Annotated in this window: 45 protein-coding genes, 1 other RNA gene and 1 pseudogene; 36 read left to right on the plus strand and 11 right to left on the minus strand. The window is 41.4% G+C overall.

Going from position 1 to position 46,137, the window contains the following annotated elements; genetic code table 11:
- The 3 genes and pseudogenes from AC5JMF_RS08550 to AC5JMF_RS08560 all read left to right on the plus strand — a co-directional run.
- Nucleotides 1–242, plus strand: a pseudogene (locus AC5JMF_RS08550) (hypothetical protein); the annotation flags it as partial.
- A 180-nt stretch (nt 243–422) separates the two neighbouring features.
- Nucleotides 423–1,292 carry an N-acetylmuramoyl-L-alanine amidase gene (locus tag AC5JMF_RS08555; RefSeq protein ID WP_495795277.1) on the plus strand — a complete coding sequence of 290 codons (870 nt, stop codon included), beginning with the start codon at nt 423–425 and terminating at the stop codon, nt 1,290–1,292.
- A gap of 40 nt (nt 1,293–1,332) precedes the next feature.
- Nucleotides 1,333–1,473 carry a hypothetical protein gene (locus tag AC5JMF_RS08560; RefSeq protein WP_495795278.1) on the plus strand — a complete coding sequence of 47 codons (141 nt, stop codon included), beginning with the start codon at nt 1,333–1,335 and terminating at the stop codon, nt 1,471–1,473.
- A gap of 129 nt (nt 1,474–1,602) precedes the next feature.
- Here AC5JMF_RS08560 and AC5JMF_RS08565 read toward each other — a convergent pair whose 3' ends face one another.
- Nucleotides 1,603–2,829 (minus strand): glycosyltransferase family 4 protein, encoded by a 1,227-nt coding sequence (locus AC5JMF_RS08565; RefSeq protein WP_495795279.1) that lies wholly within the window; start codon nt 2,827–2,829, stop codon nt 1,603–1,605.
- Between the two features lie 787 nt (nt 2,830–3,616).
- On the opposite strand from AC5JMF_RS08565, the gene AC5JMF_RS08570 reads away from it, so the two are divergent.
- From AC5JMF_RS08570 to AC5JMF_RS08625, 12 genes are all read left to right on the plus strand, one after another.
- Nucleotides 3,617–4,612: a 2-dehydropantoate 2-reductase gene (locus AC5JMF_RS08570; RefSeq protein ID WP_495795280.1), complete on the plus strand. Its 996-nt coding sequence runs from the start codon at nt 3,617–3,619 to the stop codon at nt 4,610–4,612.
- 128 nt (nt 4,613–4,740) lie between these two features.
- Complete coding sequence (locus AC5JMF_RS08575; RefSeq protein WP_495795281.1) at nt 4,741–5,604, plus strand: polysaccharide deacetylase family protein; 864 nt, start codon at nt 4,741–4,743, stop codon at nt 5,602–5,604.
- 150 nt (nt 5,605–5,754) lie between these two features.
- Complete coding sequence (locus tag AC5JMF_RS08580; protein WP_495795282.1) at nt 5,755–6,051, plus strand: hypothetical protein; 297 nt, start codon at nt 5,755–5,757, stop codon at nt 6,049–6,051.
- 253 nt (nt 6,052–6,304) lie between these two features.
- Nucleotides 6,305–7,138 (plus strand): metallophosphoesterase, encoded by an 834-nt coding sequence (locus tag AC5JMF_RS08585; RefSeq protein WP_495795283.1) that lies wholly within the window; start codon nt 6,305–6,307, stop codon nt 7,136–7,138.
- 258 nt (nt 7,139–7,396) lie between these two features.
- On the plus strand, nt 7,397–8,224 hold the full coding sequence (locus tag AC5JMF_RS08590) for a metallophosphoesterase (protein WP_495795320.1): 828 nt from the start codon (nt 7,397–7,399) through the stop codon (nt 8,222–8,224).
- Nucleotides 8,225–8,799: 575 nt separating this feature from the next.
- A complete protein-coding gene (locus tag AC5JMF_RS08595) occupies nt 8,800–9,144 on the plus strand; it encodes a cation:proton antiporter subunit C (protein WP_495795284.1) in 345 nt (114 codons plus the stop codon).
- Nucleotides 9,141–10,568 (plus strand): cation:proton antiporter, encoded by a 1,428-nt coding sequence (locus AC5JMF_RS08600; RefSeq protein ID WP_495795285.1) that lies wholly within the window; start codon nt 9,141–9,143, stop codon nt 10,566–10,568. Before AC5JMF_RS08595 ends, AC5JMF_RS08600 begins: the two co-directional genes overlap by 4 nt.
- A complete protein-coding gene (locus AC5JMF_RS08605; RefSeq protein WP_495795286.1) occupies nt 10,565–10,954 on the plus strand; it encodes a Na+/H+ antiporter subunit E in 390 nt (129 codons plus the stop codon). The genes AC5JMF_RS08600 and AC5JMF_RS08605 overlap by 4 nt, the downstream gene beginning before the upstream one ends.
- Entirely contained in the window at nt 10,951–11,208 is a 258-nt protein-coding gene (locus tag AC5JMF_RS08610) for a hypothetical protein (RefSeq protein ID WP_495795287.1), read from the plus strand. Before AC5JMF_RS08605 ends, AC5JMF_RS08610 begins: the two co-directional genes overlap by 4 nt.
- Nucleotides 11,205–11,483 (plus strand): monovalent cation/H(+) antiporter subunit G, encoded by a 279-nt coding sequence (locus AC5JMF_RS08615; RefSeq protein ID WP_495795288.1) that lies wholly within the window; start codon nt 11,205–11,207, stop codon nt 11,481–11,483. Before AC5JMF_RS08610 ends, AC5JMF_RS08615 begins: the two co-directional genes overlap by 4 nt.
- Nucleotides 11,476–12,048, plus strand: a complete 573-nt coding sequence (locus AC5JMF_RS08620; RefSeq protein WP_495795289.1) for a DUF4040 domain-containing protein — start codon at nt 11,476–11,478, stop codon at nt 12,046–12,048. Before AC5JMF_RS08615 ends, AC5JMF_RS08620 begins: the two co-directional genes overlap by 8 nt.
- Complete coding sequence (locus AC5JMF_RS08625; RefSeq protein WP_495795290.1) at nt 12,048–12,707, plus strand: Na(+)/H(+) antiporter subunit B; 660 nt, start codon at nt 12,048–12,050, stop codon at nt 12,705–12,707. The genes AC5JMF_RS08620 and AC5JMF_RS08625 overlap by 1 nt, the downstream gene beginning before the upstream one ends.
- 52 nt (nt 12,708–12,759) lie before the next feature.
- Here the strand turns inward: AC5JMF_RS08625 and AC5JMF_RS08630 are convergent, their stop codons facing one another.
- A complete protein-coding gene (locus tag AC5JMF_RS08630) occupies nt 12,760–13,341 on the minus strand; it encodes a J domain-containing protein (protein ID WP_495795291.1) in 582 nt (193 codons plus the stop codon).
- A 29-nt stretch (nt 13,342–13,370) separates the two neighbouring features.
- Between AC5JMF_RS08630 and AC5JMF_RS08635 the strand changes: the two genes are divergently transcribed.
- From AC5JMF_RS08635 to AC5JMF_RS08660, 6 genes are all read left to right on the plus strand, one after another.
- Nucleotides 13,371–14,468 carry a tocopherol cyclase family protein gene (locus tag AC5JMF_RS08635; protein ID WP_495795292.1) on the plus strand — a complete coding sequence of 366 codons (1,098 nt, stop codon included), beginning with the start codon at nt 13,371–13,373 and terminating at the stop codon, nt 14,466–14,468.
- 98 nt (nt 14,469–14,566) lie between these two features.
- Nucleotides 14,567–15,289: an LAGLIDADG endonuclease gene (locus tag AC5JMF_RS08640; RefSeq protein ID WP_495795293.1), complete on the plus strand. Its 723-nt coding sequence runs from the start codon at nt 14,567–14,569 to the stop codon at nt 15,287–15,289.
- A gap of 579 nt (nt 15,290–15,868) precedes the next feature.
- A complete protein-coding gene (locus AC5JMF_RS08645; RefSeq protein ID WP_495795321.1) occupies nt 15,869–16,396 on the plus strand; it encodes a YdcF family protein in 528 nt (175 codons plus the stop codon).
- A gap of 277 nt (nt 16,397–16,673) precedes the next feature.
- Entirely contained in the window at nt 16,674–17,837 is a 1,164-nt protein-coding gene (locus tag AC5JMF_RS08650) for a GuaB3 family IMP dehydrogenase-related protein (RefSeq protein WP_495795294.1), read from the plus strand.
- 281 nt (nt 17,838–18,118) lie between these two features.
- Nucleotides 18,119–18,442 carry a thioredoxin gene (trxA, locus tag AC5JMF_RS08655; protein WP_495795295.1) on the plus strand — a complete coding sequence of 108 codons (324 nt, stop codon included), beginning with the start codon at nt 18,119–18,121 and terminating at the stop codon, nt 18,440–18,442.
- Between the two features lie 530 nt (nt 18,443–18,972).
- Nucleotides 18,973–20,043 (plus strand): LOG family protein, encoded by a 1,071-nt coding sequence (locus AC5JMF_RS08660; protein ID WP_495795296.1) that lies wholly within the window; start codon nt 18,973–18,975, stop codon nt 20,041–20,043.
- A gap of 211 nt (nt 20,044–20,254) precedes the next feature.
- On the opposite strand, the gene AC5JMF_RS08665 is transcribed toward AC5JMF_RS08660, so the two are convergent.
- The 3 genes from AC5JMF_RS08665 to AC5JMF_RS08675 all read right to left on the minus strand — a co-directional run bounded on the left by AC5JMF_RS08665 (nt 20,255) and on the right by AC5JMF_RS08675 (nt 22,547).
- Complete coding sequence (locus AC5JMF_RS08665; RefSeq protein WP_495795297.1) at nt 20,255–20,710, minus strand: NUDIX hydrolase; 456 nt, start codon at nt 20,708–20,710, stop codon at nt 20,255–20,257.
- An 8-nt stretch (nt 20,711–20,718) separates the two neighbouring features.
- A complete protein-coding gene (locus AC5JMF_RS08670) occupies nt 20,719–21,174 on the minus strand; it encodes a DUF3531 family protein (RefSeq protein ID WP_495795298.1) in 456 nt (151 codons plus the stop codon).
- 419 nt (nt 21,175–21,593) lie between these two features.
- Nucleotides 21,594–22,547 (minus strand): Sll0314/Alr1548 family TPR repeat-containing protein, encoded by a 954-nt coding sequence (locus AC5JMF_RS08675; RefSeq protein WP_495795299.1) that lies wholly within the window; start codon nt 22,545–22,547, stop codon nt 21,594–21,596.
- A 398-nt stretch (nt 22,548–22,945) separates the two neighbouring features.
- Here AC5JMF_RS08675 and AC5JMF_RS08680 point away from each other — a divergent pair, with 398 nt between their 5' ends.
- Nucleotides 22,946–23,620: an ABC transporter ATP-binding protein gene (locus tag AC5JMF_RS08680; protein ID WP_495795300.1), complete on the plus strand. Its 675-nt coding sequence runs from the start codon at nt 22,946–22,948 to the stop codon at nt 23,618–23,620.
- A gap of 89 nt (nt 23,621–23,709) precedes the next feature.
- Nucleotides 23,710–24,489: a 16S rRNA (guanine(527)-N(7))-methyltransferase RsmG gene (gene rsmG / locus AC5JMF_RS08685; protein ID WP_495795301.1), complete on the plus strand. Its 780-nt coding sequence runs from the start codon at nt 23,710–23,712 to the stop codon at nt 24,487–24,489.
- Between the two features lie 119 nt (nt 24,490–24,608).
- Here the strand turns inward: rsmG and AC5JMF_RS08690 are convergent, their stop codons facing one another.
- Complete coding sequence (locus tag AC5JMF_RS08690; protein ID WP_495795302.1) at nt 24,609–25,688, minus strand: MraY family glycosyltransferase; 1,080 nt, start codon at nt 25,686–25,688, stop codon at nt 24,609–24,611.
- Nucleotides 25,689–25,845: 157 nt separating this feature from the next.
- Here AC5JMF_RS08690 and groL point away from each other — a divergent pair, with 157 nt between their 5' ends.
- Nucleotides 25,846–27,507, plus strand: a complete 1,662-nt coding sequence (gene groL, locus AC5JMF_RS08695; RefSeq protein WP_495795303.1) for a chaperonin GroEL — start codon at nt 25,846–25,848, stop codon at nt 27,505–27,507.
- A 157-nt stretch (nt 27,508–27,664) separates the two neighbouring features.
- Here groL and AC5JMF_RS08700 read toward each other — a convergent pair whose 3' ends face one another.
- Nucleotides 27,665–27,865: a hypothetical protein gene (locus tag AC5JMF_RS08700; protein ID WP_495795304.1), complete on the minus strand. Its 201-nt coding sequence runs from the start codon at nt 27,863–27,865 to the stop codon at nt 27,665–27,667.
- A 26-nt stretch (nt 27,866–27,891) separates the two neighbouring features.
- Here AC5JMF_RS08700 and corA point away from each other — a divergent pair, with 26 nt between their 5' ends.
- From corA to rnpB, 3 genes are all read left to right on the plus strand, one after another.
- Entirely contained in the window at nt 27,892–29,025 is a 1,134-nt protein-coding gene (gene corA, locus AC5JMF_RS08705; RefSeq protein WP_495795305.1) for a magnesium/cobalt transporter CorA, read from the plus strand.
- A gap of 49 nt (nt 29,026–29,074) precedes the next feature.
- On the plus strand, nt 29,075–29,782 hold the full coding sequence (locus AC5JMF_RS08710) for a hypothetical protein (protein ID WP_495795306.1): 708 nt from the start codon (nt 29,075–29,077) through the stop codon (nt 29,780–29,782).
- Between the two features lie 51 nt (nt 29,783–29,833).
- An RNA gene (gene rnpB, locus AC5JMF_RS08715) (RNase P RNA component class A) lies at nt 29,834–30,295 on the plus strand.
- Between the two features lie 84 nt (nt 30,296–30,379).
- Here the strand turns inward: rnpB and AC5JMF_RS08720 are convergent.
- Nucleotides 30,380–30,583: a hypothetical protein gene (locus tag AC5JMF_RS08720; RefSeq protein ID WP_495795307.1), complete on the minus strand. Its 204-nt coding sequence runs from the start codon at nt 30,581–30,583 to the stop codon at nt 30,380–30,382.
- 123 nt (nt 30,584–30,706) lie between these two features.
- Here AC5JMF_RS08720 and AC5JMF_RS08725 point away from each other — a divergent pair, with 123 nt between their 5' ends.
- The 6 genes from AC5JMF_RS08725 (at nt 30,707) to AC5JMF_RS08750 (ending at nt 34,655) form a co-directional block, all read left to right on the plus strand.
- Nucleotides 30,707–31,084: a hypothetical protein gene (locus AC5JMF_RS08725; RefSeq protein ID WP_495795308.1), complete on the plus strand. Its 378-nt coding sequence runs from the start codon at nt 30,707–30,709 to the stop codon at nt 31,082–31,084.
- 440 nt (nt 31,085–31,524) lie between these two features.
- A complete protein-coding gene (gene rnc / locus AC5JMF_RS08730) occupies nt 31,525–32,238 on the plus strand; it encodes a ribonuclease III (RefSeq protein ID WP_495795309.1) in 714 nt (237 codons plus the stop codon).
- Between the two features lie 37 nt (nt 32,239–32,275).
- Nucleotides 32,276–32,413 (plus strand): hypothetical protein, encoded by a 138-nt coding sequence (locus AC5JMF_RS08735; protein ID WP_495795310.1) that lies wholly within the window; start codon nt 32,276–32,278, stop codon nt 32,411–32,413.
- 125 nt (nt 32,414–32,538) lie between these two features.
- The gene (locus AC5JMF_RS08740) at nt 32,539–32,925 is read left to right on the plus strand and encodes a hypothetical protein (protein WP_495795311.1); all 387 of its coding nucleotides are present in this window, start codon (nt 32,539–32,541) and stop codon (nt 32,923–32,925) included.
- Nucleotides 32,913–33,299: a hypothetical protein gene (locus AC5JMF_RS08745; RefSeq protein WP_495795312.1), complete on the plus strand. Its 387-nt coding sequence runs from the start codon at nt 32,913–32,915 to the stop codon at nt 33,297–33,299. Before AC5JMF_RS08740 ends, AC5JMF_RS08745 begins: the two co-directional genes overlap by 13 nt.
- A 249-nt stretch (nt 33,300–33,548) precedes the next feature.
- Nucleotides 33,549–34,655 (plus strand): Gfo/Idh/MocA family protein, encoded by a 1,107-nt coding sequence (locus AC5JMF_RS08750; protein ID WP_495795313.1) that lies wholly within the window; start codon nt 33,549–33,551, stop codon nt 34,653–34,655.
- 49 nt (nt 34,656–34,704) lie between these two features.
- On the opposite strand, the gene AC5JMF_RS08755 is transcribed toward AC5JMF_RS08750, so the two are convergent.
- The 3 genes from AC5JMF_RS08755 to AC5JMF_RS08765 form a co-directional block, all read right to left on the minus strand.
- On the minus strand, nt 34,705–35,202 hold the full coding sequence (locus tag AC5JMF_RS08755) for a DUF427 domain-containing protein (RefSeq protein WP_495795314.1): 498 nt from the start codon (nt 35,200–35,202) through the stop codon (nt 34,705–34,707).
- A 315-nt stretch (nt 35,203–35,517) separates the two neighbouring features.
- A complete protein-coding gene (locus AC5JMF_RS08760) occupies nt 35,518–37,107 on the minus strand; it encodes a beta-barrel domain-containing protein (protein ID WP_495795315.1) in 1,590 nt (529 codons plus the stop codon).
- Nucleotides 37,108–37,255: 148 nt separating this feature from the next.
- The gene (locus AC5JMF_RS08765; RefSeq protein ID WP_495795316.1) at nt 37,256–40,258 is read right to left on the minus strand and encodes a peptidase domain-containing ABC transporter; all 3,003 of its coding nucleotides are present in this window, start codon (nt 40,256–40,258) and stop codon (nt 37,256–37,258) included.
- 885 nt (nt 40,259–41,143) lie between these two features.
- On the opposite strand from AC5JMF_RS08765, the gene AC5JMF_RS08770 reads away from it, so the two are divergent.
- The 3 genes from AC5JMF_RS08770 to AC5JMF_RS08780 all read left to right on the plus strand — a co-directional run bounded on the left by AC5JMF_RS08770 (nt 41,144) and on the right by AC5JMF_RS08780 (nt 45,923).
- A complete protein-coding gene (locus tag AC5JMF_RS08770) occupies nt 41,144–42,745 on the plus strand; it encodes a M48 family metalloprotease (protein ID WP_495795317.1) in 1,602 nt (533 codons plus the stop codon).
- Between the two features lie 248 nt (nt 42,746–42,993).
- Entirely contained in the window at nt 42,994–43,803 is an 810-nt protein-coding gene (locus tag AC5JMF_RS08775) for a COP23 domain-containing protein (RefSeq protein WP_495795318.1), read from the plus strand.
- 908 nt (nt 43,804–44,711) lie between these two features.
- Nucleotides 44,712–45,923, plus strand: coding sequence for a GTPase domain-containing protein (locus tag AC5JMF_RS08780; protein WP_495795319.1), 1,212 nt, complete (start codon nt 44,712–44,714; stop codon nt 45,921–45,923).
- Nucleotides 45,924–46,137: the final 214 nt, after the last annotated feature.

Below are 46,137 nucleotides of genomic sequence, written 5' to 3' on the forward strand. Positions count from 1 at the left end.
GCTTTTGGATACCAGAATTAGAATTAGGTTTGGGTGTGTGGCAAGGGCGCTATCAGGATATAGAACATTCTTGGTTACGTTGGTATAATCAGGCGGGTAACTGGGTGTTGACTCCTGTTGAACAAGAAAGACAACGAACTGAACTAGAAAAGCAACGCGCTGAACAAGAAAGACAACGCACTGAACGTTTGGTAGCACAATTGCGCTCGCTTGGTATTGAACCTGATATAGAATCAAATTAGAAAAGGCGATCGCCTACAACAATCAACCTTAAATTCTGTATCTTTATCGTCCTGGCCTTTACAGGTGCGATTATTGCAGATATCAGTTGTAAATCTTCGTTTTCAGTATACTAGTAACCTATTTTTCAGTAAAATTAGCATATCAAGATTAATTTTAACTATTTTACTAGTATTAAAAATATGAAGTTTACAGACTGGGCGACCAGAGTAATGATTATTTCTCTGATGTTCGCTGCTCTAATTTTGGTGCTATTTCTCGGTAAAGCAGCACAACTACAAAACAATCCAACTGCATCAAACTCAGATATTACAGATTGGAGTCCATATCCCCAAACACAATTGCAACCAACACAAGATAAAAAGAGCAAAACTCCAAGGGTGACTCAATCTCCAAGTCCAACAAGCCAGGTTTTAGCAAGGTATAAAACAACTCAAGCTTTTGCACAATACAGACCTAATTATGAAATTACCTCGGTTCATCCAAGCAACTATGGAGAACGTTATTTTCAAGATATTAACGGCGTACCTCTTAATAATCAACCAATCATAGTACTTCATGAAACTAGCTATTCTGCTTCTAGCGCGATTAATTTTTTTCAAGCACCGCATGATGATCAAGATGTTCAAGCCAGTTATCATACTCTAGTCAAGATAGACGGAACGGTTGTTTATTTAGTACCACCAGAAAAGCGGGCTTTTGGAGCAGCTAACTCTGTGTTTGATGGCCCTGATGGCTTAGAAACTGTCAAAACTAATCCAGATTTACCGCCATCTGTAAATAATTTTGCTTATCACGTTTCTTTGGAAACACCGCCAGACAGTTATGGGAATACCAGTCCACAAACTCATAGCGGCTATACAGAAGCTCAATATAATTCTTTGGCTTGGTTAATTGCTCAAAGCCAAATTCCTGAAGAACGCATTACCACTCATCAAAAAGTAGACCGTTCTGGTCAAAAAGTTGATCCAATAAATTTTGACTTTAATAAGTTCCTGGATTTACTTAATACTTATCGCAAGATTAAACCAATGAGTATTTTAAGGAAATAATCAATTTCAAAATTTCAGCGGTTTTTAATCATTAGACCTCTTGCAAAAGTCGGATACTCGCCGGAAAATAAATTTTCTGGCCGATAACTCAAGTCGGTTTCAACCGACTAATAACAGTATTTTTAGTCCGTTTCAACGGACTTTTGCTATTAGGCAGAGACTTGAGTCTCTGACGGTTTAAGTATTTTTGCAAGAAGTCTATTAGACCTGCCTTAAAAATAGGGATTGGGGACTGGGTGTAAAATCGCTCATATTATGGTGGTTGCTCATTACCCGTTTGAACCATGCAAATTAAAAGCGCAACAGCTTATTACTTGAGCGGGCAAGATTCTGGTTTATATAATGAACGATGCAGGGTTTTGCGTTTAGCTAATTCTTTACCTCTGCGGCCAAGTTGCTCACGTAATTGTTTATCTTTGCATAATCGATTGAATGCTTGAAAAACTTCATAGCCTGAATTGGGATTAACAAGTATGCCATTTTCTTCGTGCCGAACTGCATCTAAAACACTGCCTACGCGAGAAGCAATTACTGGTTTACCAAAGTAACTTGCTTCTAAGTAAACGATGCCAAAATCATCAATATTCTTAGCTTTGGTATTTAACAAAGTCAGCATGGCGAATATATCACAAGCTGTATAGTAGCCGGCTAGTTCAGATTCTGGTACATATCCAGCAAAGTGTACTCGCTTGTCTACTCGCAAGCGATGCGCCCGCGATTTTAATTCCAATTCACAAGGCCCTTGTCCACAAATTATATAGTGAACATCTACACCAAAAGTCAGTAATAAAGGGATGTTGTCTATTAATTGATCGAAACTTTTATGCTTGACTAATTTTCCTACTGAAAGAATCACTATTGCTGTTTCAGGAATATTATAAGCTTGGCGGACGCGGTGACGCAAATCATCAAGATGGTTTTGATTTATTGTAGTGCCAAATTTTTCTGGTCTAACTACTGGGTTAATTACGTGAGTTGGAGTATTTAAACGGAAAACTGCTCTAAGGTAATCTTGAGTATAAGAACTATTACAAACAATTCCTTCAGCTCTATGAAGTGTTAATTTAAATAGCGATCGCAGTATGGGATTGCTTAAAGCACAAACAATGTCGTTCCCGTGCAAATAAATAAAAAAACGGATAGGCAGCAAATAGCTTAATAGTAATAAAGCAGGAAAATCATAGCCATGACCCCACTCAATATAACGATAGTGATAGCGGAGATAGAGTCTAATTGCTAGCACAAATGACCATACTATATTGAGGAAAGGTTGGAATATATTACCCACCAAGCTACTTAACAAATATCTAGAGTGTGGCCAACGATATACAGGAAACTTTTGCACTTCATCAAATAATTTATCTCCTGCACAACCAGCTGTCAGTACAATAACTCGTTCGGGATCTTGGAGGCAGCGGCTATAAATATATTCCCCAATTACAGCCCCTTTCGGCAAAAATATCCGAGATATAACCAGAATATCTGGGTATGCTGTTTTCTCTCTGATTGTTGCTGTCAGTTGAGAAATATGTTCCATAATAACTTGAGATAATTATGTATCGAATAACTTTTAACTAGCTCATAAAATTATCAAAGCTTTCAAGCACCCTCTTAATATTTTATTTAATTTTGTGACTATTCAAGATGTTTATTGGATTAATTTTTTATTTTATTTACTAAAATTTAAAAAGCCTTATTATTGATTTTCTAGTATTAAAAAAACTTATTAACAAGATGAATAATAGCTACAAGTGATTACTTTTAGCTAGATTGTAGAAATTATTTCTTGTTATTGCGATCGCAAGGAAAATTGAGCTACTTCTAATAGGTTATCGTGAATTTTATGTGTGATTGTGCCAAAATGCCAAAAAGTGTTTGCGTATGATGAACTTATTGCAGAAGTTAGCAAGAAGATAAATCTGCAAATATCAAGATTAATATTAAGGAAAATCTTCTCTTCCTGCGTTTAACATTTGCCTTAGTTCATGTAAAATTATTACACAAGTAATCCGTAGGGCGAACGCAGTAATTTAAATTACTTAATAATACTGGTCAAAAAGTTGCCACTCCATATAATTGATTGAAGATGATGAGTGGTAAATGCAGAATTGTTGAATAAATACTAGTACTTTACTAGCAAATGCTTGAGCATTGCCTCTAGGATAAATGACTAAAACTTTTTCCCTGTGTCTTGAAGATTATCGCAACAGTATTTGAAAATTCAGTCAAAATAATTACAAAAAACGAAAATTATCCATATAACCCAAAATTCCACCCCAAAAGGGCTGGGTCATGATAATGTCAGTGACAAACTTGGTTTTACCATGACAAATAACAAAATGAAAATTTGTATTGTTGGTGCAGGTGCGATTGGTGGTTATTTGGGGGCAAAGTTAGCACTAGCAGGTGAAGCAGTAACGCTGATTGCCCGTGGTTCGCATTTAGCAGCAATTCAAAAACATGGACTGAGACTATTGATGGCAGACGGTTCCAGCAAAATTGCTATGCCGACATTGGCAACTAACGATATAGGAGAAGCAGGGGTACAAGATGTAGTCATTTTAACTGTTAAGGCTCACAGTGTTTTGGCGATCGCTCCCTCTCTACCTTCTCTCTATGATGCTCACACAATGGTGCTGACAGCCCAAAATGGGATTCCTTGGTGGTACTTCCGCAAGCATGGTGGTGAGTATGCAGGCACACGCATTCAAGCTGTTGATCCAGATGGGATAATTGAGGCTAACATTGGTGCTGAGCGAGTGATTGGTTGTGTTGTTTACCCAGCTACTGAGATTATAGAACCAAGTGTTATTAAGCACATTGAAGGCGATCGCCTCACTTTGGGTGAAATTGACGGGGTAAAAACAGAACGCATCCAGTTGTTAGCACAAATTCTTAAACAAGCAGGATTCAAAGCACCAATCCGCAATCAAATTCGCACTGAAATTTGGATTAAGCTGTGGGGAAATCTAGCTTTTAACCCAATTAGCGCCCTGACTGGTGCTACTCTAGAACGGATTTGTCAGTATCCCCTTACCCGCGAATTGGCGCGACACATGATGATGGAAGCCCAAGCCATTGCTGAGAAATTGGGTATCGATTTTGGTATCACCTTAGAACAGCGAATTAATGGGGCACAAAAAGTCGGTGCCCATAAGACTTCCATGCTACAAGATATCGAAGCTGGACGCCCAACAGAAATAGACGCGATCGTTGGGGCAGTGGTAGAACTAGGAAAACTGACTTCATTACCCACACCCTATATTGATGCTATCTATGCCAGCGTTAAGCTATTAGAAACAAAGCTAGTCAATATCTAGCCCTTATTTTTAGGTAATGATTAATAAAAATTTTGTCGTGAGAACTAAGATTTATGTTTCTTCATTACTTGTAGGTAAATTTAGCGATAGAAGTTTAGTAAACAAAAAGGTTGTAGAGTGCTTTGAAAATGCGATCGCCCAAAACTTTTCCCTTCAGTTTGATTTTAGCGTTGATTATTTTTTTCCCAATGATAACTTTTCAACATCCTGAACCGATCATACCTGTTTTGGGTTTTCATGGAATTATTGATAGTAAAAATAATATGTTGCGATCGCCCCAAGGAGAGATGGATTATCCCAAACAAGATATAGAAAAACTTTTAGAATATTTTATTACTCATAACTACTGGTTTTTAACCACTCAAGATTTATATGATTTTTTCTTAAACAAATCTCGAAAAATTCCTACAAAGCATAGAAATCAAAAACCAATTATGATTTCTTTTGATGATGGATATAAAACAATACATACAAGTTTTTTTCCTATTTTATCTAAACTGCAAAAGAAATATGGTAAAAAAGTAAAAGTCGTTTTATTTATCAATCCAGGTACTTTAGCTACTTCAAAAAGCATTGCTTCAACTCACTTAGGATGTCGAGAGTTGAGAGAAGGTTTACGAAAAGGGTTTTATGATATTCAATCCCATGGCTTAAATCATGAAGATTTAACGAAACTCTCTCGTTATCAATTAGTTAATGAACTCTTACAATCGAGAAGTCAACTGAGAAAATGTACTCATGATTTAGATCCAGATGACAAAGTTGCTGCTCATTTTGCTTATCCATATGGAGCATATAATAAACAAGTAAAAAACTACACATCCAAATATTATTTGTCGAGCTATTTATACAACGATGAAATAGTAAATTATGGCTGCTTAAAAAATAACTATGAAATTCCTCGGTTAATGGTAAACCGTCAAAAATCAACTAAACAGCTAATTGAAATAGTGGAAAAAGTTGATTGGAAAAAGAATAAAGAAAAATGCTAATAAAAGGGAATATAGAGAAAACTGATTGCCCATAAAGAAGTTTAGCGTAACGGCTGGCATTAAACGTAACATTTATAACTCAGTAAGATATCATAATTACAAATCAAGTAAACTTCATGCTTGAAACAGCTAATTAAAGGAGATGCATCAATGTCAAACATTTTAAGAATTAAAGAAGATGTGGGCGATACTACTTTTAAGCAAGCACCAAAACAGGTAAAAGACTTGAAAAAATCTGATCTAACATACGTAGCTAAAGCAGGTGATTTATTTTTTGTCTCTGGTGTTGATCGCGGTTCTCGTGATTCTAAAAGTGCAAATTATTATGGTGGCGATCATTGGAAAGTCACTTTTGAAAAACCGCTTCAACCTAGAGAGGGTGGAACCCCAATATCAACTTGGTTTGTTTATCAGGGTCATGCAGAAGAATATCGGCTTGTAAAATAATTTTAGTAGTGTTAAATATAGTCCCACTCAAAATACTAGCAAATTTTGAGTGGGGCTTATACTTATACCCTGGTTAGCCCTAACAGTCGTTTCTGCTTTCCTATTGGTCGATTGACCTTATAGCTGGTTTGTACAACACATTAAAACCTCCAATTTTCCTAAAATTTTCCCTAAATTCTTTCAGCTGCTACATCCAATTAGATGATTTTTCGTTAAGCTGTAAGCGCTAATATTAAGTTTTATCGAGCGTGTTATGCACTGGTTATTATCTGGGCCGTTGAGTACACAGAGATTGACGGTTAAGATTGCAGGTTTGCCTGCATCATTACAAGGTAAGAAACTGGTGCAGATGTCAGACTTTCACTATGATGGTTTGCGACTATCAGAAGAAATGTTAGAACAAGCGATCGCAGTTAGCAACCAAGCTAAACCAGATTTAGTTTTATTGACCGGCGACTACGTAACCGCAAATCCCGCACCAATTCATCAACTAGTATTAAGACTTAAATATCTGCAAAGTCGCTATGGTATCTATGCTGTTCTTGGTAATCATGATATCCGTTACCCAAATTCAAAACCCGAAATTACGGCCGCTTTGACTAGTATTGGAGTTCATGTTCTTTGGAACGAAATCGCCTATCCTCTAGGAAAAGAATTACCACTTGTCGGACTAGCTGAATATTGTTCAAAAGAATTCAATCCTGGTTCGGTAATGAATCAACTAGACTCTGCTAAACCCTGCATTGTTTTATCTCATAATCCAGATACTGCGGAGATACTACAAGCATGGCGAGTAGATTTGCAATTATCTGGTCATACTCATGGGGGTCAAATTGTCATTCCTGGAATTGGCCCAGTGGTGATGTATTACAAAAAAATAGTGCAAAAAATACCTTTAAAAGTACGCTGTCGGATACCATGTTTACGACGGTCATTCGCTGCGGTTAGACATTGGGAGTGGTCACAAGGTTTACATCGGCTAGGAACAAATCAGTTGTATACCAATCGTGGTTTGGGTACTTATCTTCCAGGACGCTTATTTTGTCGTCCAGAAGTTACCGTAATCACGCTACAACGTAATTCGTAATGACGCTCCTTCGGACGCTCGTACCTTGCTATCGCTGCGAAGCGCGTAATTCATAATTTTGAATTTTTTATTAATTATCTGTCTCCTTGAGAGTAGCCGCATAGGCGGCGCGTCACCCCCTACAAATAAAACAAACACTTTCTTCCCCCACTCCCTGTATTTCTTGAAAGTTTATGACAGAAATTATTGCAACCCTTTAAGATACATTTTGATTTTTGGTAAGCTGTAAGCGCTGGTATGAGGAGTATCGGTTACGCTATGCACTGGTTGTTTACGGGACGTTTAAGAGTTGATAAATTAACGGTTAAGATTGCAGAACTTCCAGCATCTTTACAAGGTAAAAAACTAGTACAGTTGTCAGATTTTCACTATGATGGTTTAAGGTTATCAGAAGCAATGTTAGAGGAAGCGATCGCAATTACTAACGAAGCTGAACCAGATTTAATTCTCTTAACTGGTGACTATGTAACTGATGACCCGACGCCAATTCATCAACTAGTATTGAGACTTAAACATCTGCAAAGCCACTGTGGGATTTATGCTGTTCTTGGCAACCATGATATATACTACAGTCATTCTCAAAAAGAGGTGACAACGGCATTAAATAGTATTGGTGTGCATGTACTTTGGAATGAAATTGCTTATCCACTAGGCCAAGAATTACCACTAATAGGATTAGCTGATTATTGGTCACGAGAATTTAATCCCGCACCAATTTTGAATCAATTAGACCCTGCTATACCTCGCATCGTTTTATCCCATAACCCAGATACAGCCAAAATACTCGCACAATGGCGAGTAGACCTACAACTATCTGGTCATACTCACGGTGGCCATATTGTTATTCCGGGTTTTGGGCCTGTGGTTTTTTACTATAAAAAGCTGCTGAAACTAATTCCGAAAAAACTACGGCGTTGGGTACCGCTTTTACTAGGAGACTGCACTAAAGTCGTGCGATATTGGGAATGGGCACAAGGATTTCATCAAGTCGAAAAAAATCAATTGTATGTAAATCGGGGTCTAGGAACATATCGACCAGGACGACTATTTTGTCCACCGGAAGTGACTGTAATTACTATAATTTAAACAACTCACGCCAGAAACCGCCGCAAACTACGATGGATACGTATCAGTAGTTTGGGGCGGTTTCTCAAAGAGGCAATGATTAAGGAAGATTGAAGAATTCAGAAGTAACTAACTCAACTAAGGTGGACAGTACTCGCAATCTATCTACTGAGAATTGCACATCCTTAATTCCAACTAGGCAGGCATTTCTGGCTGTGCGTTTAAAAACCTCCAAACAACTTAATTAACTCAAGGCGAAAACACATTCAAAGGATGCCACAATACCAGGAGCGATCGCTATACTATTAGAGCAGGAGGCACAGGCTCTAATTTGAAGGTTTTGGTTTAACTCTTAACCTTTTTGTACCTTGCTTTTAATCTAGCACCATGTTTGTTCAGCAACACAACATATTTACCAAACTTGAATAGCATTAATTTATCGCAACAATTTGGAAATTTTTCTTAAGACTGGGGACTGGAGAGCCTTATATAGAGTTACATCAATGCTCCTCTATTGAAAATAAGATAGAACTTCGTAAAAGATCAGTGCAAGAATACTTCTTATACGATCGCTCCTTACCCCACAAAAAATTCCTGTGTTAGAAGCTTGCATATTCGCAACAATACTGTGCGGATTTTTTGGCATCATCCTCAAAAAGAACCTGGTGATGAAAATCATCTCTATGGATGTCATGAGTACAGGGGTCATCGCCTATTACGTACTGATTGCCTCAAGAGATGGCTTATTTACACCCATTGTTTCTGATCTTGCCAGTGTCAAAGATGGCATTTACTCTGATCCTGTTCCCCAGGCGGTCATACTGACAGCCATTGTGATCGGCTTTTCGATTCAAGCTTTGATGCTGGTCGGTGTGATGAAACTTTCACGGGATAATCCGACTTTGGAAAGCAACGAAATCGAGAAGAATAATACGCCATGAATACCATTTCGATTGCTTGGATTGGACTCCCGTTTTTTGTGGGGTTCCTGATTTATCTCATTCCGAAATTGGATCGCTACCTGGCAATGGGGATGGCTGTTGCTTCTGGCGTCTACGCTTTGCTGCTATTTACCGAACAAGCACCGCTGACACTGCAACTCCTGGATAATTTCGGTGTCACATTAGTCATTGACCAGTTAAGCGGCTACTTTATCTTAACCAATGCGTTAGTAACGGCCGCAGTCATCCTTTACTGTTGGCAAACTGGTAAGACGGCTTTTTTTTATGCACAGACGATCATTTTGCATGGCAGTATTAACGCCGCGTTTGTCTGTTCAGACTTTATCAGTTTATACGTAGCGCTAGAGGTGAGCGGGATTGCGGCGTTTTTGTTGATTGCCTATCCTCGAAGCGATCGCTCAATTTGGGTTGCTTTGCGCTATCTTTTTGTCAGTAATGTGGCGATGCTGTTTTATTTGGTAGGCGCGGTGCTGGCGTATAAGGCAAATCACTCGTTTGGATTTGCTAGTTTGCGCGGTGCGCCTCCAGAAGCACTCGCCTTGATATTTTTGGGACTCTTGGTAAAGGGAGGCATCTTTGTATCGGGGTTATGGCTACCGTTGACTCACTCCGAATCGGAAACGCCAGTGTCGGCCATGCTGTCGGGAGTTGTGGTCAAAGCTGGCGTCTATCCGTTGGTACGTTGCGCTTTGACTTTGGATGAAATTGATCCCATCATCAGAATCTTCGGAGTTGGCACTGCACTTTTGGGAGTGTTCTACGCCGTCTTTGAAAAAGATACTAAGCGGATGCTGGCGTTTCACACGGTTTCACAGTTAGGCTTTATCCTCGCTGCACCCGTAGTTGGGGGCTTTTATGCACTGACACACGGTTTGGTCAAATCGGCACTCTTTCTCATATCTGGAGCTTTACCTAGCCGCAACTTTCAGGAATTGCAACACAAACCAATCAGTACACCTGTGTGGATAGCCCTCGTTATGGCCAGTTTCTCAATATCGGGCTTTCCTATGTTATCCGGCTTTGGGGCGAAGGTGTTGACGACAAAGAATTTATTGCCCTGGCAAGTGATTGCCATGAATATTGCGGCTTTAGGAACTGCTATATCGTTTGCCAAATTCATCTTTCTGCCGCGTGGAGGACAAACAGATATACGTCCTGGTTTTTGGCCACCTGTAATTTTGTTGATTGGTGGACTGATTGCCGCAAATGTTGTGTATTTCGATGCCTATACTGTTGCCAATATCATCAAACCACTGGCAATCATTGGCGTTGGCTGGTTGGCGTATCTGGTGATTTTTCAGAAAACAATACTTAAGTTACCGCGTCTGCTTGAGCAATTTGAGCATCTGATTGGTGTGATGAGTCTAATGTTGATCCTACTCTTCTGGATGGTATTTCCATGATTGGGTACCTGAATCTGATATTACGACTGGTGATTTGGTTTCTGCTCACCGCTAACCTGAGTGTGGCAAATATCATCATCGGTATTACGATTGCACTGCTATTACCCCACAAACACAAAGCCACAGGAGTATTAAGGGATTGGCTACGGGCGTTGGCTGAGATCATCGTGGCCATTCCGCAGGCGTATATCGAGGCATTTGAAATTATCTTCCGTCCGCATAACGAAGAAGATATCACCATCGAGAGAGTCAAACCACGACGGACACCCGGACTTATATTCTTGGATATATTTCTGATTACCTTTACACCAAAAACTATTGTCTTGAAATACAACGAGGATGGCTGGTACGAAGTACACCGGGTTCGACGGAGGAAAAAGGCATGAACCTAAATCTGGTACTGATTGCAATGATTCTAGCCCTACTCATTCCCATCTACGAGGCATGGAAGGATGATGATACCTGGCAGAAGATGTTAGCCTTTTCGAGTATTGCAACTAAGACATCAGTCATGATTCTGGTGGTATCTGTCTTGCGTGATGATTGGATGATCGGTGTTGTTGGGGTCATTATCCTGAGTGTGGGGAATGCGGCATTAATGCTGTTGGCACATGTATTGAAACGAATGAGTGAAATATGATCAACCTGCTTAGCTATACCTGCATTGGTGTAGGAATCTTTTTCTGGTTTTGGGGAACTTCTCACCTCCTTGGTAAGCGATCGCTATTATTCAAACTGCATAGTCTTTCGGTTGCAGATACACTCGGCTCGATGAGTATCATCTTCGGATTACTTCTGAAGATCCCCAGCGAATGGCCGTTACTAATCCTGGCTATTATCTCCCTAGCTATCTGGAATACGATGCTGGGATATGTGTTGGCATACTGTTCCAGTAGCGGAGATAGCGATGATTGATAGCTATATATATGTAATTATTGCTTTGCTACCATTGGCTGCATCAATGTTGGTACTCCAAGCGAATCCATACCACGCTTTGGTAATTCGTGGCATCCTGGGAGCGGTAGCAGCATTGGTATATTCAGTTTTAGGAGCGGCAGATGTTGCTTTAACTGAGGCATTGGTAGGGACGATGCTCGCAATTACTCTCTATGCGGTTGCGGTGCGCTCATCGCTAGTAATGCGTCTAGGCATACTCGAAGACACATCGATTGAATCTGATGATAAGAACCATTTTGAGCAACTCATAGATGACTTGCGAACCATCTTCAGCAAACGCCACATGCGCCTGGAATTAGTCAGCTATACAAATGCCCAAGCTTTGCATCGAGCGCTGATGGAAAAAGAAGTTCATGCAACTTGTGCGCGATCGCAACACACCGATCAAGCTGGGTATGAAAAGCAACCATATTATACTTCTATTAGGGTGCAACGCATCTATGAGATTATCCACAAGGAACTTTCCTCACCAGGGACAACCATAACATATGTCAATACACCAGACTCAGGGGAGAAACACTGATGAAATGGTTATATATTTTAGCAGGTATAGCACTATATGTCAAAATGCTCGTCATTCCCAACCCAGCACCAGACTTTGCAGTCTCGATTGTCAAAGCAGTAGTGGAAGATAGTGGAGTGCCTAATGCGGTTTCAGGTATCATTTTCAGAAATCGTTTGTACGATACTATTTTTGAAGTGGTGGTGTTTACAATTGCCATCTTGGGTGCCAATTTTCTGCTAGCAAATGAAAGACCCTCTTGTGCGATTTATCAGTTCAAAGATCAGCCATCGATTGTTTTGGCGCGTTTAGGGGCGACAATTACCGCATTGGTGGGTATCGAGTTGGCAATTCGCGGACATCTGAGTCCGGGTGGTGGTTTTGCGGCTGGGGTGGCTGGTGGAACGGCTATTGGTCTTGTGGCGATTACCTCATCACCAGAGTGGATGCAGGGAATTTATCAACGTTGGCACGCTGCGGTATGGGAAAAGATTTCGGTGCTTATTTTCATTGTCTTGTCGGTGATTACTCTGGCTGGTATGGAATTACCCCACGGGGAATTGGGCACACTTTTTAGTGGCGGGGTTGTGCCTCTGCTTAATATCCTTGTCGCTGTCAAAGTTGCGTTGGGATCATGGGCAGTAATTTTGATTTTTATTCGTTATCGTGGGTTGTTGTGATAGGTCTAAGGAAAATATTTCTTCCCCACTCCCCACTCCCCACTCCCCATTCTCACCGATGTAACCGGAGAAAATTTTTGATTTTTTGACACAACCTCTGTACAAGCGGTTGAGGTCTTGATGCATGTCTTGATGGTCTTGACCGTGGAGAGTATGCGTAAGTAACATTTTGTTCTAGCTGTGCGGCTTTTTCTAAATCTGAAGTCGCTCGATGTTCGTATCCTAGTTGAGAGCAAACTAACCCACGATATTTGTAGGCGTCAATATAGCGAGGGTTGAGACGAATCGCTTTTGTGAAATTGGCGATCGCTTCTTGGTATCTGCCTTCACTGACATCCTCTACTCCCCAATTATAAAAGGTTTCGGCATCCCAACGATTGACGGATACTTTTGGGGAATCTGCACGCGGCGGTGGATTTGGCGAAGTTGGTTCTTCAGATTTGATTTGGTTATAAGCGATATTAATTGTTTTAATTTTTTCTTCGGCTTCCCGTTTTTGCTGCTCATCAAAAAAGCGATCAGGATGCCAAATTTTAACTAATTTACGGTACGCTCGTTTAACTTCTGCTGACGATGCACCAGGTTTTAGTCCAAGAATTTCATAAGCATGATTGATATCGAGGCGATCGCGCATACTGAAGAAATAAGCAACTGTGTAAATCTATGTTAACTTTTCCTGGAAATCTTCTTCAGTTGACCCAAACGCCACATAGCGGCTACCACTGGGATGGTAGTAGTCGTCGCTTTTTTGAAGGTTGGTATTATCGCGTCATTATACCAGAAATTCAGCAAACATTTGCTTTCATGTACTCGATTGAAGACCCCATCGGTGGTAAACCCTACAGTGGTGGTGCGGCCCAAATTCTCGGCCCTAATGATGAATATTTATGTCGTACTTTTCCTGATGTCACCAAGTTTTGGGGTAGTAAAGATGTTCTAGGTTTGGGTCATTGGGGCCAAGCCGACTTAGATGTCCCCCCTTTCTACTTGTTACCCGCAGAGTTTGAGCGTCATGTGCAAGAGGGTTATCAAGCAACAGCTACTTTAAATCAAGGAATAATTAGCGATCGCACTACTGGTAATTATTGCCGTTGGCAGTATGAAATTCAACCAATATACGGTTGGGGCAATCAAGATAGTATGCAACAATCAACTGCTGGTTGGCTATCGTTTTTACCGATTTTTGAGCCAGGATGGCAAATTTTGATGGCTCACGGCTTAGCTAGCGGCCAAATAAACTGGAATGGCAAAATTTACGAATTCATCAATGCCCCAGCTTACAGCGAAAAAAACTGGGGTGGCGCTTTTCCTCAAAAATGGTTTTGGCTAAATTGTAATGCCTTTGAGAATGAACCAGCCTTAGCATTAACCGCTGGTGGCGGTAGACGTGGTGTACTGTGGTGGATGGAATCAGTCGCCATGATTGGCTTGCACTACCAAGGTAAATTCTATGAATTCGTTCCCTGGAATTCGCAAGTAGAATGGGAAATTCAGCCTTGGGGTAGATGGCAAATGCGCGCTCGCAACCTAGACTACGAAATCGAGTTGACAGGAGCGACGCACCTACCAGGTACACCCCTGCGTGCGCCAACAGTAAACGGCTTAGCATTCTGTTGTCGAGACACCATGCAAGGAAAGTTAAATTTGGAGTTGCGAGAACTAAGTCCAAAGAAATCTAAAATAATCCTGAAAGCACAAAGTTTTCTCTGTGGATTAGAAATAGGCGGCGGCCCATGGGACAACTCTTGGCAGTCCCACTAAAACTGCTATAATCCTATACGTAGCACTTTTATGGGGCTGTAGCTCAGCTGGATAGAGCGAGCGCCTCCTGAATAATCGGGCACTATAAGGGAAACCTTATGAGTGAATGTGGTCAAATTCAAGGAAGCCTAAGTCTGCTAAAAGATAAGGTAATCTTGAGCCAAGCTCTACCTAGTTTTGGTAGAGAAGGTGCAGAGACTGGTTTTAAGGAGAAAAGCAAGATAGACTATCATGTCTTATCAAAAGTAGAGCAAAGAGGCATTTTAGCGGGAATGTTATTAGGTGATGGAAAAAGAAGTGAAAAAAACTTTTTTATCCAACATTCATCTAAACAAGAAGATTATCTTTTTTTTAAAAAAAATCTTCTAGAACAAATAACAGGAAAGCCAGTGAATGCCCGACAATGGAATACAAATGAAGGCTATAGCTTGATTCGCATAGATCCTAAGTTGATTCCCATGACAAGAGTGTTAGTTAAGAAGCTGTATAAGGCAGGAACTAAAACCATAACTAGAAAGTTCCTTAACTTATTAACACCGCATGGAATAGCTATATGGTTCATGGATAATGGCTCTAAATCCTTCAAGAAAAAAAACAGTAAAATCCATGCTCTTGAAATCACCCTAAATACTTACATATCCAAGGAAGAAAATGAGGTGATCATCTCTTATTTTTCTGAAGTATGGGGATTTAAGTGGGGATTAAATAAAAGTAGGGATTGTTATCGTTTACGAATGGGGACTCAAGAAGGGAAAAGATTTTTTTCATTCATCAGTCCTTATATCCAGGACAGTATGCTCTACAAAATAAAAATCTCTTAAAACATAACGGCCACCACCTAAAGGTTAGCAGCCTATGGTGAAGGTATAGTCCAGAGAGTGGGGAAACTCACACAAATCTGAAGCGCTAGGTCGCCGGTTCGAATCTGGCCAGTCCCGTCGGGTAAATAATTCGTAATTCGTAATGACGCTCGTACCTCGCTCTAAGCGAAGCTATGCCATTCGCCCTTAGCGTCTCCTTTAGGAGAAGGCTTTACGCTGCGAAGTGCGTAATTCGTAATTACGCTTTGTGATGGATATTTAAAGCCCAGCACAAAACAAGCAATTCTTGAGGGATGGGGTTTTTAAACCCCTTTTAGCTGTATAAAAAATCAAGCAGTTAAAAAAGTTTGATGGATTATCCTCTATACGTTAGGATATTGCATCAGAATCTCAGTAAGTGTTTGCGGCGACTAGCTTAAGCGCGTTGCAGCGAAATTTAATTTGGATTTGAGTAGATTCTGTAAAAGTTTGCTACTCTATTGTTGTTTTTCTTCTAGCAATAAGAAATACCAATCTAATTCAATTAATTGTTATCGAGCCTTGAATAAGCTGTTATTTAAAAATAAATCTTTGCGGTTGATGGCTATTGCCTTACCGTTTTTGGTGTGGTGGGGGTACAAAGAACTACATAACCATTTTGTCCAGCCGCAAGCGATGTTAGTATTGGGCGGTTCAACAAAACGTTTAGAGCGAGAAAAGTTTACAGCCGAACTCGCTCGTAAACATCCAAATATACCAATTTGGATTACTGGTGGTAGCCCACAAAAATTCACCAAACAAGTGTTTGCTAAAGCTGGCGTTGATCCCAAACGTTTACACTTGGATTATGAAGCAGTAGACACTGTGACTAATTTTACGACGCTAGTAGATGATTTACAATCTCGCGGCATCAAGAGCATTTATTTGATTACTTCTGACTACCATATGCGTCGGGCTTGTGTTATTGGTGAGATTATTTTGGGTAGCCGGGGTATTGAATTCAAACCCATATCAGTACCTTCTGGGGCTTCAGCTGAACCAATCGAAAAATCTATCCGTGATGGAGCAAGAGCAATACTTTGGCTAGCAACTGGTTACACTGGTGTAAATGAAGATAAAAATAAATAATGAGAGGGAACAGGGAAAACTGAGTTGCCTAAATTTAGCAAATTTAAATAATTAATCGCGATCGCTAAACTAGAAACGAGAAATTAAACGATATTTTTAGATAAATCTCCCCGATAGGAACTCTAAACGAAGAAGGTGCATAAACCGATTAACAATTTTTTCTCTTCCCATCTCCTACTAAGTACTCTGTAACCTCCGTAGTTTGTGGCAAAAAACCGCTCCAAATTCCCCGACAATTTGATACCCTAGCTTAAACAGAATTGAGAAAAGTTAAAGCGTGGACATTCAACTTGGGCGGGGAAAAACAGCTCGTAGAGCCTACGGAATAGATGAAATTGCACTAGTCCCTGGTAAAAGAACGCTCGATCCGAGTTTGGCCGATACTAAGTGGCAAATTGGTAATATTGAGCGAGAAATTCCAATTATTGCTAGTGCGATGGATGGTGTCGTAGATGTGCGGATGGCTGTACGTTTATCGCAGTTAGGAGCATTGGGCGTCCTCAACCTAGAGGGTATCCAAACTCGCTATGCTGAGCCAGACCCGATTTTAGATCGGATTGCCTCTGTAGGGAAAGACGAATTTGTCGCTCTCATGCAAGAACTCTATGCCGAACCAATAAAACAGGAATTAATTGAGCAACGTATTCAGGAAATTAAACAGCAAGGCGGTATTGCGGCGGTAAGTGCTACCCCAGCAGGTGCAAGTAAATATGGTGAGGTAGTAGCCAAAACTGGGGCAGATTTATTTTTTGTACAAGCAACGGTAGTTTCTACAGCGCACCTCTCACCAGAGTCTCTAGTACCCCTCGATTTGGCAGAATTTTGTCGTTCTATGCCTATTCCCGTAGTGTTGGGGAATTGCGTGACTTATGAAGTTACTTTGAATCTGATGAAGGCAGGGGCGGCGGCGGTACTAGTGGGAATTGGCCCTGGTGCGGCTTGTACCTCTCGTGGTGTGTTGGGGGTAGGTGTGCCACAGGCGAGTGCGATCGCTGATTGTGCCGCCGCACGAGATGATTACTATCAGGAAACTGGTAACTACATCCCGGTGATTGCTGACGGCGGTTTAATCACAGGCGGCGATATTTGCAAATGCATCGCTTGCGGTGCTGATGGAGTAATGATTGGTTCTCCCTTCGCTAGAGCCACCCAAGCCCCAGGACGAGGTTATCATTGGGGCATGGCAACACCCAGCCCTGTACTGCCACGTGGCACCCGCATTCGCGTTGCTACCACAGGTACCTTAGAGCAGATACTCATCGGCCCAGCAGGGTTAGATGATGGCACTCACAATCTTTTAGGAGCCTTAAAGACCAGCATGGGTACTTTGGGAGCCAAAAACATTAAAGAAATGCAACAAGTTGAAGTTGTGATTGCTCCCTCTCTCTTGACCGAAGGCAAAGTTTACCAAAAAGCTCAACAGCTAGGCATGGGGAAATGAGGGAGCGGGGGCCTTGAGTTCCCCATTCCCAAAGAAATTTTCCAGCCCCTTAAACAATCGCTGGAAAATTCACATATGTCGCCTACAATAGAAGTAGCGGAGACGCATGTTTCCGTTCACTCCTCACACCACACTCCGCCCGGACTACTGTTCGGGCGGTTCCTTATGTTTGTAAATAAATTCTGTTTCTTTGTAAATGTACACCTTCTAATTCCAAGCTGGCGTTTTTGCTATGGTAGAATTTTCACGAAACTCAGATAGAATTGGCGAAGGTTTTAGGCATGTCAGCAGCCGCACAAGTTACGGATTCTACTTTTGATCAAGAAGTACTCGGAAGCGATGTACCCGTTCTAGTTGATTTTTGGGCACCCTGGTGTGGCCCCTGCCGGATGGTAGCTCCGGTTGTAGATGAAATTTCCATTCAATATGAAGGGAAATTAAAAGTTGTGAAAGTCAACACTGATGAGAATCCTAGTGTTGCCAGTAAGTACGGTATCCGTAGTATTCCCACGCTCATGATTTTTAAAGATGGACAAAAAGTTGATATGGTAGTGGGTGCCGTGCCTAAAACTACATTAGCTAACACTCTGGAAAAGCATCTGTAAAACTCAATTGGTAATTAAACACTCTTGAGTTATTAATTTACTCTAGATTTCGGTGAATATTTGTAAACAAGTCCAAGAGGCGCGAACTTCGCGCCTTTGTAAAACTTTTTGCAGTTTTCAATAGGGCTAACCCTTTGTGTAAATTCCAACTTAACAACTCCATCAATCAATTTAGTTGCTTTGTATTAAGAACGATTTCGCACTCTAGTGGACTGACAAAACTAAAATATTGCAATAGAAAAGGTTCTTATTAGTTGCGCTACCCTGCGGTAATACTCCGCGAACAGCGCCTTCTTAAACCACAAATCCAATGCACTATTTTACCTGTGTCAGTTCAGTAGGGCGTGGCAATGCTGTATTCAAGGGCGAAATCCACTCGACCAAACGAAATTTGGGGTAGTTAAAGTAGCAAATAAATTTTAATAATTAAGTAATTACCCTAAGTTTATATAAATCATGAGTCTGCAAAGCTGTTAGTAAATTGCAACTAAATTTAGGTAAAATGTAATGCCATTGTTCCGGCAGTTCTCATGACCACATCTGCGTCGTTTGACACATTAGAGGCTCTCCAGGCGGATATCGCTGAATTGATTGAACACTTGCCGAATTTAAAAAATCGGCAGTTTATCAAACAGGCACTCGCCACCATAGTGCGTCTTGCTGATAGCGAGATTGATCGTCTCGATTGGAAGATCTTGTCAGCATCTTTAGCAGACATGGAGCGAGGTTTTCAGCTCTTTCATGCCTACCGACACGTCCGCAAAGTTACTATTTTCGGTTCTGCTCGTCTAGCGTCGGATACACCTGAATATCGCATGGCCCTTCAATTTGGTCGCGCTGTTTCTCAGTTGGGATTTATGGTGATGACAGGCGGTGGTGGTGGAATTATGCAAGCAGGCCACGAAGGTGCTGGTAGGGAAAATTCTTTTGGTTTAAATATTCAGTTGCCTTTTGAACAGCAAGCCAACCCAATTATAGAGGGTGATCCTAAGCTAATTCACTTTAAATATTTCTTTACCCGTAAACTGTTTCTCCTTAAAGAAAGTGACGCTGTAGCTTTGTTTCCGGGTGGTTTTGGTACACAAGATGAAGCATTTGAGTGCATGACATTAAGCCAGACGGGTAAGTTTGGCCCTGTGCCTTTGGTTTTAATCGATCATCCTGGTGGCGACTACTGGCTGTCTTGGAGTGAGTATATCAATCAACAGTTAGTGCAAAAAGGTCTTGTTAGTCCCGAAGATCCCAGTCTTTACACGGTGACAGACAATTTAGATGTTGCTTGTGATGCCATTACTGGTTTTTACAAGGTATACCACTCAAGTCGTTATGTTGGTGAGCAATTGGTTATCCGCCTGACAAAAGATTTATCAGATTCTGAGGTAGAGCAACTAAATACCGATTTTAGCGACATTCTCGTTAAAGGACGGATTGAGAAAAGTCAGGCATTACCCCAAGAAGCCCAAGACGAGAGCGTTGGGCTACCTCGTCTGATTTTATACTTTAATCAACGCGATTTGGGACGCTTGTATCAGATGATTGCAGCAATTAACCAAACGGGTATTCCTTCATCTGAAGCCGCAGCACATCCAGAAAGGAAGTAATTGACGTACTTTCCCACAATTGAACAAAAATGTTGAGCGCAGTCCCTACCTATAACGAAGTTTAGGTAGGGTTAGCGAAACCAATATAAAAAGCGCAGCAATAACCTTACTCTAGCTTTTTTTAGTTCTGCACATATTCAATAGACCTCTTGCATAAATATTTTTTTGTTTCGCGCAATCGCATCTACTATTTAGCCTTGCTATAGCAAGTTTATAAATATTCAAAAAATACCTCTGGTACTAATCTTAGTTCTCCAGATTTGAAGCGATCAATCTCTATCCACAGTGCCCTATGTTTATGATTCTCTGATTCCGAAAAAATTAAGCTTTCTAGTTGATAAAACTTTGGTTCAGCAAAATCACATTGATAAAGCTGAATAATTTCATGTCCTTGTCTACCGTTAAAAGTGAACAGGTTCTCTATACAACCTAGATAACGAATATTGATTAATTCTGCTTGAATTTCTTCTTGAAATTCTCTCTCTAAAGCTACGCGGCTGGTTTCGCCAAACTCCACACCACCACCCAAAGCGCGATAAAATACATCTTGCTTGACTGGGTCGTAGCCTTCAGAAACAAATATGCGATCGCCTTTGGCATTAGCTAAACCATTGCGATCGCGAATTAATCCCAAGGCTATCACCCTAATTTCACCCGATTTATTCATTTTTGTAATTAATTATCGTCGTAAATTGAATGTAGGCGACTGTCGCTATCTTCGACGGGCCAATTTTCATTTTCGCCACCAATGTACAATTGTTCAATGGTGACATACTCTTGCGAAAGTTGCGTCAGAGCATTAATTAAAATATCTAAAGCGATCGCATCACTAGTACCCAAATCAAACCAACAACGCGCCCACCCATCCTCATATTCAAACTCACCCATGTTGTGCATCAATGCCAACAAGCTTTTATCATATCCTTGTACATCATAATTCATGTAGCTAATCTCAAATCCTGTCTCCTGTACTTGGATATTTTCTGCATTAAATGCACCCAATTTACCCAAATAAAACCAAGAATTAAAAACCTCTTCTATATACTGCTTTTCACGTTCAGAAGGAATCGTGCTGAACTTCAGCCAAATCCACACATCAAAAGGATTAAACTCACGAAACTGAATGTACATTTTCTTACAATTAAAATTAACTTTGTTTAAATTTTAGGAGAATTGGGAAGAGGACGCGGGGACACAAAGACAATATCTCCCCGATCTTCCTCATCCCTGACTCGCTCATATACAGCACATTTCATCTGAATGAAGTACACAAGGGCGGGCAGGATGCCCACCCCACAAGATTTATCATATTAACCCTGTTTTGTCAGTTTGGGAGAAGCCTATCGCTGAAAGCCTTTTGGAGCTTTAGTTTTAAGCTTTTGGTTATAAATTTTAGTTACTGTTAGAAAATAAAGGCTCAAAGCTAGATTGGATGAAAGTTTCAGAATCTTGCTTTGATTATTACTTTCCGAGAGTGACATAAAAGGGTTAAGATGTGTACTTCATTTACTTGCAAAGTGCTGTAATTGGTTATTCCAATCCTTGCCCTTCTAGGGCGAGGTTGGTGAACTCCTAAGATCAGCTAATCGATTCACAGCACTGCTGCGTTCGCCTTGAATTTGTTTTACCAGATGACTTGGTAGTTGGGATTTTTTAGTTAATGCTTTGTCAAAATTTGCGATCGCTTCTTGAATTAGTTGTTGATCGTTTTGTTTTCTCCCTTGCTCTTTAAGGATTTGAGCTTTGAGATAATAAATTTCTGGATTATCGACTGTGGTTTTTATAGCACGGTTGGCGTACTCTAGTGCCTGCGAATATTTTTTTAAATCGCGGTAGGCAAGAGCAATACCCCGATCTACAAGATATTGAGGAGCAGCATTTCTTTCTAATCGCTCAATTGCTTGATCTGGACTAGCAAAAGGCAAATTAACCGCCAACATCAAATCCATATAACCTTTGAGTAAATTCAGTTCTGGATCGTTGGCGGAAATTGCTTCCGCTTTATCTAAATGTTCATAAACTTGCCGTAGCTTACTTAGAGCTTTCGGCGCTCCGTTGACTGTACCTTCACGGGTGAGGATGACCGCTCCCTCTAAAAAATGGCCAACAGCTGTGTATAAATGACCACGCAATGGATCGCTAGAAATCAGGTTTTTTCCAGTTTCTAAAGTTTTTTGACTGTAGGTATTTAATGCAGACCAATCTTTATTGCTATATGCTAAAGATGCTTTGATGGCATGAGCTAAAGGTTCATTTGGTTCGTCAGATAGTGCTTTTTGCAGGTAACTTTCTGCTGCTGGATAGTTACCCATCTCAAAAATGGCTTTAAAAGCAGCTTCTGTTTGATCGCCTATTTTGTGAGGTTCACTAGTACGAAAAGGATCTCCAGCAACGGAGGGATATACGCACAGATTGAGAGCGATCGCAACTCCCAAAGCTACCTTCGCCAAACTAGTAAGTTTGGTAGACAATATTAATGGAGGAGGGAAAAATCGTTGAATCATGGACACCCTCAGAATTATTGCGGTTGAAATCGTCGTAACTTCAAAGCTAATACATTTATGTATAGGGTTCTTCCCCCTGCTCCCTGCCCCCACTCACTGAGCGTACCCTTTGGGAAGCTAGCTACGCGTAGCGTCTTTGACAAGAGAAGTCGAAGTGCTGCCCCTTTACCTGTTTGTGACTTCAGTAGTTTTTCTTGGTTCCCAGGCTTGTTGTAGCCATTGTTCAACAAGAAGTCTGCCACAATGGAGAAAAGTCTGATTTGGCAAGCAGGAAAATATTGTTAACTGCTAAATTTAAGGTTCTAACCCAGATAATACGCTCTAAATCTTGCGGAACATTCCAGTTGCCCCCAGTGTAGTTAATCAGTAATTCGCTGACTTTTTGGTAATCTTAACAAATGCTCTATCTCAGAAATTTAATTTATCATCCTACAGCTTGCCCAACAGCGATTCTCAAATCCCTCAACTTAGAATTAGCACCTCAACAGCTAGGTCTAATTATTGGCCCAAGTGGTTCTGGCAAAAGTACCTTACTAGAAATTTTGTCTGGACTAGCTGAACCCACTTCCGGTTCAGTCTGCTGGCGAGAACAAGAACTGATTGCCGAACAGTTACAACAACTGGCCGGGTTAGTATTTCAGTTTCCAGAGCGGCATTTTTGTGGAAGCACTATTTTAGAAGAATTGCGTTTAGGGCATCCTGAATTAGGCTCAGAAAGAGTCAAGCAGGCACTAACAGAAGTAGGATTAGAGCATTTATCCACATTTGCAGCACCTTATGCTTTAAGTGGTGGTCAACAGCGACGTTTGGCATTGGCAGTGCAATTAATTCGCCAGCCCAATTTATTATTGTTGGATGAACCCACAGCCGGGTTAGATTGGTCAATGCGTCGGCAGTTGGTAACTTTATTAGCAAAACTAAAACAAGATTGGACACTGTTAGTGGTAACACACGATGCTGGAGATTTGTTAGCGATCGCAGATCGTTGTTGGACTCTCAATCACGGTGAACTAGAATCAGTTGACCCAGAGACTTTAGGTGGCAAAGTCAAAGAAACTCAACCTGTGGTGTAATTCGTAATTCGTAATTTGTAATTCGTAATTCGTAATTCATATACCCAGTAATTAAAAATTCTTGAGTGTTGACTTTTTACTCTTGACAAATGACTAATGACAAACTTCACTTAGTGCCTGAGATGAGCGAGATATGGCAGCAGACTCTTAATTGGCAACCCACTGCTCAACAACAGGTGCAATTTCAGCAGCTTTATGAATTAATCTTAGAAGGCAATCGTCAACTAAATTTAACTCGGATCACCGATCCCCAAGAATTTTGGGAAAAACATCTCTGGGACTCTCTACGAGGAATTGCGCCCCTTTTATCATCCCCCTCATCCACTTACCCCCCGGTTGGCGAGCGGAGTCGAACCACATCCCCCTCTCTCATCGACATTGGCACAGGTGCAGGTTTTCCAGGTATTCCAACGGCAATTGCTTTACCTCATTGGACAGTTAGTTTGCTGGATTCTACTCGGAAAAAAATGACTTTTCTCGAAAAAATGTTATCTGCTCTTGCTCTTACCAATACCAAAACTCTCACTGGTAGAGTTGAAGAAATCGGTCAACAAAACCAGCATCGACAAAACTATGATGTTGCTTTAGTTCGTGCTGTTGCCACAGCCTCTGTGTGTGCAGAATATACTTTACCACTGCTCAAGCCCAATGGGTTAGCCATCATCTACCGTGGTAATTGGACAGAGGAAGAAACAACAACTTTGCAAAATGCTGTTAAACAGTTAGGTGGTGTGATTGAAGCGATCGCACAATTTACCACTCCTGTAAGTACAAGTATCCGTCACTATCTTTACTTGCGTAAAGTCGCAACCACACCAGTTAAATTTCCACGTGCTACTGGTGTACCTGTGCAAAAGCCGTTGTCTTGAGAATGGGGAATGGGGAATGGGGAATGGGGAATGGGGACTGGGGACTGAATTATCTTTCTCCCTCATCTCCCCTACTCCCCACTCCCTATTTCAATTAACAAAACTTAACAAAACTTAACTCAAGGTTGTTGGCGTATCCTTTGCCAGACTGTAAAGGCTAACAAGATAATAATGCTACTGGCAGTAGTAAGTATTACTGCCAAGCTCATGCCTTGTATTCTCATGGCTAGTAAGTTGCAAATCAAGGTGATTGACCACAAGGTGAATGCAGCATGACGCTGGGAAAATCCCCAAGCTAGTAGGCGGTGGTGCAGATGGTCTTTTCCAGGAGTGCTAAGAGGGTTATTGCCTGCTAAGAGTCGCCTGACAAACACTTGAGTAGTGTCTAATACTGGCAGTAGCAAAAATAAAACAGTGGGTACGAGGGCATAGACTGTGTTTTGTTGTAGCCTGCCTAAAATACTAGTTGCTGCTAATACATAACCAAAAAAGTAAGCTCCAGCATCACCCATGATAATGCGCGAAGGGTGGAAGTTGTGACGCAAAAAGCCCAGTGCTGCCCCTCCCAAGGCTGCTAAAACCAAGGTGGCGGCGGCACGATTATCAAATTGAGCTGAAACCCCTAACAAACTCATGGCGGTAATAAAGCTGATCCCTCCCGCCAAACCATCCATACCGTCCATCAAGTTGATGGCGTTGGTAATTCCTACCACCCACAGTACAGTCAGCGACATTGACAGTAATGAGTCGATGGGAGTACCAAAAGCGACTTTGATGCTAATACCATTGGCAACCAGCAACAGAGCTGTGATAATTTGTGCCCACAAGCGAACCGAAGGAGGTAAACCGAACTGGTCATCGATAAAGCCGACAAGCACTAAGATGGAACCCCCCAACAAAATAGTCAGCACTTGAGCTAACACGTTTTGGAGTTCAATGGGTCTCAAGAGGCTAGCCAAAACTAGTGCGGCAATTACTCCCGCGTAGATAGCCAGCCCTCCTGCATTGGGTAAAGGTTCTCGGTTAAGTCGCCGGGCGTTAGGTTGGTCAGCCCAACCTACACGCAAAGCAAATTTCCGTACCGTCGGAATCAACCGCCACGTCACAAGCCAAGCCAAAATAAACGTAAATACCACTGCTAACCAGCCGGTGCCGCTAGGTTGAGCAATACCAAGAGATTTAAGGGAGTCTAGATTCATCTCCCAATACAACCATTACTGCCAGTATTTAACATGAGCATCAACTGTATAATAATCAATTTTTTTATTTCTATTTGTAACCTGAATGGTTTAAGAAATTAGCACTCATAGGTCAAGAGTGCTAAATTGTCTAATGGAAGCGCTAGAGAAATAAAACATGGCGAAGATTATTGCATTTGACGAGGAATCGCGGCGGGCACTAGAGAGGGGTGTTAACGCCCTTGCTGATGCCGTAAAAATCACCCTGGGGCCCAGAGGTCGTAACGTTCTTTTAGAAAAAAAATTTGGCGCACCTCAAATTGTCAACGATGGTATCACTGTTGCCAAAGAAATTGAATTAGAAGATCCTCTCGAAAATACAGGTGCGAGACTCATCCAGGAAGTAGCATCAAAAACCAAAGATGTGGCTGGAGATGGAACTACCACTGCCACTGTTTTAGCACAAGCACTAATTCGGGAAGGTTTAAAGAACGTTGCCGCTGGTAGCAACCCAGTTAGCTTGAAGCGCGGGATCGATAAAACTATTGAGGCGCTGGTAAAAGAAATTGCTAAGGTGGCTAAGCCAGTTGAAGGAAGTGCGATCGCCCAGGTTGCTACTGTCTCAGCTGGTAACGATGAAGAAGTCGGCAGTATGCTAGCCGAAGCGATGGAGAAAGTTACCAAAGACGGCGTCATTACCGTTGAAGAATCCAAATCCTTGACAACGGAGTTGGAAGTCGTTGAAGGGATGCAAATCGATAGGGGCTATATTTCCCCCTACTTCATCACCAACAACGAACGGCAGACGGTGGAATTTGAAAACGCCCGCATCCTGATTACTGACAAAAAAATCAGCAGCATCCAGGATTTGGTGCCAGTGTTGGAAAAAGTTGCCCGTTTAGGTCAACCTTTGCTGATTATTGCCGAAGATGTCGAAGGAGACGCTTTAGCAACTTTGGTAGTCAACAAAGCGCGTGGTGTGCTAACGGTAGCGGCAATCAAAGCACCGGGATTTGGCGATCGCCGTAAAGCTTTGTTACAAGATATTGCCATTCTTACCGATGGTCAAATGATTTCTGAAGAAATCGGCTTAAGCCTAGACACTGCTTCGCTAGAAGCTTTGGGAACTGCTCGCAAAATCACCATTGACAAAGAAAACACCACGATTGTTGCTGGCACTGATGTCAAACCAGAAGTGCAAAAGCGGATTGCTCAAATTCGTAAACAGTTAGAAGAAACCGACTCTGATTACGACAAAGAAAAACTCCAAGAACGCATTGCTAAGCTGGCTGGCGGCGTGGCAGTGATTAAAGTGGGTGCAGCGACAGAAACCGAACTCAAAGACCGGAAACTGCGAATTGAAGACGCACTCAACGCTACTAAAGCGGCTGTTGAGGAAGGTATTGTTCCTGGCGGTGGCACAACCCTAATCCACCTAGCTAAAAATGCTGAGGCGATCGCCAACAGCCTCGAAGCTGAAGAAAGGACTGGGGCTGAGATTGTGGCACGAGCGCTAGAAGCTCCTCTGCGTCAAATAGCAGACAACGCCGGTGCTGAAGGTTCTGTGATCGTCGTCAAAGTTCGAGAAACCGACTTCAATATTGGCTACAACGCCGCTACTGGGGAATTTGAAGACTTGATTATTGCTGGCATTATCGACCCTGCTAAAGTTGTCCGTTCAGCTTTGCAAAACGCAGGCTCAATCGCTGGCATGGTTTTAACCACCGAAGCCTTGGTTGTAGAAAAACCTGAGAAAAAACCCGCAGGTGGTGCCCCTGACATGGGCGGCATGGGCGGCATGGGCGGCATGGGTGGCATGGGCGGCATGGGCATGATGTAATCCCTACTTCCCATACATAGAACCTCTGTAAGCAGTTTGCCTTATCCAGGCAAACTGTTTTTTTATATCTGAGCTGATTTAAAGAAGATGTAGTGTTAAGCTAATGTGCGTCAAAAACTAGGGGTATAGGAGGTTGTTTGAAAAGTCTAAATTAATACTAACCCCGGCGATTAGAAATCGAGACTATACAGACAAAACCCACCTCCGTGGGTTTCAAGAACTCGATTTTCCGTGTTTTCCAAAGGAGGTGGACTTCGCTTGTGTAGTAGCGAATTATATTCGCCCAAAACTGAGTAATGGTGCTTTGATTAATAGCATCAAAAATTGTGAGTTGCGATGGAACTAACCATTGACTCATGAATATTATTTTCTCGATAAAAATTTATGATTAGAAAACTCCGCCGTCTTCCTGAAGTAGTATCTAGATTTTATACAAAGGAATTTTATCACCAACCTGGAACTCTGCCGGGAACTCTCATAGTTGACGCGGACGCGCCACCACCAATCATTTTCTTGATTGATTACAACCAAACTAATGTTGTTCGCAAACAAATAGCAACTCCAGAAGAGTGTGTTAATTATTTGGATACTGAATCTGTTTCTTGGGTAGACGTACAAGGTTTAGGTAGTCAGGATATATTACAGCGATTGGGTCAAGTTTTTGAGTTACATCCTCTGGTTTTAGAAGATGTAGTTAATGTACCAGAGCGTCCCAAAATAGAGGATTATGAAGACCAATTACTCATAATTGCCCATATGGTAGTACCAAAAGAAAGAATATGTGGTTTTTATAGTGAGCAGGTGAGTTTAATATTAGCGAAACATTATTTGCTCACAGTGCAGGAAGAACCTGAGCATGATTGCTTTGAGGGGGTGCGGGTGCGGATTGAAAGAAATAAAGGTATCATTCGCAAACAAGGAACTGATTATTTAGCTTATGCTTTGTTAGATGCAATCATTGATGGCTTTTTCCCTGTTTTAGAAATGTACGGAGAGCGAATTGAAGAGTTAGAAGAAGAAGTGATAGTCAAACCTACCCCGCAAACACTACAAAAAATTTATCGAATTAGGCGAGAATTACTACAATTACGTCGTGCTGTTTGGCCACAACGCGATGCTATTAATGCCTTAATTCGAGATGGTAGTGAACTGATTAGTGAGGAAGTGCGAATCTATTTAAGAGATTGTTATGACCACACAGTACAAGTAATGGACATGGTAGAAACTTACCGAGAACTGGCATCTGGGTTAATGGATGTGTATTTGTCAGCAGTCAGTAACAGAATGAATGAAATCATGAAGGTGCTAACAGTGATTTCGTCCGTTTTTATTCCTCTAACTTTTGTGGTTGGTGTATATGGAATGAATTTTAATACTGAAAAATCACCATATAATATGCCGGAATTAAATTGGTATTGGGGCTACCCGATTTGCTTAGCAGCGATGGCTGCGATCGCCTTGGGATTACTATTCTTTTTTTGGCGGCGGGGCTGGCTAGCCAATTCTTCTAATAATTAAGCATGATTGAAGATATAAAACTGAGAATGAGGAGTGAATATTTCTAAATATGAGAGCTAGTGGTGATCAGAATTTAGTGGTTTTAACGATTTATATTATTGGTGTCTCTTACGCCTTCAATCGGATGGTTGAATCTATAGACGACCAAATCAAGTTTGAGTTTAAAAAGGCAGTCGTTGAGGAACAATTAAATCAACAAAATCTGCAAGATAAAATTGGCATTTCCTTTAAACTCAAACCTTCATATTCATACGATGATCTCAAAGATTTGGCGTTGAGTGTTGAAAATAAATCCGATAATATAGCCATATACGTTGACTGGGATAATAGCTCATTGGTAGTTGAACACAGCAAGCAATCACGCCGAGTAATTCGCAAATCACCAGACTTAACTCGTGATTTGGCTGTTCCCCAAAGTCCTAGTCTCATTGCTCCTAAAAAAACGCTTACAGAAACAGTAACAGCAGAAGATGTTTTCGAGCGCGATAAAGAAAGTGGCACTTATTCAGCGAAAAAACCCTTGGTGAATATTACCGGGTTAAAATCTGGCGGCCCTCCTCAAAAGAAGTTATACGGGGACTTTATCAACAGAAGAAAGGAGTTAGAATTTTCGCTACAACTGGTATTAAGGATATCGGAAGTGCGTATAGGTTTAGCTCCAGGTACGGATTTTCCCCCCATATGCATTATCAATTGTCCTTTCACAGTTAGAAAACTCCCCTGGACATACGCCCTACCTTGGAACAAAAAGAAATAATCTCTACCAGTCGCACTACATGAACATCATCCAAGATTACACTGGATCTAGAGAGTAGGCGCAGGTGGTTGCAGATCAGTCGTAGTGGCTGGTTTGAGGAAAGTCCGGACTCCCGAAAGACCAGACTTGCTGGATAACGTCCAGTGCGAGCGATCGCGAGGATAGTGCCACAGAAAGATACCGCCGGGAATAGGGATTAGGGACTAGGGACTAGGGACTGGGAAAGAATTTTCCCAATCCCCAGTACCCAATCCCCAGTACCCAATCCCCGGTAAGGGTGCAAAGGTGCGGTAAGAGCGCACCAGCAGTATCGAGAGGTGCTGGCTCGGTAAACCCCGGTTGGGAGCAAGGCCAGAGGGACTATGGTTGGTCTTTTACCAGTTCCGCTCACAAAGAGCCGCTAGAGGCGTTTGGTAACAAGCGTCCCAGATAGATAACCGCCCTCTTCTAGTGACGTTAAAATTAACGTTGCTACGCAAGAGAACAGAACCCGGCTTATGTCCTACTCTCTATTTAATAACGAGGTATGAAGGCTTACAACTTTCTACCTCATTATTTTTTGTATGGATTTTATACGATATATTTCTGTTCCAACTGTTAGCTATCTAGTTGGTCAAGCTTGTCTAGTCCATCCTGAATACATTGCCTGACAAATTCAGGATAATTGTCTATTGCCTTTAGTTTATCCATCATTGACTGAGGAAGTCTGACAGTTAGCTTTGCTGTTAGTGGTTCCGGTCTATTAGTGGTTAACTTGTATGGTTCTAAGCTTTCTGGGTTGCCCTTGGGGTTAGGAGACATTATTGCAAAATGCAAATATAGATTGAAACCTAAGACGACATAGGTATAAATAGTATTTTATGGGTAGCTGTTCACCGTGGAAAGTTTCGGCTACCCATATCCAACTTGATGAAGGACAACTATATGTTTACACGTTCTGAACTCGAAATCAAAACAGTAATCGAGTTACGCGACTTATGCCGTCGATACGGCATCCGTCCTACAGGGAACCCAGGTTACAAAGTTAGTTATATCACTTCTCTAATGGCGTTCCCTGTTTTAGCGATTCAGCAAATAGAAGAGGGTAAAGGATTGAAATCACCTACATTCCCTACTATTCAGGTCATCGCTTCAGCGATTGATGAGATGGGTTCTCTCACTGATGAACAAGCAGCACTCGTAAGGATAACCCTTGAAGGCAGGAGAATGAATTATCCTGATAGGTACGAGCAAGAGAGATTGTTGAACTTGCACGCAGCTAAGATGAAGCTTGAACAAGTGGTGAGCTTGCTAGAAATGTAAAGCTCACCTTAATTTTCTGCTAACTCCCTTCGTTCACTTGAAGGGAGTTTTTTGATGTCTGTTTAGCGATCGCCAAGCTCTAATATACTCTTGAAAACATGAGGAGGAAAATCAAAAATAACTTATGGGGAAAACTAGAACAGTTATCACCAGAACGCTGAAAAGAGATTGAAGAAGAATCCAACTACCTGATTGCTGAGGAAATGACGCGACAGCAACTGAGGCTAGCACTTAAACTAACTCAACTTTTTTGTGTGAAAACAAAAAATTATTATGTGTAACTTCAGAAACAAAAGTTAACTGTTTTTGTACACAATTTTTACGGAAATAGTGTTTTAAGTGCGTATCCCTTGTAAATTAAGGATATTGAGCGCTAATTTATTTTTGCTATTAGTTATTTATTAATGACTAATGACAAATGACAAATGATTAAATAACTAATGTCTCTTGCTTATCCCCGTCGTCAGCGACAACTTGAAAGTTTAGTACAAAAATTAGGTCTGCTACCAGATGTACCGATAAAATGGCAACTACTGGACTTAGCGCTGACTCATCCCACTGTCTCGGAGTCGGCAAATTATGAGCAGTTGGAGTTTGTTGGTGATGCAGTGGTGCGGTTAGTAGCGGCTATTGTGTTGTGGGAAAATTATCCCGATTGTCCAGTGGGGGATTTTGCAGCGATTCGTTCGGTGTTGGTAAGCGATCGCATTCTCGCTCAACTGGCCAGAGAATATGGTTTAGAGTTATATTTGCTAGTCGCTGGCAGTGCTACCGCCGATAAAGTCGGTCAAGAGTCACGGTTAGCAGATGCTTTTGAGGCAGTTTTGGGGGCGCTTTACTTAAGTACTCAAAATCTGGAATTGATTCGCCCTTGGCTAGACCCACACTTTCAGCAACTAGCGGCAGAAATTCGCCTCGATCCAGCTAGACTTAACTATAAAGCAGCTCTACAAGAATGGACTCAGGCACAATTTAAGGTTTTACCAGAGTATCGGGTTGTGGAAGTTGGTCAACCTCACCGCGCTCAAGAGCGTTTTGTGGCTGAGGTGTGGCTGCACAACAAAAAGCTTGGTCAAGGCAAGGGACGCTCAATTAAAGCTGCTGAACAAGCAGCTGCTAAAGTAGCTTTTTTAGCAATTAATAATCCGGAATAACTCTGTTAAAAGGGAACAGGGAACGGGGAACAGGTACTTGGGTAAAGATGACGCTTGTACCCTGCGGGAAGCTTCTACAATCGCTGCAAAAGAAGCAACGCAGTGTCTCATATTAGCTGGCGGTGAAACCAAGCGGTTAGTTGAACACATTCGGCTACATGTGAGTGAGGCTTGAATGTCCTTGTTTCAATTCCACATTATTAAGCATGGGAACATAGCAGCCTCAATCTTCCGCTGCCTTCTGGATTATCGCTCATGTTAGGCTAGTATCGATCTCCCGAATGAATATACTTGAGTTTCATGACCGTTGCTCAGTCAGCACAACCCTCCAGCAGCGATATTATGGTGACATTGAAGCGGCTCCTTGCTCTTTTAGAAGAGGATGAGACGGATGAGTACGGGATTTTACAACCGAGCCAATACGCCTTTAAATTGGCGATACGATTGATCATAGATGCCTATGAAGCAATGGGCGATCGCTTTCCCTTGGCATCGACTTCGACGGATGAGCAAGGTAGTATTCGACTAACATGGAGCAAACCGTTACCTGAACGTGAAGTCCGGTTGGTTTGCCCAGCGACAGCCGAACAACAAGCCTATCTGTACCATGAATTGGGAGATAATTACGCCATCGAACGGGATGTGACAGCATCCATCTTGGTGCAGTGGTTGGAGTGGCTGAATTAAGCATGAGTCAGTTTGAGCCATTGCCTTTTGATGCAGTTGTTTATCGAGCGCTGCTGCGTAAACAGTGGATTGATGAGAACACTAATTGTGTGAAGGCAGATGCTTATTTCCTACGGGCTAGTGAACCTGGGCTTTCGGTAAATCTGGCAAGTATGTGTTCTCTAGAACAGTGTGCTGGGTTGTTTCGCAAGTGTTATGGAGTTGCCAGTCTTGAGGTTGGGCGTATTCGGGAAATTGGTTTGGATGTGGAGCAGGATTCGGTGAACCATGCCAATATTGTTGGTTTACCCTATAGGGAAGATAACCTAGCCCTTGCGGAACGCTTGGCGGGTTTGTTGGCGAAGCGTTCGCACATTGTATGGCAACCAGGGTGAAAAGTAAGCAATAGAGCCAGCTGGGAATAAAGAAAGCTTAGGAGCTACAGTACTTTTAAAGCGTGATATCAGACCGCGTTTTTCGCTGTTTCTCGTGCTACGTCAGAGCGAAAAAATAAATAATCGTGCTAGTGACCCATATTCAGGGCTAATTCTTCCTCTGTTCCCTGTTCCCTGTTCCATTTTTGAATCTTGACGATTGACGATTTACCGCTGACTATTGACTATTAATTTATTAATTATGGTCTAATGATTAACATTGCGGTCATCGGTGTTGGGCGTTGGGGAGTGCATTTATTAAGGAATTTTTTAGCACATCCCCAAGTAGTTGTGGTTGCTGTAGTAGACCCTAATCCAGAGAGATTACTAGCGGTAAAACAGCAATTTAACTTAGATAATAATGTATTATTAACCACTAAATGGTTAGATATCAAGCAAATTTCCGAGTTAACAGCGGTAGCGATCGCTACTCCTGCTGTTACCCACTATGCTTTAATTAAAGATGCTCTCCAGCAGGGGTACCATGTTTTGGCAGAAAAACCCTTGACTCTCGACCCCAAGGAATGTTGGGAACTTTGCCAACTGGCACAGCAACGGCGTTTGATACTGATGGTTGATCACACCTACTTATTTCACCCAGCAGTTGAGCGTGGGAAAGCTGTAGTTGAGGCGGGTAAATTGGGTGATTTACGCTATGGCTATGCCACCCGCACCCATTTAGGCCCTGTCCGGCAAGATGTTGATGCACTTTGGGATTTAGCTATTCACGATATTGCGATTTTTAATACTTGGCTGGGTCAGCTACCTGTGAAAGTGCAAGCAACGGGTAAGGTATGGTTACAGGAAGGAGTTGAAGAAGACGCACAGAAGAAAAGACGCGGGAACACAGAGAGTAATTTCCCCGCGTCCCCGTGTCCCCGCGTCTCCGTGTCCTCATCTCCCAAGGGACTAGCTGATTTGGTATGGGTGACACTTACTTACCCAGATGGTTTTCAAGCGTTTATTCACTTATGCTGGTTGAATCCTGATAAACAGCGGCGGTTGGGGGTTGTGGGTAGCCTTGGTAGTTTGATTTTTGATGAAATGTCAGCTTCATCACCTCTAACACTAGTTAATGGGGAGTTTGAACGGCAGGGAAATCAATTTATGCCGATAAATCAAAGCCAAGCCGTGTTAGATTTGGAGGCAGGCGAACCATTAAAGCGAGTTTGCGATCGCTTTGTAGCTTCCGTCCTCAACAATACTCCTCCAGAAATTTCATCCGGCTGGGTAGGCACGCAGTTAGTAGAAATTTTGGCTGCTTTAACAGCATCTCTTGAACAGGGTGGTGAACCAATTTTTATTAGCAATCCTTAGATGCTAATAGGGAACAGAAGATTTTCTGTTCCCTGTTCCCTATAAAAAACTACCATCCCCAAGTTCCAGCACCACCTTTGAACGGCCCAACAATATCACTGGTAATCCAACCACCGTAAAAATTACCTGGTTGTGGTTGTACTTTTTCACCGTCTACATAGCATTCATCCATTAAATGAGCATAAAATGCTACGTGGTCTTTGATAGATGCAAAGACTGGTGTAGGATTTGGGTACAACCAGCAAGCGTTTTGGACTTCTCGGTCAGCAACACGAATTGTATAATATTTTGCCCCACCTTTCCATTCACAAAAGCTCGATTGGGGTGTTAGTAGCAGATATTCCATTTTGATATCCGCAGGAGGGATGTAATAAGAGGGTGGGTGACTGGTTTCTAACACACGCTTGGCGCTGTGAGTATCTACAATTGTTACCCCATTAAAGATGATTTGAATGTGTTTGCTTGTGTCCTCCAAACGTGGGGGACGGGGGTAATCCCAAACTGATTCTTGTCCAGGAGCGGGTTCGATGCGTTGGGGTCTTACCATTTAATTTTTTGGATCTTTATATTTTATTCTTAATTTGATTTTAATAGTCGTTGAGCTTGTTGCATAAATATTTTTTATTCACGCAGAGACGCAGCGAAAAGTTCTGTTCGCGTAGCGTCTCCGTCAGGAGAAGGAGGGTTTCCTCCGTAGGAAACTTTTCAAGACAGAGGCGCGGAGAGTAAGAAGAGATTTACCGCTTGACCAAAGCAGAAAAAGATGCAAGCACCTATTATTTTCAATATAGCCTCTCGTGTGAAAAATCACCCAATGAGTGTATGAAAATATCTCTTTCCCTACTCCCCACTCCCTACTTGACTAACGCACTTGTTTTAAGCTTTCGACTTGGTTGGTGAATAATTCGGTAAATAAGCTCATGACTGTCCGTTCTTCGCGCACTTTAATGTTAGCGCTGATGGACATCCCTGATTGTAAGGTGACGTTTTTACCTTTGATTTCTAGATATTGTCTATCTAAACGAATCTTGGCTGGGAATCGGTAGTATTGGTTGTTTTGATCAGGTGGTAATGCGTCTGAACCGATGCCGATTACTTCTCCTTTAATATCGCCAAATTCGCTAAAAGGAAAAGAGTCGATTCTCACATCGACTTTCATCCCTTTCCGCACAAAACCTATATCTTTGTTGGTGATGAAAACTTCTGCTATGTATTTATCTTCTGGTACTATTTCCAATAGTTTTGTAGTGGTATTTGCCACAAAACCAACGTTTTTAGCTTGCATATTAAAAATTGAACCAGCAACAGGAGCGCGTAGTTCTTGATATTTAACGTTTAACTGCGTTTGAGATATTTTGCTGTTGACATCTGCTAAACGCTGCTCGTTGTCTAATACAACTTTCATAAATTGAGTATCAATTTCGGCAATGCGTTTTTTGTTATCAGCTATCTTATCCAAGACATTTTTATCGGTGATAGCTAAAGTATTGTTAAATTCTTGTTTTCCTCTCTCAATATCAAAACCGAGGCGTTTTTGTTCTTCAACTAATTGAGCTACTTCTGCTGCCAAGTTTTGTACTTCTTGTTGCTGATTAAGGTACTGAAGCTGGGAAATACCACCTTCTTCGGCTAAGATTTTGAGCTTGCCTAAAATTTGCTGCTGGATGGCTAAACTAGATTTGGTATCGTTGAGTTTGACTTGCGTTTGTGTCAGCTGCTTTTTGATTTTTTCTACTTCAAATCTTGCTGCGGCTGAGCGGGAAGCTAATTCTTCTCTAGCAGCTCTTAGAAGTTGTTGTTCATCGATTCCCATCCCTGTACTTGGATCGGAATTTCTAAGTTGAGTCCGCAATAATTCGTTTTCTCCAACTAATGCTGCTCGACTTTTGAGGAGAAAAGCTGCTTCTTGGGGTAACTTACTCTGCAAAAATTCTAACTCAGAGGCTGTAGCAGTACTTGCTCCCATCAATTGACGATAAATCTTGTTTTCTGCGTTTAATGCGGTGCGAATCTTATTTAAAGAATTTAATTCAGCAACGGTGGCGATGGAATCAAAAGTTAGTAATAAATCTCCTGGCTTGACTTGTTGCCCATCTTTAACATAGAGTTCTTTCACAACTCCGCTGACAGGTGCTTGTACTTCTTTGACTGTTCCTTCAGGTTTTAATTGGCCCATTGCTGGGATTACTTGCTCGATTTTGGCAAAACAAGCCCAAGCAATTCCAAAACAGGCTAATCCCATTAAAGTCACCAAAATTGTGCGTGACCAAATTGGTGATTGACGCAGAATTACTGATTGTTCAAAGTCATACTCATGGGAGTTAATTGCAGACTGTTTGGTAATTTTTCCTTGAGCTACAGCTGTTTGTGAATCTCGTTTTGCTCCGTTGCCGTTTTGATGTTTGCCGTTACGATGATTGTCTTTGATGTGATTGCCATTAAGTTGAGTCATAGTGATTTGGGGTTTGAGGTTGTGGATTTTATATCAATTCGTAATTCTTTTAACGAATTTGTATGAGACTGAGACTGCATGATTATTAATTGCGTTATTTGTCAATGGTCAATAGTTTTAAACAAATGACCAATGACAAATGACTAAATTATAAATTCACCTCTTGCTGCTGATACAGGTAATAATAATGACCTTTAGCAGTCATCAATTCTTGATGGCTTCCTTGCTCTATAACCCTGCCACTATCCATCACGACAATGACATCTGCATTACTGACGGTATTTAAACGATGGGTGATGAAAAATACTGTATCACCTTGGAATGCTTTAGCTAAGTTAAGACAGACTTGTCGCTCTGTGGGATAGTCTAAGGCGCTGGTTGCTTCGTCTAATACTAATAGTTTTGGTCGTTGTAGGACAGAACGAGCGATCGCAATTCTTTGTCTTTGTCCACCGGAAAGTCCAGCACCTCTCTCGCCCACACGAGTATTATACCCGTTGGGTAAGTTCATAATAAATTCGTGGGCACAGGCGACTTTCGCGGCTTCGATAATTTCTTCGGTTGTGACATCAGGATTTGTCAGAGCAATGTTTTCCTGAACTGTACCGTCGAATAACAAGGTTTCTTGGGGAACTACACCAACTTGTCTGCGTAGGGAATAAAGCTCTACTTTGGAGATGTCGTAACCATCAATTAAAATTCTGCCAGACTCTGTTTCGTAAAGTCTCAGCAGCAATTTCATCATGGTACTTTTACCAGATCCACTTTGTCCGACGATGCCGACAAATTTTCCTGGTTCAAAAGCGAGATTGACGTTGGAAAGTTGTAGGGGGCCACTATTGGCAAATCGGAAGGAAACGTTTTCATATTTTACCGCTCCCTTAATAACCGGTAAGGGAATGTTATCACGGTCTGTTTCGGCTTCTTGGGGTGTATCGACAATGTCGCTTAACCGCTCTAGAGACAAGGCTGTTTCTTGGAAGTTCTGCCAGATTTGAGTCAAGCGTAAGATTGGACTAGTTACGTAACCCGATATAATCCGAAAGGCGATTAATTCCCCCAAGGTTAATTGATTTTGCAGGACTAAATAAGCTCCTGCCCACAAAACGAGTAAGCTGCTGAGTTTGTTGAGAAAGTTGCTGGTAGAATTGGCGAGGGTGGAAGTGACAACGGTTTTAAAACCTGCAGCGACAAACCGACCATAACGCTCTTGCCAGGAAAAACGCGATCGCAATTCGATGTTTTGCGCTTTGACTGTTTGAATTCCCGACATCACTTCAACTAAATAAGATTGAGTTTCGGAGTTACGTTCGGCTTTGGCGCGTAATTGTCTGCTCACGGTGGGAGCGGCAATTAAGGTAATAATCACGAATACGGGAATCGTGCATAAACCTACTAATGTGAGTTGCCAACTATAAATCAGCATCACCACGATATAAACTACCGAAAATACTGCATCTAACACTACTGTTAATGCTGTACCTGTGAGAAATTGGCGGATGTTTTCTAATTCGTTAACTCTGGTTGCTAGTTCACCCACAGGTCGGCGTTCAAAGTAGCGCAGTGGTAGCCTGAGTAAGTGGTCAATAATTTGTGACCCCAAACTCATATCGATGCGGTTGGTTGTATCGACAAATAAGTAGGTGCGTAATGTAGTCAATACTGCTTCAAATAGCCCCACAACTAATAGTAAAACTCCCAAAATATGCAGAGTGCTGATGCTATTTTGAGCAATTACTTTGTCGATAATTAACTGCACAACTAGCGGATTGGCTAATGCCGCTAACTGGACGAAAAATGAAGCGATAAATACCTCTATGAGTACGCGACGGTAACGCGACAAATAGGGTAAAAACCACCGCAAGCTGAAGCGTTCTTGAGGTGTTTCTTTGGTGGTGGTAAGCAGTAATACTCGAAATTGTGGTGGTAAGTTAGCTTCGTCAATCTCCAATTGCTTCATCAATTGGGAGGGTTTGCAGCGCACAATCCCGTGGGATGGTACACCCACTACGGCATGATTCGCGTCTATCTCATATAAAACCGCAAAGCTATCAGCATAGCGAATCAGTGCTGGTGTTGTGAGGCGCGTCAAGGAAGCGACGGGTAAATCTATCAGATGTGATTTGAGTCCGATTAACTCTGATAGGTAAGCACAAAGTTGAAACGAGAGATGACCCTGACGTTTGATTTGCTCGTTGAGAATGCGACGCACCACCTCTCGACGAAAGGGGATTTCCAGCTGCTTCGTGACCATTTGAAAACAGGCGAAGGTGGTATTTAATTCTCCCTTGCCACGAAAGAATGGGTATTTTTTGTGTTTTCGCCTGCCTTTGGCTGAGGTATCAGCCTGTGGTATTTCTTCGTCTGGTGCGTAGGGAATATCTAGCTCATCTGTCAGTTGTGGTTGGCTGTCGTTAACTTCCAACTCTACTTGATGAGCATCTAGCAATAATAAATCAGAGGCACACACACCAATCAAACGTGCGGGATTTTTGCCAATCACCTTGATGCCGTCTTCGATATCGTTCGGACTGATGCGGGAACCAGGAGATAAATTTGTGACTGTACCGCCACCACTCACAAACCAGATGTTTTCTCTATCCAATTGATGCAGTGGTGTTTTTCCTGGGGAAAGGTAATGTATTTCGGCCCCTGTTAAAGCTTTTTCTGCTAGTTCTTTGATGTTGATCGTGGCGTTTGCTTGCTGTTCCCATTGTTTACTGAGAACATCGAAAACTTCGATTAAGTAACTATGGTTTTGGCGAACATTCGCCAAAGCTGGGTATGTGGCAAGAAAGCTAAAGTATTCTGTGGCACTTAAGGTTAAACATACGACTTCAGTAGAAGCAATCGCCGTTTCGCAAGCAACATCACGCAACAAACTAATTTCCCCAATAGTTTCTCCTGGTTGCAGCAGTTTCAGGGTAATTGGCATTTGTGTCTGGGGATCATATCCCAACAGACGCACTTGTCCCTCATAAATAATTGTTAATTGTTCGGGGAGCGTTTCTTTGCCAATGATTTTTTGACCAATGCGATAACGCCAAGCTTTGAGTTGCTGTGATAAATTGGCGATCGCTTCATCTGGTAACTGGTCAAACCCCTCTAGGGTGGTGAGAAATTCAAAGAAGGTGTTTTTAGTGTAAGTCATGTCAGAGGTGCTTTGCGCGGTACTGGTTACTAAGTATTGGGAATTGAATACTGAAAATTTTGCTGTACTAAAAGTTTTGTAGTATTTTATTGTGCGTGCATACGTAATTTCCGTAGGGATGCTTGCTCTAATTCCCAGAAATAACCGAAACTAGGGGTAGTGGTTTGTTGCGATACATCTTTCAATTGCAGACCTGCATTGATCAGTACTTGTGATCAGGGTTGCCACCGTGATGAATTGTTTTAAAAAAGATAGGTTAGTCTAGTTGTGCCCAGGTTATTACCTGGTTAATATTACATATTTTTATACAAATTGATTATTTGTGTACAGTATTGCATTTTTCCTCAATCTTCATTAAAGACGATAAATTAAAGTTAAGCTTGTTAAAGCTAACATCAATCCCAGTTAAAGTTTGGTTGTTTAGTTAGAAAATATCATACTTTGTACCGAGATGCATATTTATCAAACTAATGTAACAAAAATAACCTTATTTTAAGAATTGTTGTTCACAGATATTTAAGCATTATCTCTAGGAGAAAAAAGTCAGCTTTTCTTTGAAAAATACTGCTCATGCTTGCAAATCAACGAATAAACTTGACTTTTTTGCTCAGCTATTAAACGGTGAGTAATTAGTGAGAAAAGCATTTATGACACCGTTAAAAAAACAACTACTAAATTTACTTAAGTAAATTAATGATCGCCCTCAGTAGATTTACTAGTATTCATATATTGTAATAATAGTCCTTGCCTTGGTAGCGGATCATTTAAAATACTTCTTGGCAAAGAAAGTAGACAAAATTTTTTGGTGTTTCCGGTTTACTAAATTCTCGAAAATCAATTTTCAAACATTCAAAAAAAGAGTTTTTTGCATAGGTGGTTTACTGCATGAAACGAACCTGGAAGTCTCTGTTATTAGCCTGTAACTGGATACTACTGTCAGCAGGGACATCAATTTTAATTATTCTGACGCAACCGATAGCACCCTTGCCGGCACAAGAATCTCCTGCGTCTACCACTGTTGAAACGACTGAAGCGACTAAAATTCAAAAGTTACGGGATGCACTGCAACATTCGTCAACCCCAGCACCAGAGGGTGCAGTAACTGAACCGAAACAACCTATTTCTGAAGAACTCACGCCTGAGCAAAAATTTATCGCCGCAGACAAGCTTTATCTGGCGGGAAAAATTCCAGAAGCAGAAAAACTATACCGTGAGGTCAAAGAACCCTTTGCCAAAACAACTATATCTTTTGAACGCAAACCAGCAATAGTTGACCCTGCACAACTATCTCCAGCAGGTAAAGTTTACTGGCGAGAATCAGAGGCCGGAATCGCCAAGAAGTTACAAACCAGAACTTTAGTACCACTGCAACTATTAGTAGAACAGTATCCCGAATTTATTCCTGGTCATATTCGATACGCAGAAGTACTGAAACAATACGATCGCCTCAAAGCAGCGTTAGATATACTAGAACGGGCATCTTCACTTTATCCCAACCAACCAGATTTAATTAAAGCTAGAGTTACAGCCCTAGCTAATGCCAAAAAATGGATGGAAGCATCTTTAGCAGCGCGTCAATATGCTATTCTCAACCCTCAAGACCCGCAAGCAGGGGAGTTTACAAAATTAGCCGAGGAAAATCTCAAAAAATACAAGGCTCATATTCAAGGAGAAGTTAGAGGTAATGCCCTCGCTAACATTATCACGGGTGCATTAGGTTACGCCGTCACCGGTAGTTTACTTGGCCCTTTTTCAGCTCTTGACTCCACCATCGTATTACTACAAGGTGAAGAAGCTATCGGTGAGTCGGTGGCCAAGCAAGCAAAAAAACAATTGGACTTAGTTAAAGATGAGGATGTTTTAGGATACGTCAACGAAATTGGGCAAAAACTAGCGAAGGTAGGAGGACGCGAGGAATTTAAATATGAATTTTTTGTGATTCCCGAAGCAGACCTTAACGCTTTTGCCCTACCAGGTGGCAAAATCTTTATTAATGCAGGTGCGATCGCTAAAAGTAAATCAGAAGCAGAATTAGCCGGATTAATTGGGCATGAATTATCCCACGTAGTTTTATCTCACGGCTTTCAACTAGTCACCCAAGGCAACCTCATCTCTAACGTTACTCAATATCTTCCCTTGGGCGGCACTGTCGGGCAACTTTTTGCACTCAGTTACAGCCGCGACATGGAACGTCAAGCAGACACTCTCGGCACGCGTTTGATTGTGGCCACTGGCTATGCCGCTGATGGTTTGCGGAACTTGATGGTCACACTAGAAAAACAACAAAAAAACGCTCCTCCCAGTTGGTTATCTTCTCACCCTGGCGGTAATGAGCGAGTTAACGATTTAGAAAATTTAATCTCTCGTAGTGGCTATAACCGCTACGCTTACGAAGGAGTTGGGCGACATACAGAAATTAAAGCCAAGGTGGAACAGCTACTAAAAGAGAAAAAAGAACAAGCACAAAAAAAGCGACGTTCTAGATGAATCAAAAGATAAAATTATTCGTCACTGAAGTTATCAACAGTTAAAGGGAACAGTGATTGTGTATGGTGCTTGCTCAAATCCTTACCAAGACTTACACCTGTAAGTGGGGAACTCAAACCCACTGTTTTTCTAAGGTAGAAAAGAATAGGAAAATTTGAAATAATCACAACTTTTCTTCCCTGTTCCCTACCCGGAAGGGATTTGTTGATAACTGATAACTGTTGTAAACTTCCCTTGGAGAATTTTCTATGTCGTCACAACTGCTGAAGTTAATTTCTTTGAGCAGTCTTGCTTTATCTATTTTTATCGGTAATTCCGCCGCATTTGCTCAAATTGACTCTGGTAATGATGGCGTTGTTGTACCAACAGTACCATCGGATGGATCAACATCAACAGACAGACCAATACCAACAGATTCATCAAGTATCCCTAGTTCTTCAAGAGGCGTTGATAGAATAGCTCGATTTGGCTGCCAATATTACAATGGTCAGTATACAGTCATGTATCAACCCCAAAGTCAACCAGGTCAATTCTTTCCTTGGGCAGCACCAGCAACTTTGGGTGGTGGTTGGAATTCTCAACTCCGCTGTCAAACCATTGCCAACCGCTTAGAATCTTATCGCCAAGATGGCTTGCTTGAGTTGCAAACAGGTTATGAAAATAGACAAAATACTGTTTGCGTCACCACCGAGGCTGATGCCAGTTGTCGAATTGTACTAACAGTACCTCCCAATAGAGACCCTTACACTGTACGCAATAGCGTTTTCCAAAACTTAACGGCTGCTGACAACGGCCAACAAACCACAGCCGTTAACACTTATCGCAACGGCAGAGGTGATGTAGATGAATTGTACAATTTAGGGAGTACACTTTTGGGCAGTGGTAATAATCGGGTTTCGACATCTAGACGTGGGATTAATTTAAAGCCTTTCCTAGACCCTAAAGATGGCGGTACTGCTATAAACTTGCGAAATGGAGTCGCAATTCGTCGTCAATCTCAGCCTGGAACATCAAATCGTCAAGCCCCAGTTCGTCTCAATCCTGGGAATTTTCGCTAACTTAATTGGCAATGTTTTCTCAAAAGCAGGCGAAATGCCTGCTTTTTGTTTGCAAAATAAGTGAAAGGGAACAGGGAAACTAAGCCGCAAGAGTGATAAGTTAATCTGCCTTTAACTTGCATAATCCTTTGCCTCAGAAAGACGCGGAGAGAAGTTGCGTGCGGGGGTTCCCCCCGTTGAGCAAACTTCGGAGGACGCGCTTAAGGGGAGACGCGGGGATGCAATTTGAATGATTATTAGCTTATCAAGTTCGGATAATCACTAGACCTCTTGTAAAAGTCCTTCTTTGCGTTCTCTTCTCTGCGCCTCTGTCTTGAAAAGTTTCCTACGGAGGGAAACCCTCCTTCTCCTGACGGAGACGCTACGCGAACAGAACTTTTCGCTGCGCCTCTGCGTGTTAGCGTTCGCGAAGCGTCTCGTAGAGAAGCGGGGCGTAGCCCAACAAAAAAATATTAATGAACATGATATCATGGGGTCTCCCCAAAAATTTGTATGAGTTTTATATGAGTATTTATATGAGGTTTTGAAGATTAATCAAGACACAATTTCAATTAATATTTTATAAAATCACGTCAAAAATAATGTTGCCTATAAAAATAGTTTTTTATCAATATTTTTTGCTTATTATTTTATTTATAATCTTTCTTTTCTATTATTTTTAATAATTAAAAATCATTTTTTTGAAATCAGGATAATATTAAAAAATAGCAGTAATGAATTTTAACTATTAGTAATAAATAGTGAAACTAAATCGCCATACCAGTTACTAAAACTGCGGGAAAGTTCGCAACGTACTGGCTTAAATGAAGACAGCATTTCTCAAAAAACAAGCTACGTATTTCGCACATAAGAGGCTTTATTAATATCTCTAAAATTCTAATTTTAGAAAATACTAGGAGGCTTAAGCAGTGACAATTAACAATATTAATTTAAACGAAGAGGCGATCGCACGTAAGGTTGAGCAATTATTGATTGAATATAATGCTAAAATATATAACTATTTAAATATAGTAATTACTGGAAAACCTTTTAGTGGTAAAAGCTCTTTTTTAAATGCTTTGTTTGATTATCCTAAAAAAGAACCAAAGTTTAAAATTGGCACAGGTTATGGGATTAAACAAGATGTATACTTTCAAAGAATTGGAGAGCATATTCAAGTTTGGGATACTCCAATACTCCAAAATTTAGATGTACCCAACTTTATCAAAGCCCAAGAAAATTTTCAAAAAAGTATAGATATCGGGATTATAGTTGTTCAAGGATACCCTGATCAACAACAGATAGAAAACTATAATTTGTTGAAAAAAAGAGCAGAGCATATTTTTATTATTTTAAATAAAATCGATCAATATTCAAAAGTAAATTTACAAGTAATTAAACATCAGTGGAGAGAGGCTTTAAATCTCAAAGTTTATATGTCTATTCATGAGGTTTGCTGCCTGGGATATGATCCTCAAAATAAATTATTAGATCCGATTACAGGAGAAAAAAAAGAAATTATAGTTGATGAGTATGGTATCCCTCAAACTCTCAAGGGAATTACAGAGGTAAAAAATCAAATTTTTGAAGCTTGTTTTAAGGTAGGGAAAGTAGCTTTTTTGGCCAGAGAACTTAAGCAAAAACAACCTCATGCTATGGGGATAATTGCTGCTGCGTGTGTAACATCAGTAGGTTCTATTTTTTTACCTGGTAGTATTGCGATTATCGGTGCTAGTCAAGTTAGTGCTATTTCTTCCTTGGGATATCTTTACAGAGGTGAGTTTCCTTGCAAGAAAGAAATTACCCAAGCTATGAATACTTTTAGTACTACAAGTTCGTCATCGATAGGGGCAATAGCTTACGGAATTTTTGTATCTTTTCTACCTCCTACAGGTGTTTTCGACATTGCAGGGATAATTATAGTAGTTTCTTACATGGCTACGACACTTTTAATTATTGATTATTTCTTGAGCAAAGGTTTAAAAGTTGATAGTAGTCTGAAATTGACTCAAGAATTTAATCGCATCAATAGAAGATTGAATATTTCAATAGCAAATGCAGAGATTCGAGAAATATCTCAGATGAACTTTTGGATTGAACTTCTGTCACAGATTACTATCAATCTTGGTTGTAATTTTTGAAGGAAATGGGGAGTGGAGAATTGTCATTTGTCATTCGTCATGACGCGACGCTCGTACCTCGCTACCGCTACGCTCTAAGCGTAGCTATGCCGCAGGCTTTACGTCATTTGTTATTGATTATTCTCCGCGTCCCCGCGTCCCCCCCTCCCCGCGTCCCCCTCATCAGATTCCTCGCCCCGTGGAAACCTCTTCCTTCAGGTATGGGGGTAAGGGG

The organism is Desmonostoc vinosum, assembly GCF_059505385.1.

What these genes read in the sequence shown, in the direction of transcription:
- AC5JMF_RS08555 (WP_495795277.1), top strand. Translation starts at nt 423, where the DNA reads ATGAAGTTTACAGACTGGGCGACCAGAGTAATGATTATTTCTCTGATG.
- AC5JMF_RS08565 (WP_495795279.1), bottom strand. Translation starts at nt 2,829, where the DNA reads ATGGAACATATTTCTCAACTGACAGCAACAATCAGAGAGAAAACAGCA.
- AC5JMF_RS08570 (WP_495795280.1), top strand. Translation starts at nt 3,617, where the DNA reads ATGACAAATAACAAAATGAAAATTTGTATTGTTGGTGCAGGTGCGATT.
- AC5JMF_RS08575 (WP_495795281.1), top strand. Translation starts at nt 4,741, where the DNA reads ATGCGATCGCCCAAAACTTTTCCCTTCAGTTTGATTTTAGCGTTGATT.
- AC5JMF_RS08580 (WP_495795282.1), top strand. Translation starts at nt 5,755, where the DNA reads ATGTCAAACATTTTAAGAATTAAAGAAGATGTGGGCGATACTACTTTT.
- AC5JMF_RS08585 (WP_495795283.1), top strand. Translation starts at nt 6,305, where the DNA reads ATGCACTGGTTATTATCTGGGCCGTTGAGTACACAGAGATTGACGGTT.
- AC5JMF_RS08590 (WP_495795320.1), top strand. Translation starts at nt 7,397, where the DNA reads ATGCACTGGTTGTTTACGGGACGTTTAAGAGTTGATAAATTAACGGTT.
- AC5JMF_RS08600 (WP_495795285.1), top strand. Translation starts at nt 9,141, where the DNA reads ATGAATACCATTTCGATTGCTTGGATTGGACTCCCGTTTTTTGTGGGG.
- AC5JMF_RS08605 (WP_495795286.1), top strand. Translation starts at nt 10,565, where the DNA reads ATGATTGGGTACCTGAATCTGATATTACGACTGGTGATTTGGTTTCTG.
- AC5JMF_RS08610 (WP_495795287.1), top strand. Translation starts at nt 10,951, where the DNA reads ATGAACCTAAATCTGGTACTGATTGCAATGATTCTAGCCCTACTCATT.
- AC5JMF_RS08615 (WP_495795288.1), top strand. Translation starts at nt 11,205, where the DNA reads ATGATCAACCTGCTTAGCTATACCTGCATTGGTGTAGGAATCTTTTTC.
- AC5JMF_RS08620 (WP_495795289.1), top strand. Translation starts at nt 11,476, where the DNA reads ATGATTGATAGCTATATATATGTAATTATTGCTTTGCTACCATTGGCT.
- AC5JMF_RS08625 (WP_495795290.1), top strand. Translation starts at nt 12,048, where the DNA reads ATGAAATGGTTATATATTTTAGCAGGTATAGCACTATATGTCAAAATG.
- AC5JMF_RS08630 (WP_495795291.1), bottom strand. Translation starts at nt 13,341, where the DNA reads ATGCGCGATCGCCTCGATATCAATCATGCTTATGAAATTCTTGGACTA.
- AC5JMF_RS08635 (WP_495795292.1), top strand. Translation starts at nt 13,371, where the DNA reads ATGTTAACTTTTCCTGGAAATCTTCTTCAGTTGACCCAAACGCCACAT.
- AC5JMF_RS08640 (WP_495795293.1), top strand. Translation starts at nt 14,567, where the DNA reads ATGAGTGAATGTGGTCAAATTCAAGGAAGCCTAAGTCTGCTAAAAGAT.
- AC5JMF_RS08645 (WP_495795321.1), top strand. Translation starts at nt 15,869, where the DNA reads ATGGCTATTGCCTTACCGTTTTTGGTGTGGTGGGGGTACAAAGAACTA.
- trxA (WP_495795295.1), top strand. Translation starts at nt 18,119, where the DNA reads ATGTCAGCAGCCGCACAAGTTACGGATTCTACTTTTGATCAAGAAGTA.
- AC5JMF_RS08660 (WP_495795296.1), top strand. Translation starts at nt 18,973, where the DNA reads ATGACCACATCTGCGTCGTTTGACACATTAGAGGCTCTCCAGGCGGAT.
- AC5JMF_RS08665 (WP_495795297.1), bottom strand. Translation starts at nt 20,710, where the DNA reads ATGAATAAATCGGGTGAAATTAGGGTGATAGCCTTGGGATTAATTCGC.
- AC5JMF_RS08670 (WP_495795298.1), bottom strand. Translation starts at nt 21,174, where the DNA reads ATGTACATTCAGTTTCGTGAGTTTAATCCTTTTGATGTGTGGATTTGG.
- AC5JMF_RS08675 (WP_495795299.1), bottom strand. Translation starts at nt 22,547, where the DNA reads ATGATTCAACGATTTTTCCCTCCTCCATTAATATTGTCTACCAAACTT.
- AC5JMF_RS08680 (WP_495795300.1), top strand. Translation starts at nt 22,946, where the DNA reads ATGCTCTATCTCAGAAATTTAATTTATCATCCTACAGCTTGCCCAACA.
- rsmG (WP_495795301.1), top strand. Translation starts at nt 23,710, where the DNA reads ATGACTAATGACAAACTTCACTTAGTGCCTGAGATGAGCGAGATATGG.
- AC5JMF_RS08690 (WP_495795302.1), bottom strand. Translation starts at nt 25,688, where the DNA reads ATGAATCTAGACTCCCTTAAATCTCTTGGTATTGCTCAACCTAGCGGC.
- groL (WP_495795303.1), top strand. Translation starts at nt 25,846, where the DNA reads ATGGCGAAGATTATTGCATTTGACGAGGAATCGCGGCGGGCACTAGAG.
- AC5JMF_RS08700 (WP_495795304.1), bottom strand. Translation starts at nt 27,865, where the DNA reads ATGAGTCAATGGTTAGTTCCATCGCAACTCACAATTTTTGATGCTATT.
- corA (WP_495795305.1), top strand. Translation starts at nt 27,892, where the DNA reads ATGATTAGAAAACTCCGCCGTCTTCCTGAAGTAGTATCTAGATTTTAT.
- AC5JMF_RS08710 (WP_495795306.1), top strand. Translation starts at nt 29,075, where the DNA reads ATGAGAGCTAGTGGTGATCAGAATTTAGTGGTTTTAACGATTTATATT.
- AC5JMF_RS08720 (WP_495795307.1), bottom strand. Translation starts at nt 30,583, where the DNA reads ATGTCTCCTAACCCCAAGGGCAACCCAGAAAGCTTAGAACCATACAAG.
- AC5JMF_RS08725 (WP_495795308.1), top strand. Translation starts at nt 30,707, where the DNA reads ATGTTTACACGTTCTGAACTCGAAATCAAAACAGTAATCGAGTTACGC.
- rnc (WP_495795309.1), top strand. Translation starts at nt 31,525, where the DNA reads ATGTCTCTTGCTTATCCCCGTCGTCAGCGACAACTTGAAAGTTTAGTA.
- AC5JMF_RS08740 (WP_495795311.1), top strand. Translation starts at nt 32,539, where the DNA reads ATGACCGTTGCTCAGTCAGCACAACCCTCCAGCAGCGATATTATGGTG.
- AC5JMF_RS08750 (WP_495795313.1), top strand. Translation starts at nt 33,549, where the DNA reads ATGATTAACATTGCGGTCATCGGTGTTGGGCGTTGGGGAGTGCATTTA.
- AC5JMF_RS08755 (WP_495795314.1), bottom strand. Translation starts at nt 35,202, where the DNA reads ATGGTAAGACCCCAACGCATCGAACCCGCTCCTGGACAAGAATCAGTT.
- AC5JMF_RS08760 (WP_495795315.1), bottom strand. Translation starts at nt 37,107, where the DNA reads ATGACTCAACTTAATGGCAATCACATCAAAGACAATCATCGTAACGGC.
- AC5JMF_RS08765 (WP_495795316.1), bottom strand. Translation starts at nt 40,258, where the DNA reads ATGACTTACACTAAAAACACCTTCTTTGAATTTCTCACCACCCTAGAG.
- AC5JMF_RS08770 (WP_495795317.1), top strand. Translation starts at nt 41,144, where the DNA reads ATGAAACGAACCTGGAAGTCTCTGTTATTAGCCTGTAACTGGATACTA.
- AC5JMF_RS08775 (WP_495795318.1), top strand. Translation starts at nt 42,994, where the DNA reads ATGTCGTCACAACTGCTGAAGTTAATTTCTTTGAGCAGTCTTGCTTTA.